The 43,944-nt window shown below is 61.9% G+C and carries 38 protein-coding genes (1 of these 38 running past the window's edge); 9 read left to right on the forward strand and 29 right to left on the reverse strand.

The genetic code is table 11. The features are described from left to right. Positions 1-256: the 5' end (the start) of a Dyp-type peroxidase gene (locus G3O01_RS35420; protein ID WP_205811657.1), read on the reverse strand. 821 nt of this gene lie to the left of the window's left edge; the window shows 256 of its 1,077 coding nt (coding positions 1-256); it begins with the start codon at positions 254-256; the stop codon falls past the left edge of the window. Between the two features lie 345 nt (positions 257-601). Next, positions 602-1,135: a formaldehyde-activating enzyme gene (gene fae, locus G3O01_RS35425; RefSeq protein WP_205811658.1), complete on the reverse strand. Its 534-nt coding sequence runs from the start codon at positions 1,133-1,135 to the stop codon at positions 602-604. A 147-nt stretch (positions 1,136-1,282) separates the two neighbouring features. On the opposite strand from fae, the gene G3O01_RS35430 reads away from it, so the two are divergent. Then, positions 1,283-1,747 carry a GNAT family N-acetyltransferase gene (locus tag G3O01_RS35430; protein ID WP_205811659.1) on the forward strand — a complete coding sequence of 155 codons (465 nt, stop codon included), beginning with the start codon at positions 1,283-1,285 and terminating at the stop codon, positions 1,745-1,747. A gap of 82 nt (positions 1,748-1,829) precedes the next feature. Here G3O01_RS35430 and G3O01_RS35435 read toward each other — a convergent pair whose 3' ends face one another. The 3 genes from G3O01_RS35435 to G3O01_RS35445 form a co-directional block, all read right to left on the reverse strand. Further along, entirely contained in the window at positions 1,830-2,984 is a 1,155-nt protein-coding gene (locus G3O01_RS35435; RefSeq protein WP_205811692.1) for an MFS transporter, read from the reverse strand. Positions 2,985-3,017: 33 nt separating this feature from the next. Next, entirely contained in the window at positions 3,018-3,800 is a 783-nt protein-coding gene (locus tag G3O01_RS35440; protein ID WP_205811660.1) for a DeoR/GlpR family DNA-binding transcription regulator, read from the reverse strand. Between the two features lie 111 nt (positions 3,801-3,911). Next, the gene (locus G3O01_RS35445) at positions 3,912-6,197 is read right to left on the reverse strand and encodes a PA14 domain-containing protein (RefSeq protein WP_205811661.1); all 2,286 of its coding nucleotides are present in this window, start codon (positions 6,195-6,197) and stop codon (positions 3,912-3,914) included. A gap of 438 nt (positions 6,198-6,635) precedes the next feature. Here G3O01_RS35445 and G3O01_RS35450 point away from each other — a divergent pair, with 438 nt between their 5' ends. Continuing rightward, positions 6,636-6,773 (forward strand): hypothetical protein, encoded by a 138-nt coding sequence (locus G3O01_RS35450; RefSeq protein WP_205811662.1) that lies wholly within the window; start codon positions 6,636-6,638, stop codon positions 6,771-6,773. Positions 6,774-7,010: 237 nt separating this feature from the next. On the opposite strand, the gene G3O01_RS35455 is transcribed toward G3O01_RS35450, so the two are convergent. The 8 genes from G3O01_RS35455 to rbsK all read right to left on the reverse strand — a co-directional run bounded on the left by G3O01_RS35455 (position 7,011) and on the right by rbsK (position 14,230). Then, complete coding sequence (locus tag G3O01_RS35455) at positions 7,011-7,553, reverse strand: GNAT family N-acetyltransferase (RefSeq protein WP_205811663.1); 543 nt, start codon at positions 7,551-7,553, stop codon at positions 7,011-7,013. Further along, positions 7,550-8,029, reverse strand: coding sequence for a GNAT family N-acetyltransferase (locus G3O01_RS35460; protein WP_346779244.1), 480 nt, complete (start codon positions 8,027-8,029; stop codon positions 7,550-7,552). The genes G3O01_RS35455 and G3O01_RS35460 overlap by 4 nt, the downstream gene beginning before the upstream one ends. 105 nt (positions 8,030-8,134) lie before the next feature. Then, the gene (locus G3O01_RS35465) at positions 8,135-9,154 is read right to left on the reverse strand and encodes a substrate-binding domain-containing protein (protein WP_205811665.1); all 1,020 of its coding nucleotides are present in this window, start codon (positions 9,152-9,154) and stop codon (positions 8,135-8,137) included. Positions 9,155-9,330: 176 nt separating this feature from the next. Continuing rightward, positions 9,331-10,299 carry a ribose ABC transporter substrate-binding protein RbsB gene (gene rbsB / locus G3O01_RS35470; protein WP_205811666.1) on the reverse strand — a complete coding sequence of 323 codons (969 nt, stop codon included), beginning with the start codon at positions 10,297-10,299 and terminating at the stop codon, positions 9,331-9,333. A gap of 79 nt (positions 10,300-10,378) precedes the next feature. Next, positions 10,379-11,335: a ribose ABC transporter permease gene (rbsC, locus tag G3O01_RS35475; RefSeq protein WP_205811667.1), complete on the reverse strand. Its 957-nt coding sequence runs from the start codon at positions 11,333-11,335 to the stop codon at positions 10,379-10,381. Positions 11,336-11,428: 93 nt separating this feature from the next. Then, a complete protein-coding gene (locus G3O01_RS35480; protein WP_205811668.1) occupies positions 11,429-12,934 on the reverse strand; it encodes a sugar ABC transporter ATP-binding protein in 1,506 nt (501 codons plus the stop codon). A 10-nt stretch (positions 12,935-12,944) separates the two neighbouring features. Next, entirely contained in the window at positions 12,945-13,343 is a 399-nt protein-coding gene (gene rbsD / locus G3O01_RS35485) for a D-ribose pyranase (protein ID WP_205811669.1), read from the reverse strand. Further along, a complete protein-coding gene (gene rbsK, locus G3O01_RS35490; protein WP_205811670.1) occupies positions 13,340-14,230 on the reverse strand; it encodes a ribokinase in 891 nt (296 codons plus the stop codon). Before rbsK ends, rbsD begins: the two co-directional genes overlap by 4 nt. A gap of 289 nt (positions 14,231-14,519) precedes the next feature. On the opposite strand from rbsK, the gene G3O01_RS35495 reads away from it, so the two are divergent. Together G3O01_RS35495 and G3O01_RS35500 are read left to right on the forward strand one after the other, a co-directional pair. Next, positions 14,520-16,415: an FAD-binding monooxygenase gene (locus G3O01_RS35495; RefSeq protein WP_205811671.1), complete on the forward strand. Its 1,896-nt coding sequence runs from the start codon at positions 14,520-14,522 to the stop codon at positions 16,413-16,415. A 20-nt stretch (positions 16,416-16,435) separates the two neighbouring features. Next, entirely contained in the window at positions 16,436-16,873 is a 438-nt protein-coding gene (locus G3O01_RS35500; RefSeq protein ID WP_205811672.1) for a MarR family transcriptional regulator, read from the forward strand. A 732-nt stretch (positions 16,874-17,605) separates the two neighbouring features. On the opposite strand, the gene G3O01_RS35505 is transcribed toward G3O01_RS35500, so the two are convergent. Next, positions 17,606-18,613 (reverse strand): NAD(P)-dependent alcohol dehydrogenase, encoded by a 1,008-nt coding sequence (locus G3O01_RS35505; protein WP_205811673.1) that lies wholly within the window; start codon positions 18,611-18,613, stop codon positions 17,606-17,608. Positions 18,614-18,812: 199 nt separating this feature from the next. On the opposite strand from G3O01_RS35505, the gene G3O01_RS35510 reads away from it, so the two are divergent. Beyond that, complete coding sequence (locus G3O01_RS35510; protein WP_205811674.1) at positions 18,813-19,226, forward strand: helix-turn-helix domain-containing protein; 414 nt, start codon at positions 18,813-18,815, stop codon at positions 19,224-19,226. Positions 19,227-19,235: 9 nt separating this feature from the next. On the opposite strand, the gene G3O01_RS35515 is transcribed toward G3O01_RS35510, so the two are convergent. From G3O01_RS35515 to G3O01_RS35555, 9 genes are all read right to left on the reverse strand, one after another. Continuing rightward, the gene (locus G3O01_RS35515) at positions 19,236-19,898 is read right to left on the reverse strand and encodes a MarC family protein (protein WP_241024548.1); all 663 of its coding nucleotides are present in this window, start codon (positions 19,896-19,898) and stop codon (positions 19,236-19,238) included. 54 nt (positions 19,899-19,952) lie between these two features. Beyond that, complete coding sequence (locus tag G3O01_RS35520) at positions 19,953-20,945, reverse strand: GTP-binding protein (protein WP_205811675.1); 993 nt, start codon at positions 20,943-20,945, stop codon at positions 19,953-19,955. Then, complete coding sequence (locus tag G3O01_RS35525; RefSeq protein ID WP_205811676.1) at positions 20,942-22,561, reverse strand: amidohydrolase family protein; 1,620 nt, start codon at positions 22,559-22,561, stop codon at positions 20,942-20,944. The genes G3O01_RS35520 and G3O01_RS35525 overlap by 4 nt, the downstream gene beginning before the upstream one ends. Positions 22,562-22,747: 186 nt before the next feature. Further along, positions 22,748-23,431, reverse strand: coding sequence for a TetR family transcriptional regulator (locus tag G3O01_RS35530; RefSeq protein WP_205811677.1), 684 nt, complete (start codon positions 23,429-23,431; stop codon positions 22,748-22,750). 69 nt (positions 23,432-23,500) lie between these two features. Beyond that, positions 23,501-26,851, reverse strand: a complete 3,351-nt coding sequence (locus G3O01_RS35535; protein WP_205811678.1) for an efflux RND transporter permease subunit — start codon at positions 26,849-26,851, stop codon at positions 23,501-23,503. Positions 26,852-26,861: 10 nt separating this feature from the next. Continuing rightward, positions 26,862-28,076 (reverse strand): efflux RND transporter periplasmic adaptor subunit, encoded by a 1,215-nt coding sequence (locus G3O01_RS35540; protein ID WP_205811679.1) that lies wholly within the window; start codon positions 28,074-28,076, stop codon positions 26,862-26,864. A 111-nt stretch (positions 28,077-28,187) separates the two neighbouring features. Continuing rightward, on the reverse strand, positions 28,188-29,756 hold the full coding sequence (locus tag G3O01_RS35545; protein ID WP_205811680.1) for an efflux transporter outer membrane subunit: 1,569 nt from the start codon (positions 29,754-29,756) through the stop codon (positions 28,188-28,190). 99 nt (positions 29,757-29,855) lie between these two features. Next, positions 29,856-30,431, reverse strand: a complete 576-nt coding sequence (locus G3O01_RS35550) for a TetR/AcrR family transcriptional regulator (RefSeq protein WP_346779245.1) — start codon at positions 30,429-30,431, stop codon at positions 29,856-29,858. Positions 30,432-30,868: 437 nt separating this feature from the next. Beyond that, positions 30,869-31,228, reverse strand: coding sequence for a hypothetical protein (locus G3O01_RS35555; RefSeq protein WP_241024550.1), 360 nt, complete (start codon positions 31,226-31,228; stop codon positions 30,869-30,871). A gap of 193 nt (positions 31,229-31,421) precedes the next feature. Between G3O01_RS35555 and G3O01_RS35560 the strand changes: the two genes are divergently transcribed. Next, on the forward strand, positions 31,422-32,024 hold the full coding sequence (locus G3O01_RS35560) for a GNAT family N-acetyltransferase (protein ID WP_205811683.1): 603 nt from the start codon (positions 31,422-31,424) through the stop codon (positions 32,022-32,024). On the opposite strand, the gene G3O01_RS35565 is transcribed toward G3O01_RS35560, so the two are convergent. After that, on the reverse strand, positions 31,975-32,862 hold the full coding sequence (locus G3O01_RS35565; RefSeq protein WP_205811684.1) for a hypothetical protein: 888 nt from the start codon (positions 32,860-32,862) through the stop codon (positions 31,975-31,977). The genes G3O01_RS35560 and G3O01_RS35565 overlap by 50 nt on opposite strands. Positions 32,863-33,054: 192 nt before the next feature. Here G3O01_RS35565 and G3O01_RS35570 point away from each other — a divergent pair, with 192 nt between their 5' ends. Both G3O01_RS35570 and G3O01_RS35575 read left to right on the forward strand, forming a co-directional pair. Beyond that, positions 33,055-34,116: a catalase family peroxidase gene (locus tag G3O01_RS35570; RefSeq protein WP_205811685.1), complete on the forward strand. Its 1,062-nt coding sequence runs from the start codon at positions 33,055-33,057 to the stop codon at positions 34,114-34,116. Beyond that, the gene (locus G3O01_RS35575) at positions 34,113-34,646 is read left to right on the forward strand and encodes a cytochrome b (protein ID WP_205811686.1); all 534 of its coding nucleotides are present in this window, start codon (positions 34,113-34,115) and stop codon (positions 34,644-34,646) included. The genes G3O01_RS35570 and G3O01_RS35575 overlap by 4 nt, the downstream gene beginning before the upstream one ends. Here G3O01_RS35575 and G3O01_RS45635 read toward each other — a convergent pair. The 5 genes from G3O01_RS45635 to G3O01_RS35600 form a co-directional block, all read right to left on the reverse strand. Beyond that, on the reverse strand, positions 34,622-35,179 hold the full coding sequence (locus G3O01_RS45635) for an acyltransferase (protein WP_277403074.1): 558 nt from the start codon (positions 35,177-35,179) through the stop codon (positions 34,622-34,624). The genes G3O01_RS35575 and G3O01_RS45635 overlap by 25 nt on opposite strands. Before the next feature lie 197 nt (positions 35,180-35,376). After that, the gene (locus G3O01_RS35585) at positions 35,377-38,088 is read right to left on the reverse strand and encodes an AAA family ATPase (RefSeq protein WP_205811687.1); all 2,712 of its coding nucleotides are present in this window, start codon (positions 38,086-38,088) and stop codon (positions 35,377-35,379) included. 75 nt (positions 38,089-38,163) lie between these two features. Beyond that, a complete protein-coding gene (locus G3O01_RS35590; protein WP_205811688.1) occupies positions 38,164-40,548 on the reverse strand; it encodes a phosphoketolase family protein in 2,385 nt (794 codons plus the stop codon). A 396-nt stretch (positions 40,549-40,944) separates the two neighbouring features. Continuing rightward, positions 40,945-42,279, reverse strand: a complete 1,335-nt coding sequence (gene argG, locus G3O01_RS35595) for an argininosuccinate synthase (RefSeq protein ID WP_205811689.1) — start codon at positions 42,277-42,279, stop codon at positions 40,945-40,947. Positions 42,280-42,401: 122 nt separating this feature from the next. Further along, positions 42,402-42,857 carry an ATPase gene (locus G3O01_RS35600; protein WP_205811695.1) on the reverse strand — a complete coding sequence of 152 codons (456 nt, stop codon included), beginning with the start codon at positions 42,855-42,857 and terminating at the stop codon, positions 42,402-42,404. A gap of 165 nt (positions 42,858-43,022) precedes the next feature. Here G3O01_RS35600 and G3O01_RS35605 point away from each other — a divergent pair. Further along, positions 43,023-43,944: SulP family inorganic anion transporter (locus G3O01_RS35605; RefSeq protein ID WP_241024552.1), on the forward strand; the 922-nt coding region annotated here is incomplete at its 3' end.

Here is a 43,944-nt window from a genome sequence, read left to right on the forward strand (position 1 = left end):
GATGAAGCTGCGCGGGGCGGGGCGCGCCGAACAGCGTGTCCCATGCCCCCGAGCCGAAGCCGACTACGCACGACAGGTTGCCGGATGGGACGCGCTTGCCAACCGAGCGCACGAGCGCAGCGACGTCGGCGCACCACGCGCGCACGGTGTCGGCGTGCGCGTCGCCTTGAGTCAATGTCGCGACGATAAAGATCGCGCTGCGCGTGATGGGGGTGTGGACCGCTTGTGGTTCTGGAATGTCGTTGGCGTTGGGCATGGGGCCATGTCCTGTTGAAACGATTGCGGATTGCGTCAAGGCGGAAAGAGTGCCGGATAGGAGAGTACCGCGAATATGGGGTTTTTGTCGTATGAGGGCGCGCGCCGGGCGCATGTGCACAGGCGTTCGCTCATGCCAGCTTGACCTGGCTCACGGTGCGGTACGGCGGCTTTTTGTGCTTTTCAACAAGCCGTGTCGTTGTGAATACGCACGTTGCTGACCGGACTTGAAGGCGTCATGAAATCGCCATGCGCGCGAGGCCCGCTGAGGCGCGGAGCCTGTTGCACGACAGCAGGCGGCATTGCTTGCAGCTTGCTGTCTGTGCTGTCGGCGACGGTGCGACGGTCAGCTCCAGTCGTCCATGTCGTGCTTGATCTTATGGCGATTTGCAATGAGCGTGTCGACACTCGGCTCGTTAGTCATCGCACGCTGGATCGCGAGTTTGGTCGCTTCATAGTTCGTGCGGTACATATCTTTCTTGTCGAGATTCGTATCGGTCGCGCAGCGCGGGTCGATCCATACCAGGCTGACGATGCAGATATCGTTTGCCTGATCTTTCGGCAAAATGCCCTCGATCAGGCAATCGACAATCGCATCAGCCGTGGCCGACTGCACGACGCCGCCGAACAGTTCGATGGTCGCCATGTCGCGCAGTGTCACCTTGGGCACGATCATCGTCGCGGGCCGTACCATCTGATTACATGCGCGAATCGCGAACATCGCCGTGTGGCCCTTGCTCTGCGCCATCAGGTTCGCGAATGCGTGCCCGACAGGACCGTCGACGCGACCAATCAGGATTTCAGGCATGGCGTCCGTCGCCTGACCGGGCGCTGCAAAAACGGTCGCCTCGCCGGCACGGAATGTCAGATCGATGCTCATCTACGGCCTCCTTGTCGAATGGTATGTCGCAGCTTCGCCGTGATCGCGCAAAAGAAGCATCGTGCGATCGTGGTTTGATGATAGCGTTACGTCGGTTCAATCATAGTAGATGGCGGGCGCGTTTCCTGATTCGATAAGGACAAACAGTTGAAGGTGATATTCGCAGGCACAACGCACAGCGACGCAGAGGCACTGGTTCGCATCCGTATCGAAGCCATGCGAGAAAGTCTTGAGCGTATCGGGCGCTTCGATGCCCAACGGGCGAGAGACCGCTTTCTATCGTCGTTCGATCCCGCGTTCTGCAGGTTAATCATGGTCGACGACGAACGGGTGGGCTTCGTTCAGGCAAAACCCGATGGAAGTTATCTGGTGCTCGAGCATCTGTACATTGCTCCCGAACACCAGGGAAAAGGAATCGGTTCGGCTGTGCTTGAAGTGATTTTTTTCGACGCTGATTCGCAATCCCTTTCAGTCAAGGTTGGCGCACTTCGCAATAGCGATTCAAATGATTTTTATCAGCGGCACGGCTTTCTGAAGACTGAGGAAGCGGAGTGGGATATTTACTATGTCAGAGTTCCACAGCATGCCGATTCACCTGTCGACGGCAAATAACAATCACCGGTGAAAAGTGCCGTTGAGCCTTAAACCTTCGGGCAGCGCCTGATCAGTTCATTCATTCTGCTGGCTGCGGCGCCTACTTACCGGCCCCACTCGAGTTCACCGCCTTCGCCGTCACCAGACGCGCGCAACATGGAACAAGGCAGAGCAGGGCGGCCAGCAACCAGAACGCACCCGGCAGTCCAACGCCTTTGGCGACGAAGCCCACACCCGCCGGGCCGACGAGATTACCCGCATAACCCGTCGTCGTGATAGCCACCACAGCAAGCGAAGCGGGCATTGCGCGCTGTGAGCCCGCCTGACGGAACAGCACGGGCACCACATTCGACGCGCCCAGGCCGATCAGCAGAAAACCCGCCATCGCGAGCACGGCGCCCGGTGCAGTGAGCAGCAGCACGAAGCCCGCCGTCGCAATCCATCCACCCCAGAAGATCATCGACCGGTCGCCGATGCGCGCAGTGACGGCATCGCCCCCTAGACGGCCCGCCGTCATTGCAATCGAGAAAACCATATAACCCAGCCCGCCCTGCGTGGCGGCGACGAGACCCGCGCCCGTGATCAGCAGTGCGCTCCAGTCGAGCAGCGCGCCTTCGACGAGGAAGGTGATCGCGGTGAGGCCCGCCAGCACCAGCACGATGCCGCGCGGCGCGACGAACAGCGGTCCGTCTTTCGCCTCGGCCGTTTCGATCAGGCGGGAGCGCGCAGCCACGATCGTCACGAGCATCAGCGCCGCGCACAGCAATGTGCTCTCGAACGGGCCGATATGCATCGACAGGAGAAAGGTCATCAACATCGACCCGGCAAACCCGCCGACGCTGAAAAGCGCATGAAACCCGGACATCAACGGCCGAGCTTCGAGCCGCTCGACTTCGACTGCGTGGATGTTCATCGCGACGTCGAGCGAACCGAGCGACGCGCCAAACGCGAGCAATGCGGCGCCAAGCGTCAGCGGCGTGCTGGCGAGAGTCAGCAGCGGCAGGACCACGACGAGTCCGAGTCCGCCTGCGACGATGATCGGCTTGCTGCCGTATCGCGCGCTGAGCGCACCCGTGATCACCATCGCGATCACGGATCCGAGCCCGATACACAGCAACAGCATGCCGAGCACGCCGTCATCGACGCCGAGCCGCTGTTTCGCGAACGGCACGAGCGGTGCCCAGCACGCCACGCCGAATCCGGCTACAAGGAAGGCGAGACGGGTAGCGAGGGCGGCCGCCCCTTGAGAGGTCATGGTCACGGAGTTCATGAAATATCGGCTATACGCTCACAGGCTGGCAGGAGGGTCGGCCTTTACAACCGTCGGGCCGGATCTGGACAAGGCCGTACGCTCCGCGCGCGGCAGGTCGTGTTCGACGATCACGCATTCAATCGTTTTGAACGTGGCGACGCGATGCGGTGCGCGGGCGTCGAGCTTGTCGGTGAGCGCGAGCACCACGCTGTGTTCGCTCGCCGCGAGCACGGCGCGTTTGAACGTTGCGTCCGCCAGCCCGAAAGCGCTGATGCCGTTCTTCGTCGAGATCGCGCACGACCCAATGAAGCAACGGTCGATATTCAGTTGGGTGGCTTGCTCCAGAGCGCTCGCGTCGACACATCCACCAACAGCCGGATCGACCGATCCGCCGATCATGATGAGTTGCAGATCGGACCGGCGCAGCACGGCCGCCGCGATATCGATCGAATTCGTCGCGACGGTGAGTTCGCTTTCCTCGGGCAATACGTCGACTAGCGCGAGATTGGTGCTGCCGCTATCGAGAAACAACAGTTCTCCGGGCTGAATCAGCGGCACCGCTGCACGGGCCAGTGCCGACTTTCGCTCGCGCGCGAAGTCCATGCGGGCTGACATGGGTGTAGAGGCGGGCGTCAGCGGCAAAGCGCCGCCGTAGACCCTGCGGCAACGGCCTTCCGCAGCCAGCGCACGGAGGTCGCGGCGGACGGCGTCTTCGGAAACATTGAATTCGATAGCGAGCGCGGCCGCGACAACTGACTGGCCTTGCGCGAGCCGGTTCGCGATTTCGTCGCGACGGGCGAGCGGGATGTCTTCATTCATTCGCGCATGGTATCGTGCACGAACAAGAATGTAAACGTGCACAAACGTGCACGATGAAATCCGGCGACGACACGAAGCCGGCGGTGCCGGCTTCGTGCAGATCGAGCAGGATCAGTTCGACGTCACAAGCGGACTGGACGGCACGATGCGCACTGCGGCGGGACTCTGAACCAGCGGATTCCACCACGACAGGTGCATGTTTGCGGGCCCTGTGCCATGCACGTATTCAACCTTGATCGACGTCGGCTGCTTCGCGTTCAACCATGCGAGGCCGCTCGCCGTCGAGCGCGTCGACGTCTTCTTGTTGATGATCTCAACGCCGTTGATCCACAGGCGCGCCACGTTATCGCTGTTGACCGAGAACGTGTACATACCCGGCGTGGATGCTTCGATCGCGCCCGTCCAGCGGATGCCATAGTTCGTTGCATTGATACCGGCCGACGCATCCGGCGAATCGGTGCCGCGCTCCGTGTTCAGGTCGAAATCGACCAGTGGCGTAATCGACGTCTTAATGGGTGCGCTGCTAAAGGTCGGATCGTTGTAGTACGCGACGTTCAGCACGGGCAGTTTCACATCGAAGCCGCCTGTGAGGGCCTGCACTTCGGTTGTCTGCCACGGATGGCCATCCGGGTAGACCGTGCCCTGGAACGGCGTTGCGGGTTCTACGGTGGCGGGCGCGCTGGGCGTCTGGCCCCAGTGGAAGCGCGTGTTGGTACGTCCGATCATCAACTCCCAGATGATGAAGCCGGTGCTGCCGCCATAGTTCGACACGATGCCCGGCATCGTCTGACCCGCTGTGCCCGTGAAGCCGCGCTGCAGCGTCTCCGAGTTCAGTGCGCTGACATAGCTGCCGTTGACAGGGCCCGTGTACGGATTGCCATACGGATGGAACGCGTAGAAGTCAGAGAAGTACGTGCCTTCGTCTTCCTGCACCTGCGGCGAATTGATCGGCTGCGACGCGCCGGCATTGAGGATCGCGATACGTGCGTCGTTCATCAGCACCGCGCGCGTTTCCTGCAGTGCGCCGTTGCCGCTGCAACCCGGCTCGTTCATCGGTTCCCAGAAGATGATGCGTGTGTCATTGCGGTGTGGCGCGACGAAATCGGTGATGTAGTTCGCGAGGCTCGCCTTGTACGTCACAGCAGCGTTCGATGCCGTGGGCTGGAAGTACGCCTGCTCGATCGGCGTGCCGGGCGACTGCACCCACTGGCTGTTGTGCACGCCCCAGACAGGCGCCGGCTGCGGTCCGAATTGCGGCGTCGGGTTCCAGCAGTCGTCATAGAAGATCGGGGATACCTTGATGCCATGCCGTGACGCGATTTCCAGCAGGTTTTCGAACTTGCTGAGAAATGCGACCCGGTCATTGGCCCACACGAGGTAATGCAGATACACGGCGATCGTGTTGATGCCGTAGGTCTGCGCGTATGTCAGCTCGCGGTTGACGATCTGCGGATCGTAGTTCTCCCAGAAGTCGATCGCGTTGACCGCCGTCGACGGCGTATAGACCATGCCGACCACTTTCGAGAAGTCGAATGTCGGCGACTTCACGGCCGGATAGGTCTTGATCGTGATGTTGCTGAATGTCGCGCCGACGCCAAAGCGCCGCACGCCGAAGCTGCCGTTCGCAAACACGGCGGGCAGGGCGTTGGTCGCATCGTTCGCGCTGATGACGCGCTGCTGGTCGAGATCGACGGTGATGGCTGTGCCGCTTGTCGTCACCTTCAGATGGTGCGTGCTGCCGCCCGTGATGGTGCTGTTCGGGTACTGGATGAACTGCGTCCAGTTGTTGTTCTGACGACCGACGACCAGCGTGTGCGTACCCGTGTCGAGACCGATGTAATAACCAGTCAGGCTGTCGGGGCCGCCCGCTGTCGGATTCGTGGTGCGCACGACGAACCCTGCGTTGGCCGCGCCTGCACCCACCGGGTCGCTGACCGTGACGTCGGCTTCGTAAGACGCGGTTGCGTAGGTGCTGCCGAGCGCGACGGCCTTGTCGCCGGCACCGGTGCCGTTGGTCGCGGGTGCGGGAATCGTGATGCTCGAAGCGGTCGCCCCCGGCGTCCAGCCTTGCGTCGAGCCGGGCGCGAGATAGCTGGTGAAGTCGCCGAAGCTGAGCGTGGTCGTGGATAGTGCGGCGGGTGGCGCGGGTGGTGTGTACGGCGTGAGATGTTGATTGGGATCGCTGATGACGACGGCGGGTGTCGTGGTCCGCATGCCTAGTGGCGTCGATCCGGCCAGCTTGAATTCGTTCTGGATCGCCGCCGCCGAAGCCGCCGACGCCGCATTGGCGACGGGCGTTTGCGCGTCAGCTACCGCCGCGGGGTTCGATGAATCGCTGTTTCCTCCACACGCGGTCAGAACGACCGCGGTTGCCGCAAACACGATGAAGTTGCGCACCTGTCTCTCCTGAATCCCCGAGGTTATAGAAGGTCAAGATTATTATTAATTTATTCAGCATGACTTCGTCCTCGCCGGATCCAGGCGATCCCGTTCGCTACGTAAGCTGCGGCAGGAATGAGTGGGATTAATAATATTATTAGTCATCGATTTCTGTATCAGGAGTTACCCTGAACGTTGCTGTCGATGATGCGGACGGTTGGAGGCACCGGTAGAACGACGATCTGGGACGGCGAGATGCGTCGCAAGGTCGCAGATGGGGAAGGTAGAGGAGGTTGCGCGCGCGGCCGGACGCACATCAGACGGCCTGCGCTTGTTCAATAGGGACGACTTGCGTTACCGAAAACGGTGTCAGTTCGTGCGTTTTATTTTGCGACGCAGCATAAAAAGTGTACTATAGGGTTAATACCTAGGAAGTAACCCTTAATGGAGTTTTCAATGAACTACGCTACTGCTACCTCGACGGCTACCAAAGGCAACTTCTTCGCACGCGTGCGTGAATTTTTCGTTGACGCCTGGCGCACTCACCTCGAAGTGTGCGAAATCATCGCTGAGTCGCATCGTCGTCCGCGCTAAGACTGTCCGCGGGAATCGCGGGCGGTTCTGTTTTGATGAGCGCCTTGTGATGTACGCGCGTCGGCCGGCGCGTCATTCACTAGCAGGTGCGGATTTGTGAGGTGAGGAAAGTCCGTGTGGATCCTTGGCAATCTTATGTTTGTTATTTGACATAAGATAAATTATCACCGTTTTGCTTGTAGGTCCCAAATAGAAATGTCGTGATTTAGATGGTTTGAACGCCTGGACCGCCCCCCCTCACAAACCGATCCGCAAACTCATCATCACATCGTCAATAGACTGACCGCCGATACGAAACCGGTCGCGGCGCCGGCCAGTTTCCTCGAATCCCAATGAGCGGTACAACGCAATTGCCGTTTCATTTCCACCCAGTACGGACAGATCGATCCACTCGATCCGATTGGCCGCGGCGAAATCGATTGCAACGCGCAACAAGGCGGCACCGAGGCCTTGTCGATGAAACGCCATCTCCACGCCAATACCCAACATCACCCGATGCCGTTCGGAGCGCATCGGCGAACTGTTGAGGTCGACGTGGGCGATCAGGCGACCACCGGTATCGCTGAAAGCCCACACTCTCATCCAGCCCGAACCCGATGTCGGCAGCGCGATTCTTTTCTCGAAGCGCTGTTTGCGCTCGTCATTGAGAAAATCGACTTCGGGATCCGGCGCGAAAACGGGCGACCCGGCTTGTCCGGATTCGGCAATCTGCCGGCTTAGGTGTTCGGCCCATTGCATGAAATCGCGAGATGTCAGTTCGACGAGCGTGATGTCGGTCATGGCCTGAGCTTGTCTTCAGATGTCGGGATGACTGCACTGATGGTCTTCGTCATTGGAATGCACGCGAGTTCCAGCCCTCCCGGCGAACGATAAGTCGAGATTGCTTCGCCTGACCATCCAAACCGGCGATAGAACGAAGCCGCATTGAGCGTCGCGTCGAGCCGCAGTGAATCGAGCGCGTGGTCTGTTGCGCGTGCTTCGATGAAGGACAGCATATGGCGCCCGAGCCCCTTGCCCATGTGCGAGGGACTGACGAAGATCGCATCGACTTGCCGCGTCGAAGGTGTGAGCATGCCTGTGGCAGCCACGCTTCCTTCGTGAAGCGCGACATAGAAATCGCGCTCTGCCACCAGGTTCGCCCATTTGTCCCCGGGCGCCCCATCGGTCCACGCAAGCAACGACGTGAGCGGGTAATGTCCGACGCACTGCGCGAGGATCGCCGTCTTGCGGATCTCCCACGCGGCGGGTGCATCCATACGCGTGGCTCTTCTGATTTCGATCATCGTGTGATGATCGCTCGAAAAAAATCCGGTTGCCAGACACTGCAGTCAGCGCATGCACAGCAACGTCAGCCACACCGCCTACGCAGCATCCGCCCTTCGATAGCGAATCCGCGCCGGCACGAGCCGCGAATCGGGCTCGCCCTCGCCTTCGAGCAGCGCAAATACGCAACGCAGGCTGTGTTCCGCCAGTTGCGCGCTGTCCTGGATAATGGCGTCGATCTTGAACGGCAAACAGTCGAGCAGCTTGTGATCGTCGAAGGTCATCAGTTGGCCAGGCGCCTGGGCCAGTTGATGCGCGTCGTTCATGAACTGCAGCACGCCTTCTAGCAACGTAATCGAGCCGGCAAACAGCGCTTCGGGATAGCGCTGATGTTCGGCAAACCACGCCTTCATCAACTCATAGCCGGATTCGCGCTGATAGTCCCGTTCGAAGACCCAGTCCGCCTGTTCGGTCAGACCGTGCCGCGCGAGCGCCTGCCGGTATCCCGCGAGACGATCGCGGCTTGCTGACAGATCAGGCTGGCCGCCAAGATAGACCACCTCGCGCGCGCCCCGATCGATACTTTCACCGACCAGCGTGGCCACCGTTTCAACCGCATCCGTGACGACGTACGGAATACTGCTCGACTCCACGCGACGATCCGCGAATACGAGCGGCAGGCGCTTCATCCACTTCTCATAGCGCTTCGCTTCCCCCGTACACGGCACGACGATCAGCCCGTCGACCTGATGCGATACGAGATGCGCAATGCCCTCCGTCTCGCGCACGGGGTTTTCGTCGCTGGTGACGAGCACGAGCTGATACTGATACTTCTCGCGGCATTGCCACTCCATCGCTTGCGCGAGCGCCGCGTGCGCGGAGTTGGTCAGGTCGGGAATCACGAGGCCAATCGTCTTGCTGCGGCGCGAGCGTAATGCACGCGCCGACTGCGACGGCGTGAAGTGATGATCTTTTGCGACCTGCAATACCCGCTCGACCGTCGCCGCGGAGATCCGGTAGCGCTCGGCATAGCCGTTCAGCACCATGCTGGCCGTGGTACGGGAAACCTTCGCGAGGCGGGCAATGTCGTCGATAGTCAGACGCTCGAACTGGGTCACGCGGGATTCCTGCAGGTCAATGAATCAAGCGCAAGCGCACCGCTGCGAAAAGCGGTGCGTGCGTACAAACAGCTTCGTCGGAGATGTGCCGTCCAATGCGACCGGAGGCAGAGGCAGGCGCGCAGCGACGAGGGTCCTGGCGCCTGATGGTACTACGGGAAGGGACAGAAGAGAACTTACTGCTTGTACAGGTTCAGCGGCACCGGAATGAACTTGTCGACCGCCTGGCCATCGATCAGTTTCTTCGCCGTCTGCACGCCGTACTGACCGATCAGTTCCGGCTGCTGCTGAACCGTTGCTGCCATCTGGCCGTCCTTGACTGCCGTCATCGCGTCGGCCGTCGCGTCGAAGCCGACCACGGACACGTTCTTCAGCCCCGCTGCCTGCAACGCCTTGACCGCGCCCAGCGCCATTTCGTCGTTCTGCGCGAACACGCCCTGGATGTCCTTGTTGCTCTGGATGATGTTCTCCATCACCGAGAGACCCTTCGCGCGGTCGAAATCGGCCGGCTGCTTCGTGGCGATCTTCACGCCGCCCTTCGCCGCGATGCCATCGTCGAAGCCCGCGCCGCGCTCGTTGGCAGCCGACGAACCCGGAATGCCCTGCAGTTCGACGATATTGCCCTTGCCGCCCAGCTTGTCGGCGAGGAAATCGGCGGCCATCTTGCCGCCTGCCTTGTTGTCCGACGCGATGTGCGAGCTGACGTCCGCGCCATTCACGCTACGGTCGAGCGACACGACCTTGATGCCCTTGCTGGTCGCTTCCTTGACGACGTTCGCTACCGCCGACGAATCGGTCGGATTGATCAGGATCACGCTGACCTTCTTTTCGATCAGGTCTTCAACGCTCGCCTGCTGCTTGGCGGGATCGTTCTGTGCATCGACGGTGATCAGCGTCACGCCGTCTTTCGCTGCTTCGTCTTCCGCGCCCTTGCGCAGCGACACGAAGAACGGGTTGTTCAGCGTCGAGATCGACAGGCCGACGGTGATCGCGCCGTTCGCGGCGGGTGCCGATGCGGCGCTCGCGCCAGCGTCTGCCGACTGGGCCGGGCCTTCCTTCGAGCACGCAGCCAGACCGGCGATCAGCGCGCTTGCGCACAGTGCGGCAAAAACCTTCGAGAATCGCGGCGAAACGGAGTTCTGCATTGTCTTCCTCTTCTTCCTTGTGTGGTGAAACAGGGTGTTGTTGTCCAGCAATGAGTAACGAACGAATGTGTTGTGTGCGTCAGGCCTTCTTGTTGCCGCGATCGATCAGCACCGCGAGCAGGATCACGCCGCCCTTGATGACCTGCTGATAGAACGACGACACGTCGAGCAGGTTCAGGCCGTTGTTCAGCACACCGATCAGCAGCGCGCCCACCAACGTGCCGAAGATCCAGCCGCGTCCGCCCGTCAGACTCGTGCCGCCGAGCACGACGGCGGCGATCGCATCGAGTTCATAGCCGGTGCCTGCCGTCGGCTGCGCGGAGTTCAGACGCGAGGTCAGCACGACACCCGCGAGCGCCGCCATGACACCCGAGATCGTGTAGACGTAGAGCTGGATGCGGTCGACCTTCACGCCTGAGAGGCGCGCCGATTCAGCGTTGCCGCCCGTCGCATAGATATGGCGTCCAAACACGGTCTTGCGCAGCACGACCCAGAACACGGCGAACATCACCAGCATCAGTACGACGGGAATCGGCACGAGGCGCGCGATATAACCGCCGCCCAGCAGCGAAAAGAAGTCGCTATTGAAGCTGCTCAGCGGGCTGCCGTTCGACAGAACCAGCGCGAGGCCGCGCAGCACCGTCATCGAGCCGAGCGTCGCGATGAACGGCGCGACCTTGCCCTTGCTGATGACGAGACCGTTGACCAGTCCCATCAGACCGCCTGCGGCGAGTCCGGCGAGCGTCGCGACCACGGCGTTCGTGCCCGATGTCAGCAGGCTCGCGATGATCACGGACGACAGCGCCAGCACCGAACCGGCAGACAGATCGATCCCGCCAAGCAGAATCACCAGCGTCATGCCGAATGCGATCAGCGCGTTGATCGACGCCTGACGCATCACGTTCAGCAGGTTGTCGACGGTCAGGAAGTTGTGACTGACGATGGACAAGCCCACGGCAATCACCAGCAAGGCGATGAACGGCCCGAGCTTTTGCAGCGTCGCCCGGTTGGTCGGTGTGATACTCAGTTGAGCCATGATGTGTCTCGCGTGTTGTTCCGGTCGCTCGCGACGGAATCATTCAAATGGGATGCACGGCGCGCGGCCGTCATCGATCAGGTTGTGTGATGGCTACGCGGCTACCGTAACGGGCGCCGCACTACCGCCGGCCGCCGCCGTCATGATGAGTTCCTGGGTGGCGCCTTGCGCATCGAACAGGCCGCTCTGGCGTCCCTGATGCATGACCAGAATGCGGTCGCTCATGGCGAGGACTTCGGGAAGCTCGGACGACACCATCACGATGGCCACGCCGCGTTCCGCGAGCTGATTGATGATCGTGTAGATTTCCGCCTTGCCGCCCACGTCGACGCCGCGCGTCGGTTCGTCGAGCAGTAAAACCTTGGGCGGCCGCGCGAGCCACTTGGCGAACACCACCTTCTGCTGGTTGCCGCCCGACAGCGACTTGACGTCGAGTTCGGCGTCGCGGGTGCGCACGCGCAACTGTTCGATCAGACCATCCACAGCCTGGCGCTCGGCCTTGCTGTCGACGAAACCCAACTTTGCGTAGCTGTCGAGATGCACGAGCGTGGCGTTCTCGCGCACCGACATGCCCAGCACGAGGCCCTGCCCTTTGCGGTCTTCCGTGACGAAACCGATGCCCGCCGCAATCGCGCTCGATGCGTCGCGCACATCCAGCGGCTTGCCGTCGAGCGTTACCATGCCGTGCGTTTTCCGGTTCGCGCCGAACAGGGTTCGTAGAATTTCGCTGCGGCCCGCGCCCATCAAGCCGGCAATGCCGAGCACTTCGCCTGCGCGCACGTCGAAGGTGATGCCCGTGATGTTGCCCTGATCGGCGAGGTCTTTGACCTTCAGCCGGACTTGGCCAGGCTTGTGTTGACGCTTCGGAAAGCGCTCGCCGAGTTCACGTCCGACCATCAGCCGGACGATTTCATCGAAACTCGTGCGCTTGATCTCACGTTCGCCGACGAAATGACCATCGCGCAACACGCTGATCTTGTCGCAGATGCGGAAGATTTCTTCCATCCGGTGCGACACATACACGATTGCAACACCGCGCGCCTTCAGCGACGACATGATCTCGAACAGTGTGTCGATCTCCCGGTTCGTGAGCGCAGCGGTCGGCTCGTCCATCACGACGACGCGCGCATCCAGCGACAGCGCCTTGGCGATTTCAACCAGCTGTTGCCGGCCGATCGACAACGCACCCGCTTCCGTTTGCGGATCGATATCCTGCGCGCCGACCATGTCGAGCCACTTGCGCGCGTCGCGACGCATCTTCACCGTATCGACGATGCCGAAGCGGCTCGGTTCGCGGCCGAGGAACAGGTTCTCCATCACCGTCAGTTGCGGGATGAGGTTCAGTTCCTGGTGGATGATGGCGATGCCGGCGCGTTCTGCTTCAACCGTATTGCGGATCTGCGCAGCGCGGCCATCGATCAGGATCTGGCCTGCGTCGGCCTGATAGACGCCGCACAGGATTTTCATCAGCGTCGATTTACCGGCGCCGTTCTCGCCCATCAGCGCATGGATCTCGCCCGCGCTGATGTGAAAGTCGACGCCCTCGAGCACACGCACCGGTCCGAAGGCCTTGCCGATGCCCTGCATCAACACTTCCATGGTGTGCCTCTCAGAAGATCACGCCGGAATGCAGAATCACATTCGCGTAGGGACTGCACTCGCCCGTGCGGATCACGGCTTTCGCCTGCCGCGAGCGCTGCTTGAATTCTTCGTGCGGCACCTGCTCGACCTCGATCTTGCTGGCCGCCATCTGCGCGATGCGCTCGACCACCGCGCCGTTGTGTTCTGCGCTCTCGCTCGCAAACACCGCGCGCTCGACCTTGAAGTCGGCGAGCACGCTGTCGAGCACGTCGAAAAAGCCCGGTACGTTCAGCGCAATCGACACGTCGATGCATTCGACGCCGTCAGGAATAGGCAGGCCGCAGTCGGCAATCACGACGCTGTCGGTATGGCCCATCGAGGCCAGCACGCGCGCTATGTCGCGATTCAGATGTCCCAGCTTTTTCATTGTTGTGCCTCGAGAAATTTGTCCAGTTCGGCAAGAGTCGGCATGCCGCCCTGCGCGCCCGCGCGCGTGACGGAGAGCGCGGCCGCGCCATTGGCGCGCCGCACGGCTTCGTCGATCCCGAGGCTCCAGAAGGCGGCGAGCGCGCCGTTGAAGGTGTCGCCGGCACCTGTCGTGTCGACGGCGTCGACCGTGAAGCCAGGCTTGTGCACGAGCTTGCCGTCGCTGCCTGCATAGCAGACGCCGTCCTTGCCGCGCGTCATCGCGATGCGGCCGGGACGGCGCGCGAGTTCGTCGGCCCACGCGTCTTCGCTCGTCTGCAATGCGGTGGCGAGTTCGTGCTGGTTCGGTGTCAGCAGCGTGACGAGGTCCAGCAGTTCGGCGTCGAGCGCAACGGCGGGCGCGGGGTTCAGGAAGAACGGCTTGTTGAGTTCGCGCGCGCGGCGCGCGGCGTGCAGCACGGTCGCGTAGGGCACTTCGAGCTGGGCGAGGATGATATCGGCCTGTGCGAATGCATCGGCCGCACGGTCGATGTCTTCGGGCGACAGTTCGGCGTTCGCGCCCGGCACCACGACGATCGCGTTGTCGCCGCCCGTCAGCGTGATCGACGCGATGCCCGTCGCCTGGCTTGCGGTCGTAACGTGCCGCACATCGATGCCTTCACGCTCCAGCGTCGCCTTCATTTCGCCGCCGAATGCATCGGCGCCTACCCGGCCGATCATCGTCACCTGCGCGCCCAGACGTGCCGCCGCGACAGCCTGATTGGCGCCCTTGCCGCCCGGATGCGTCGAAAAACCCGTGCCGAACAGGGTCTCGCCAAGACGGGGAAACGTATTGGTGACGACCACCATGTCCATGTTGATGCTGCCGACCACAACTACGCGCGCCATGCCATTCCTTTCAAAGACTTCTGCTCAACCTTGCGAGACTTGCAAGAAATCGCCGTGCTAAAACGTCATCAGCTACGGAGCGCACTTTATAGCAGAGTCGTACGCGGCACGGAATAGAAGTTAGGGTTTTACCCAATGCAACGGCGCTTTCATGTTGCAGCGCGGAAAACACAATCGTCGCCCGCCCGGACCAGGGTAAACATCCATCGTCGATGAATTTCTTGGAAATGGTTGGTGTACGGAGTATATTGATTTCCACGATGACACATGCAACATGGAGGAAGACATCATGCAATTTCATCTCAACGGTTTCCGCGTCGGCGATCCGACCATCGAACCCGCCGCCGACACCGCTCCGTGCGTCGACCTGCCCGATACGGTCGATGTGCTGATCGCCGGAAGCGGCCCTGCGGGTCTCGTGCTCGCAGCGCAACTGTCGCAATTCCCGGGGATCCGCACGCGCATCGTCGAGCGTCGCAGTGGACCGTTGCTGATGGGACAGGCGGACGGCGTCGCGTGCCGTACGGTCGAGATGTTCAATGCATTCGGGCTTGCGGACCGCTTGCTGCGCGAAGCTTATTGGGTCAATGAAACCGTGTTCTGGCGACCCGATGCACAGGACCGTGGCGCGATCAAACGTACGGGTCGTGTTCAGGATACCGAAACAGGTATGTCGGAGTTTCCGCATGTGATCGTCAATCAGGCGCGCGTGCAGGATTATCTGCTCGACGTGATGCGGCGCTCGTCGCAACGCCTCGAACCCGACTACGACCTCGAAGTCGTCGATGTGCAACGTGATGATGTGGGCGACTATCCGGTGCGCGTGACCTTGCGCCGCACCGATGAAGCACGGCTCGATGAACAGGTGACGATACGCGCGCGCTACGTGGTCGGCTGCGACGGCGCGCGCAGCCGCGTGCGCACGGCCATTGGCCAGACGCTGCGCGGCGATGCCGCCAATCACGCGTGGGGCGTGATGGACGCGCTGGCCGTCACGGACTTCCCGGACATCCGCCTGAAGGCTGCGATTCAATCCGCGAGCAAGGGCAATCTGCTGATCATCCCGCGTGAAGGCGGCTATCTGGTGCGCTTCTACGTCGATCTTGGCGAAGTCACGCCGGAGAATCGCGACAGCATCAAGCAGGCTAACGTCGATCGGATCATCGAAACGGCGCGGCACATCCTGCATCCCTATACGCTCGATGTAAAAGAAGTCGCGTGGTTCTCCGTGTATGAAGTTGGACAGCGCCTCACCGACCGCTTCGACGATGCGCTGGCGGAAGATGGAACGAAGCGCGAACCGCGCGTGTTCATCGCCGGCGATGCGTGCCATACGCATAGCGCCAAGGCTGGCCAGGGCATGAATGTGTCGATGCAGGACGGCTTCAATCTCGGCTGGAAACTCGGCGCGGTTCTGCAGGGACGCAGCGATGCCGAACTGTTGCGCACATATTCCGACGAGCGTCAGCCTATCGCGCAAGAGTTGATCGATTTCGACAAGGAATGGTCCGCGATGATGGCCGCTCCGCCGAAAGACCCTGCCCGTCCGGAAGCGGGCGGCGTCGATCCGGCAGAGTTGCAGGCGTATTTCGTGCGCGCGGGCCGATACACGGCGGGTGTCGCAACGCACTACCGTCCGGGCACGCTGACGGGCGAATCGACGCATCAGAAGCTTGCCAGCGGCTTTCAGATCGGCACGCGCTTTCACTCATCGCCTGTAATTCGCCTTGCGGACGCGAAGCCGGTTCATCTCGGCCACGCGGCGCGCGCCGATGGTTGCTGGCGTCTGTATGCATTCGCGGATGCGAACCGTACTGCGCTCGAAGCGCTGTGCGATCATCTCGCGACATCGCACGATTCCGTGTTGCGGCTCGTGACGCCCACCGATGCCGACATCGACAGCGTGCTCGATCTGCGTGCAGTGCTGCAGCAGCCGCATCGGGAAGTCCGCCTGGAAGACATGCCTGCCCTGCTCTTGCCGCGCAAGGGACGCCACGGCCTGATTGACTACGAGAAGACATTTACGAGCGACGCAGCGACTGATATCTTCGACGAGCGCGGCATCGACCGCGAGCGCGGCGCGCTCGTGGTGGTCCGACCGGATCAGTATGTTGCGCATGTTCTTCCACTTGATGCCTATGCGGAACTGGTTGCATTTTTCCGGCCGATATTCCGCATGCGCTAACTCACTACGACACAGCGAAATTGCCGAGCAAACACGACAAACCCGAAGCGCTTTCGAGATTCACCGGCAGCCTGGTGCGCCGCGCGCAGCAGCGTCACGTCGCGGTGTGGCTTGCCGAGGTTTCGGCTGAGATCACGAGTGTGCAATATGCGGCGCTTGAGATATTGCAGAGGACGCCTGGTGTGAACCAGCGGCAACTCGGGGATGAGCTTGACGTCGACCGTTCGACGATCGCGGATCTTGTTGCGCGGATGGTGCGTAATGGGTTGATCGAACGGTCCGATGATCCTGTCGATAAGCGCAGTTATGTGCTGTTTTTGACTGCCGATGGGAGGGAGCAACTTGCCGTGTTGCGGCCTCGGGTTGAGGAAGTCGAGCGGGTCTTGACTGCTCGGCTCTCGCAGAAAGAGTGTATGGAGTTGAGGAGGTTGTTGGTGGCGTTGTTGCCGGAGGTGTGAATTTGGTTTGGTTTGGTTTGCTTGGCTTTGCGCTGGCATCCGCGATTTGCCTTCGTGGTTCAAGCGTTGCCCCTGTGCGGGGCGGCACTTACTTTCTTTGCCGCCGCAAAGAAAGTAAGCAAAGAAAGCGGGCTAACACCGCCCGTGCTTGACCACTGCCTGAGGGCCCCCAACGGTTCCTCCACTTCGCACGGCAACCTACCATTCAATGCCCGATGCCAGCGCTTTAAATCGGCGCCTCACCCGCTTCAGAATCCCGCGTCGGCACACGCGCGATCAAATCGCTCACGTTCTATAGCGGCAAACTGTGTGTAGGCCATCGCGGCTTATGCGCTCCACTCCGGACTGAAAAACACGATCGGTGTCGTAAGAGCGCTGAGGTGTGAAGCACTACGACCGACACACAGTTTGCCACCTGGGCGGCCGCAACCATTCGCTGCCGCTGGCTGTGATACGGGTGATTGGAGTGGGTGAGGCGCCGGTTCGAAGCGCGGGCAACGGGCATCGATCAAATGTGATGCCGTTTGAAGTGGAGGAACTGTTGGGGGCCCTCAGGCGGAGGTCAAGCACGGGCGGTGTTAGCCCGCTTTCTTTGCTTACTTTCTTTGCGGCGGCAAAGAAAGTAAGTGCCGCCCCGCACAGGGGCAACCCAGGCAAACCAATAACAAACCGCGGATGCCAGCACAAAGCCGAGCAAACCAAACCAAACCAAACCCAACAGCGCCGCAGGCCTCAGACCTTCAAACAAACCTTCCCAAAATGCTTCCCAGCCGCCTGAAACCGAAACGCATCAGCAATATCATCAAGTGCGAACGTACGATCAACAACAGGCTTCATACCAGTAGCATCGATCGCCCGAACCATATCCACCTGATGCCGGCGGCTCCCAACAATGAGCCCTTGCAGCTTCTGCTGACGCCGCATCAAATCCACCGTTGGCACTTCACCTGAAATCCCGGTCAGCACACCAATCAACGCAATATGCCCACCAATCCGGCACGCGCGAATCGACTGCGCAAGCGTATCCGGCCCGCCCACTTCGACGACATTATCGACACCACGTCCATCAGTGAACTCCAGCACCTTCGCAGCCCAGTCCGTATCGCGCCGATAGTTAATCAAATGATCCGCCCCAAGCGAGCGCGCCTTCTCCAGCTTCTCATCCGACGACGACGTCGCAATCACCGTCGCCCCCATCCGCTTCGCAAACTGCAACGCGAAAATCGACACGCCACCCGTGCCCTGCACGAGCACCGTATCACCCGCCTTCAGTGAATAGTCGACGACCAGCGCACGCCACGCCGTCAGCCCCGCCGTCGTCAAGGTTGCCGCTTCCTCGTGGCTGTAGCCGCGCGGCGCATGCGTGAACCATTGCGCAGGGCGCACGACGACCTCGCGTGCATAGCCATCGACACCATCGCCCGGTGTGGTCGAGAAATCGGCGATCGTCGGGCCGCCGTCGAGCCAGTACGGGAAGAACGTCGAGACGACAGCATCGCCGGCCGCGAATTCCGTCACGCCTTCGCCCACCGCTTCGACAACGCCCGCGCCGTCCGACATCGGAATGCGGCCGTCGTCGGCAGGCAGGCGTCCTAGCACGACGCCCAGGTCGTGAAAGTTGAGCGAACTGGCGTGGATGCGCACGCGGATTTCGCCCGCTGCAGGCGCGCCGGGATCGGCGAGTTCCGTACGCACGAGGTTGTCCAGTCCGGCGGGATGGCGCAATGTGATGGCTTTCATCGAAGCAACTCCTGATAGTCGATTGACGCACGCACGATCCGCAAAGCGGAACCGGCGTCGAAATGGCAATCGCGCCCGTTGAACGGCGCGCGAGGCCGCGCAAACTTCGCGACCACAGCGTGATTCTCCGTTCGCACTTCGATTACCGCAAGAAGGTACAATTATCGCCGGTACTATCACTTATGTAGGTATGAACACCATGCGACCGAAACGCCTGGACAGCAGGAGCGGCTGCGCCGTGGAAGTGACGCTATCCGTTATCGGCGGCTTGTGGAAGCCGGTGATCCTGTTTCATCTGATGCACGAAAAGAAGCGCTTCATGGAGCTCACCCGGTTGCTGCCCAACACCACACAACGCATGCTGACGCTGCAACTGCGTGAGCTGGAAGCGGACGGCATCGTCGCGCGCCATGTTTATCCGCAAGTCCCGCCCAAGGTCGAGTACGAGCTGACGCCGTTCGGCCAGACGCTCGCGCCCGTGCTCATCAGCTTGCGTGAATGGGGCGAGACTTATCAGGCACGCCGCGAGAAAGACCTTGCTCCCGTCGACGAACAGTCAAAAGCAGCAGGAACGCGCAAGCGTCGCGCGAGTGCCCCCGGGCAAGCAGCCTGATAAAGCGCGTCAGTGCAGATGCAGCGTGCCGATCAGCCCCGATACGCCGATCCACAACAACTGCACGCCGATGCAGAACAGCACGAACGCGAAGAGCCGCATGGCGATCTGCGTGCCCACCTGCCCTAACAGCTTTTCCAGACGCCCCGCGTAGCGCACGCAGAAGTAGATGCTCAGGCACAGCGTGACCAGCGCGACGCCAACCCCCGCCAGATGCACGGGTTGGAGCCCCTCATGCGGCGAGCCCGTACCCAACGCGATCGCCACAGCAATCGAACCCGGCCCGACCGTGATCGGCAACGTCAGCGGGTAGAACGCCTTGGCGCGCAGCGATGCGGCGCGCTCCGGACCGGTGACGGGCGCAGCGTTGTCGTCGCCTGGCGACTGCAACAGCCCCCAGCCCGCCATCGCAATCACAAAACCACCGGCCACACGCAGCACATCCTCCGAAATACCGAAGAACGACAGCACATACGCGCCAACCGACAGCGACGCCAGCAGAATCACAAAACCGTTGATCGCAATGCGTCGCCCGAGCTCCGCAAGTTCCTGATCGCTGGCGCCGCGCACCATGCTCAATATGATCAGCGCAACCGCAGGCGGGTTGATGATCGGAAAGAGCGTCGTGACGATCAGCAGGGCTGATTTGAAGAATACGTTCAGCATCAACATGGCATTGGACCGGTTGTATCTGGCGGGTTGGCGTTCAGCATCGAAGGCTCGGCTTCAGCTTTGCAGCGAGGTCCAGCGGACCGAACCGTTCATGCCGAAATCTTCGAAGTCCTGCATCGCGCAATCGCGGACGATAAAGATCGCGGCCATGTCGGTATCGTTAGCGGCAGCGAGACGCCGCGGCTGCGCGAACGTCGTGCCGACGCTTTGCAGCAGCACGCGCCCGCTTCCGCCCGGACCGGGAACGATGGCCTTCATCCTCAGCAGCCGCTCGCCGATCGCGCCGGAGATGTTCTCGATCCAGTCGAGCGTCTGCTCCCACTCCAGCGGCCCGCGAAAACGCGCGCAGAACACGCGCACTCGCGGATGAAGCAGCGCGCGATGCGAGCTGTATTGCATCGCAGGAACGGTCCAGTCGAACGACTGCCCGACGTGCGTGTCGCTGAATGCTTCGCGGGCGCGTGCCTCAGCTGTATCGGCGTCGACGATGCGCGCGAGCGGATTGAGCTTTTCCATCAGCGCGTGTTCCCGTCGCCGTTGTTGCGCGCTGATGAGATCGGTTTTCGTCAACGTGATCGTGTGCGCGGCGCCGAGTTGCGCGGCGACCGTGTCGAAATCATCCGTATCCAGCGGCGGACGGCTGCAATCGTAGGTCACCACGATACGGATGCGCAGCCCCATCCCACACAGCGGATTCAGCGATTGCATCACCTGCCCCGGACGCGACAAACCGCTGCACTCCAGCACGATGCGTTCGAACGCCGGCAGTCCGCTACGCGTGCGCGTGTCGACAAGATCCTCGATGGTCGTCACGAGATCGTTGGTCAGCGAACAGCACACGCAGCCGTTGCTGAGTGTTGCCATCGGCGTGCCGCGAGCCGATTCGGACAGCACGGCGCCGTCGATGTTGATCGCACCGACTTCGTTGACGATCACCGCCGTCGACGTCGCCGCCGCGTCATCGCGCAGCAGCGCTTCGAGCAGCGTGGTCTTGCCGCTGCCGAGCATGCCCGCCAGCACGACGAATTGCGTAGCCGGGGCGCTCATTGCACGCGCTCCGCAGGTTTGCGGAAAGGCGTTTCGCCGTTTTTCCAGGTCGATGCCACCATCGCGCGGACATCGCTGAGCAATTCGCTGACGTCGAACACCACTCCGGACTTGATGGTCAGTTCGAGCGCGCGCTTCTGTTCGACGGCGCCGATCTGATCGTTCAACCGCAGCGCGCCCGTGCCGTACAGAAGCTTGAAATCGGCAAGCGGATTCTGGGCATGTACCAGCACGTCCGCCCGCCGCCCCACTTCGAGCACGCCCGCTTCCTGCCCGATGCCGAGCAGGTCGGCTGCGTGCGATGTCCCGGCACGCAGCACCTCTGACGGCAGGAATCCCGCTTCCTGCAAGAGTTCGAGTTCACGCACATAACCGAACCCGTAGATCTGGTACATGAAGCCCGAATCGCTTCCCGGACACACACGTCCGCCGCGATTCTTGTAGTCGTTGAGGAAATGCATCCAGATGCGATAGCTCTCACGCCATTCCACTTCGTTCTTGACGGACCAGCGGTAGAAGTACGCGCCATGTCCGCCGCGCTGCGGCTGAAAGTACTTCCACGTCGTGCTGTCCGTGTATTCTTCATGCCATTCCGCGCGGCGCGCGCGCATCACGTCGCGATTGCCGTCGTAGACGTTCATGGTCGGGACGAACGTGTGGCCTGCTTCGAGAAACGCGTCGAGCACGTCGTTCCATTTCTGCGAGCCGGGCTGCGCAGCCTGCAGAAACGTTTGACCGGCTGTCGAAAAGCGCAGGTATTCGTCGTCGTAATCGTAATCGTCGGCGATCGTTTGCAATGAACGGCCTTCGAATAGCGCTTCGGGCAAGCCGTATTGATGCTCGGTGCTGGTCAGTCCCCAACGTGCCGTTTTCAACGCATTCATGCTGCCGACCGTCAGTTGCGCGTGATGGCAACAGGTGCGCAGGCCGAGCTTGCTGCATTCGTCGAGCGCGGCCTGCATGATCGCGGGCGGCGCGCCGAAGAACTTGACGCCCTCCGCACCCTTGTCGCGCACGGCACGCAGCCACTCGCGGCCTTCGTCGGGGCTGTAGATCGTCTTCAGATAATCGTTGACGGCCGGAAAATAGACGTACGGATACAGGTGCGGCGCGGCGATCCGGTTCGCGTCCGCTGCGGCCCGCTGCTCGCAGGTCCACGCGAGGCCGTTCATGCAGCCCGCCTCGCGCACCGACGTGACACCATGCGCAAGCCAGAGCTTGTAGATGTAATCGGCGGGCAGCATCTCGCCGTTCTCGGCATGAAATGGCGTGCCGATATGCGCGTGGCTGTCGATAAAACCGGGCGTCACATACTTTCCCTGACAGTCGATCTCATGATCGCCAGCCGCCGGCCGCCCTTCCTGCTTCAGCGGCATGCCTGGCACGCCGACCACGGCGAGTTCGGTGATCTTGCCGCCTTCGATCGCAATATCGACGGGACCGAACGGCGGCGCGCCCGTCCCGTCGATCACCGTTGCGCCGCGCAGCACGAGCCGGCGAAACGGCCCGACGCCGCGGTCCCGTTGCGTCGACGGCCGCACCTGCTTCAAGCCCTTTTTTGCAAAGCCTGCGACCATTTCCTCACCGACTTCGATACCGTCCTTCGTTGTGTTCATCACGTACCCTCACAGGTCCAAGCGGGTTAAACGAATGGAGGCGCAGCCATGACATGACGTCTCGACGTCCATGGCTGTGCTTTGTACCGATGTTAGGAAGGTTGAATTAGCGTAGGTTTACGCGTCACGCCCGCATGGCGGCGCATGCGTTCGAGGAAAGGCGGTTTCTTCACTGCGAACGCAGCGCTAACAGCCGGTCTCAGGCCGACCGATCGCACCGGCGTCGACCGTTCCCGCCGACGCATGCCGCAACGAAGGCGAGTACCGCAACATGCCGATAAACACGTCCGTCAGGAACTCGGCATCGCGCGGCAGCATGATCGAATCCTGCTCCAGCAGCCAGTCGCGCAGTACGCCGCCGAGAAACGCATGCAGCACACTCGCGGCGCGCTCCGTATCGAGATCGCACGGCAACTGTCCCTTCTGGATCGCATTCTGCAAGCCGCGTTCAAGGTGCTTCCGGCCGTTACGCGCAGCGTCATGCTGCCGTTCGAGCACCAGAAACATGTCCTTGGTGTTTTCGCACTTGGTGAACAGCACTTCGAACACGCGGCGGCTGTGCGGTTCGACCACGACCTTGCCGAGAAAGTACGCCAGCAATTGCCGGATCCTGCCGAGCGGCTCCGGCTCGGCAGGATCGGCGGTCGCTGCCACGAGCATTTCCATCGGCAGCATCACGCGGTTTGTCATTGCGACGAACAGGTCGCTCTTGTTGCGAAAGTGCCCGTAGATCGCGCCACGCGTAAATCCCGCACGAATCGCGATGTCTTCCAGCGAAGTGCGAGACACGCCATGCTCCGCGAACAGCCGCTCAGCTGCATCGAGAATGTGGTCTCGCGTTTCTCGTGCCTGTTGTCGTGTTCTTCGCATCGGACTTCGCACCCGTTCGAGTTTGGCTTTGAAGCACTCGGCACTGCACGCACGGCACGCGTCGATCCGTCAGACAGGCGCGCCCTCCCCGGGCGGATCGTTCTTCGGCGTGTCGTCGCCATGCTTGCCCGCTTCGCCCGACGCGCTGCCATCACCGTCACCGTGATGCGGCATCTTGTGCGACACCTCGTCGAGCTTGTCGCCGAGCAGCCGCCGCACGACCACATAGAACACGGGGATCAGCAGCAAGCCAAGGAACGTTGCGAACAACATGCCGCCGATCACACCCGTGCCGATTTCATGCCGCGACGACGCGCCCGCGCCCGACGAAATCACCAGCGGGAAGACGCCGAGAATGAACGCCATCGACGTCATCAGGATCGGCCGCAGCCGCAGGCGCGCTGCGGTCAGCACGGCTTCGCGCAAGGTCATGCCATGCTGTTGCCCTTCGACCGCGAACTCGACGATCAGAATCGCGTTCTTCGCCGCAAGACCGATCACCGTGACGAGACCGATCTTGAAGTAGATGTCGTTGGGTACGCTGAAGGTCAGGCAGAACGCGAGCATGCCGAGCATGCCGAGCGGCACCACGAGCAGCACCGACACGGGAATCGACCAGCTTTCATACAGCGCCGCGAGGCACAGGAACACGACCACGATCGACAGCGCCATCAGCGTCGTCGCCGACGAACCCGACAGCAGTTCCTGATAGGACTGCCCGGTCCAGTCGGCCGCGAAGCCGCGCGGCAACTGATGGTTGACGATATCGTTGAGGGTATCGATCGCCTGCCCCGTCGAGTAACCGGGCGCGGAGTTGCCGACGATTTCGACGGCCGAATAGCCGTTGTAGCGCGGCAGCACCGTCGGACCGAACGCCCACTTCGCATTGACGACGCTGGAGAGCGGCACCATGTTGTACGGTGCAATCGACGTATTCGCCGGAGACGGATCGACGGGCGTCACGAAACCGTTCGAGCCGACAGCGCTAGTGGCACTGCTCGTCGTGCCCGAATTGCTCTTGCTGGACGACGCCTGCGTCGAGGAGCCGTTGGCCGCGAATACGCTCGGCGTGTAGAGATGCTGAAGCGCATCGAGCGACATCCGGAACGGCGCGTCCGCCTGAATATAGACGCGCTTCACGCGGCCACCGTAGGTGAACTGGTCGATGTAGAACGGCGCCAGTTCCATCTCGAGCGTCTGATAGACGTCAGTCAGCGAAAGCCCCATCGCCTGCGCCTGGGTGCGATCTACGGCGATATCCAGTTGCGGCGAGTTAGGCAGCGAGTTGGGCCGGATGCCGAACAGCACAGGGCTCTTCGACGCGCTCCCGAGCAGCGTGCCCGTCGCCTGACCGAGTTCGGCGCGCGATTGTCCCGCACGCGCCTGCAGATACATATCGACGCCGCCGAACTGACTCAAGCCGCGAATGGTCGGCAGGTTCACCACGAAGATCTGTGCGTCGGTGATCGACGACAGGATGCGGTTCATCTGCGGAATCATTTTCATCGCCGTTTCGGAGCGCCTGTCCCACTCCGACAGCTTGATGAACGACATGCCGACGTTTTCGCTCGTGCCCACGAAGCTGAAACCCTCAGGCTGGAATATCCCGACGATATCCTTGCCAAGCGCGCTATGGGTGAGTTTGTCACGCAGCTCGCCCATCACGTGGTTGGTGCGCTCCAGCGTCGAACCGGGCGGCAGGTTGACGAGCGCGAGCGCGAAGCCCTGATCCTCGTCCGGCACGAAGCTGGTGGGCAGCTTCGTGTACAGGAACCCCGTCAGCACCACAACGAGCACGAACACGATCATCCAGCGCGGCGCGTGACGGATCGCTTTTCCGGCATGACTGAGATAGTGATTCGTCGTCCATTCGAAGGTCCGGTCGAACCAGCGATAGAACGCATTCTTCTTCACTTCATGCTCGGGCCTGAGAATCGCGGCACACAGCGACGGCGTGAACGACATCGCGAGAAATGCGGAAAAGCCCATCGATACCGCGATCGTCAGTGCGAACTGCGCGTAGATGATGCCGGTAGCACCTGGCTGCAACGCGGACGGCACGAACACGGCCGACAACACCACCGTGATCGCGATGATGGCGCCCGTGATCTGTTTCATCGCCTTGCGCGTCGCCTCTCGCGGCTCCATTTTTTCTTCCGTCATGATGCGCTCGACGTTCTCGATCACGACGATCGCATCGTCCACCACGATACCGATGGCGAGCACCATGCCGAACAGCGTCAACTGGTTGAGCGTGTAATGCAGCGCGGCGAGGCCGATAAAAGTGCCGAGCAGCGCGACGGGAATCACGAGCGTCGGAATGATCGTCGCGCGCAGGTTCTGCAGAAAGATCAACATCACGAAGAACACCAGCACGATGGCTTCGACCAGCGTGCGGATCACGTCCGTGATCGACGCCGTGATGAATGGCGTGGTGTCGTACGGAATGCTCCACGTGACGCCTTCGGGCAGGTCGCGAGCGAGCGTGTCCATCGTGGCCTTCACCGCTTTTTCCACAGTGAGCGCATTCGCGCCGGGCAACAGGAACACGGCGAGACCGCCCGCCGGCTTGCCGTTATATACAGGCGCTTGCCCGTACGTCTGCGAGCCGAATGAAATGCGCGCGACGTCGCTCAGCTTGACTGTCGTGCCGTTGCTGTTCGACACGACGATGATGTCGCGGAACTGTTGAAGCGAAGAAAAGAGCGTGTCGCCCGTCACCGTGGCCGTGAACACCTGCCCTTTCACGGCGGGATCGGCGCCGAGTGAGCCGGCCGCGAACTGCGCGTTCTGTCCCGTCACGGCATTGAGCACCTGCGTGGTCGACAGCCCGTAGCTCTGCAGCTTGTCGGGGTCGAGCCAGATGCGCACCGCGTATTCCGAGCCGAGCAGCGTCGTATTGCCGACGCCCGTTACGCGGCCGATCACAGGCTGGATCTGCGACGCGAGAATGTCGGAGAGACGGCCCGCGTCGATCGCCGCGTTGTCCGACTGCAGCGCGATGAACAACAGAATGTCCGGGCTCGACTTCGCCACGATCACGCCCTGCTGCGTGACCTGCGAGGGCAACAGCGGCTCGGCGAGCGTCACCTTGTTCTGCACCTGAACCTGCGCGATGTCCGGGTTGGTGCCCGTCGCGAACGTGAGAATGATCTGCGTGGCCCCGTTCGAACTCGACGTCGAACTGAAGTACAGCAGATTGTCGATGCCCGTGAGCTGCTGCTCGATCACCTGCGTCACCGTCGATTCCATCGTCTGCGCGCTGGCGCCCGGATATTGCGCCGTGACGGTGACTTGCGGCGGCGCGATGTCGGGATAGGAGTCGATCCCCATCGTGCGCACGGAGAGAATGCCGAACAGCGAAATCAGGATCGCGATAACCCACGCGAAAACGGGGCGGTCGATAAAGAAACTCGGCATGGGCGCTCTCCTACTTCGCCGCGCTGGCGGGAGCCGCTGCCGCCGCTGCACCTGCCGACGCCGCTGCCGCGCCCGATGCGGCCGCCGGCGGCTGCCACGCGACAGGCTTCACGGGCGCGCCTTCATGCGCCATCTGCACGCCCGTCACGATGATCTCATCGCCATCGTTCAGGCCGTGCGTCACGATCCAGTTGTTGCCCTGGCTGTTCATCGTCTCGACGTCCTTGCGCGCGACCTTGTTGTCGGCGCCGACAGTGAGCACGTAGCCACCCGTCGTATCGCGCAGCAAGGCCTGCTGCGGGACGAGGAACACGTTGTTCTCCTTGCCGAAATCGACTGTCAGCGACACGAACATGCCCGGCAGCAGTTGCCGCCGCGGGTTCGCGATCAGCGCGCGCAGATTGACGGCGCCGGTCGAGGCGTTCACCGTCACGTCGGAGAAATCGAGCGCGCCTGCGCTGCCATACGGCGTGCCGTTGGGCAACGCGATCTTCACTGACACCTGGTTCTGCTGCGACAGATCGATCGAGCCGCCCGTTTGCGCCTGCTGCAGCGTGGCGAGATCGGCGGAGCTGATCGTGAAGTTCACGTACATCGGGTCGATCTGCTGGATAGTGGTCAGCAGCGTGCCGTTGCCGCCGGAGTCGGTCGTGCTGGTGCCGACCACCGCGCCCGCCGTCACCTGCTGCTGCCCGGCAATGCCGCTGATGGGCGCCGTCACGCGCGTGTAGTCGAGCGAGATCCGCGCGCTCTGGACGGTCGCTTCGTCGGCTTTCACCTTGGCGGCGGCGCTGCGTTCGGCGGCGTCGGAGTTGTCGACCGTCTGTTGCGAAACCGAGCCGACCGGCAGCAGCTTGCGGTTGCGTGCGGCCGTGATGTGATCGTTGATGTAAGTGGCGCGGTCTTCGGCGAGGATCGCGAGATCGTTGTCGAGTTGCGCGCGATAGAAGGTCGGATCGATTTCGAACAGCAGTTGCCCTGCGCGCACCTGCGAGCCTTCCGTGTAATTGCGCTTGAGCAGCACGCCCGACACGCGCGCCGTCACATTCGCGCTGTAATACGGCGACAACCGGCCGACAAAGCGCCGCTCGAGCGGCACCGTCTGCGCCTGCACCTTCATCGTTGCCACCTGCGGCGGCGGCGGAGGCGGCGCCTTCTTCGAGCACGCGGCCAGCACGATCAGACACAGACATAACAGCGACACGCGTTCCAAACGTGACTTCATGAGAACTCCGTTCTTGCTGGACACAGGCACACGCGGGCTGCACTCGGCATATCGCGGTTCAGTGTCGGGTGATCGTGTTGAACTGCGTGTCTTTCAAATGTGTCGATCGTTTCAGTCGGACGGACTGGACGATTGCTGCGCGACGGGCCGTATCGCGCTTGCCGAAGCCGGCGACGCGGCATCGGCGTCGGTACGCTGCCAGCCGCCGCCGAGATTCTTCACGAGCAGCACATGACTCTGCGCAAGCTGCGCCTGCGTGTCGCGCAGACCCTGTTGCGCCTGAATCAGCGTCAGCCGCTGGTTCAGCACGTTTTGCTGGCTCACGGCGCCCGCCGCGAACTGCGCCTCTTCGCTCGCGAAGAGGCGCGTGCTGCTGTCGAGCACCTGCGCGAAGGCGCGCTCCTGTACGCGCAGATGGTTCACTGACGACAGACTGTCCTCCACGCTCTGGAATGCACCGAGCACGGTGTTGCGATAGGTGGCGACGTTTTCGTCGTAGGTCGCGCGTGCTTCGTGCACCGCGGCCGTGCGCGCACCGCCGTCGAAAATGGTTTGCGCGAGATCCGGGCCGAGCGTCCAGAAACGGTTCGGCACGGTGAACAGATGCGCGAGCGTGCTGTGCGCGAAGCCGCCTTCGGCAGATAGCGTCAGGGTCGGGAAGAACGCTGCTTCTGCCACGCCGATGCCCGCGTTGGCCGCCGCTGCCGAACGCTCGGCGCTGACCACGTCGTAACGCCGTTCAAGCAGCTGCGACGGCAGCGAAGTCGGCACAGCGGGCGACACGAAGTGATAGTCGGGATCGGGGTCGATGCTGAACGACTCGGGCGGCAAGCCCGCCAGCACGGCCAGCGCGTGCTCGTCATGTTCGCGGTTGATTTCCGTCGTCTGCAGATCGGCGATGATGGTTTGCAGGTCTTCCTGTGCAACGAGTACGTCGTCGCTGGAAGCGGCGCCTTCGACGTAGGCTGTCTGCACGATCGCAAGGATGCGCGCGTACGCGTCCTGCTGTTCCTTCAACGCGCGGATGTCATAGTCGGCCTGCCGCAACGCGAAGTAATCGGTGGCCACGCTGGCCGCGATGGAAATGCGCTCGCCTGCAAGTTGCGCATCGGACGCCTGCGCGTTGGCCTTCGCTTCCTCGATCTGCCTCCGTATCGCGCCCCACAGGTCCAGCTCCCAACTGACGGAGCCGAGCGCCACGACGTTATTGCCCACGCCGCCTGCTGCCGACGCCGTCGTTCCTGTCGAGCGGCCCGCGCTCAACGCCGAGACGTTACCGCCGGAACGCGAACCGGACAGGCCCGCTGTAATGGTAGGAAAAAGGCCCGCACGGTTCGCATCGACCGTTGCGAGCGCGAGGCGATAGGCGGCCTCTGCTGCGGCGATCGACTGGTTGGCCCGCAACGACTGGTCGACGAGACTGTTGAGCTTGTCGTCGCCATACATGCGCCACCATGTGCTGTCGATCGCGCCTTGCGGGTTTGCATCGGCACGCTGCCAGTCGACACCTTCCTTGAAACCTTCGGGAATCTGCACTTCCGGCCGACGATAGTCCGGACCCATCATGCAAGCCGCAAGCGACATGACGACGAGCGCAAGTCCACCCAGCGATGCAAGCCGCCATTGCGTTTGCCCGTGCCCCGTATGTGCAATACGCGAGGCACGCGAAGCCGTTTTCATGCATTTGCCTCCATATACTGGAACAGCATTCCCGCACAACGTTACTTCGTATGACTAATTAATTTGAATTAAAGTAGAAATGCAATTGAAAGCTCTATTTCACCGGATTGCGGACCCTGCAATGAAAATCCGGACTGCCTGCCTCGCGATCACCCGTCTTCTCGCGACACTTGGACGTCGCGCGCCCATCAACAGCATTCTTGCGCGCACGCCGCCCAGCACGAGATGAACGAACTGTTCGGCGGCGAGTTCGATATCGTCGAATTCGAGTTCGCCGCTTTCCACCGCCGCGCGCAAATAGCATTCGAGCGGCTCGATACCAATCAGTCTGCCGCCTTCCTGATACAGCCCGGCCGAGAGCGCGGGAAAACGGCGTGTCTCGACCAGCAGAACCCAGTAAAGCTGCGTCATGTCCTCGCGCGTACCGATATCGAGCAGATGCAGCGCTGCCCGTTCGAGCACGTCGCCGGGCGCGCCTGGGCTCGTGACGATGTGCGCGAGTTCTTCACGCCAGGTCCGCCCGAGCATCTCCAGAATCGCGCTGAACAACTGCTCCTTGCTGCCGAAATGGCCATACAAGGTCTTCTTCGCCACGCCCGCGTCGCGGGCAATGTCGTCGAGACTGGTCTCCCGGAAGCCAACCGCCAGAAAGCGCTTCTTGGCGCTGTCGACCACTGCGCGAAGCCGAGCCTTCGACTCGCATCGCGTCAAGCGTCCACCCGGCCCGTGCTTGCGATCAGGATTCATGGCGTCCGAGAACGCGCCATGCGGAAACTCTACCGATGCGTTTCCACGTGGCCGGGATGAGAACCGTGTTTTAGAAAGAGAAAATGTGCCGTCGTGGAGATACGCGAGACAGCAACGCTAAGCAGTATAGTCAATGAATTCGGGCTGTGGCATCCACAATTTATTATTGTTGTTTGCGCAATCGAATTGTCAATTGTCCCGAATTGTCCCGTCCAGCACGACGGAGACATTCAAAATCATTCATTTTATCGACTGCTATTGCCCAGGCATTCAGGCACGACGGTTTAACACGTTCAGCATTACATTTTCAGAAAGAAAGCTTCTGAATGCCGTGCGCGTTGATCTGCAATGTCAAAGCGAGTCGATCAGTATGCCCACCATCCCGGACCCCACATACTCCAGTTCCAGGCCGCGTTTTCATTCATCTCCGCGTTCATGCGTTCCTGGTTGATGAAGTTCTGCTGCAGCTGTTCGCGCTTGTAGTTGTCCCATGCGTTTTCGTCGCCGACATACAGGCAGCCGCATGCATACGGGTCCGCGTAGAGGAAGATCACCTTGCCGTCCTTGACCTTCTGGACGACGCGATTGGGCGGCAACGTGTTCAGTTGCAGGCGTTGCGCATCCGTAGTCACGGGGACGATATGAAAGCCCGCCGCCGACAGCAGATCATTCTTTTCATTGGCGCGCTCGACGGGCGAAGCACACCCGGCAACCAGAACGCTCATGCTTGCAGCTATCAGAATAGTGGTCCAACGGAGCTTCATCTTCTTCCTCATCGAGTAGGCGGGCAATATCGGGGTGCAAACGTGGAGCGTAGATTGCCCACCGTGAATTAGGGGAAAATTACACTGACGCAGCGCATGGCGACCGCCCGCCCTGTCCTGCTCGTTCGACGGCACACTTGAAAACAACGACATCATGCCATTACTGAAACCCATCACGCTGGATACGTCACGGCTGATCCTGCGGCCGCTTCAACAGGACGATGCAGCATCGCTATTTGCCATCTGGTCCGATCCGCTCGCGATGCGGTACTTCTCGTTCGTGCCGATGACGTCCGTCGCGCAAGCTGAGGAGCGTGTGGAACGTAGAATCAGCGGAACTGCCGACGGTGCCTCGATAGCTTGCACGCTCGTGTCGCGGCAGACGGGTGAAGCGCTGGGCGATCTCAGCCTGTTCAACGTGAACGAGCCGTGCCTGAGGGCGGAAATCGGCTTCAGTCTGCAGCGCAGGCACTGGGGCAACGGCTATATGTTCGAAGCCGCTGCACGACTCGTCGATCACGCGTTCGACGCGTTCGGTCTACGCCGCATCGAAGCGGATATCGATCCGCGCAATCAGGCTTCGGCGAATCTGCTTGAACGGCTGGGCTTCAAACGCGAAGGCCTGTTGCGCGAGCGCTGGCGAGTGGGTGACGAAGTGTCGGATAGCGCGCTGTATGGTTTGCTGGAAAGCGAGCGGCGTGTGCCGCTCACATCACCTGTTGCGGCGCCCTTCCCGCCAGCCACAACGCGACATTGAGCGCATAGCGATGCGCGTCCGGCAACGCCTGCTGCTCGGTTTGCATGCTGTTGCCGGGCGGTTCGTCGACAAAGCTCGGTGCGCCGTCGCGCGCGTCCCAGTTGTAGTCCGCGAAATGATGGAAGGTGCTTTGCGCGACGGCCGGGCCGCCACTGCTTGACGGCTCGAAGGCCACAGCCAGATTGAAACTCTTCCCGGTGACCTTGCTCTTGCCGCGCGCAATCACGCGGGCCGATTCGTCGTCGGGCGCATCGACGGCGCCTTCGTGCGGATGCGCCGGGAAGTAACGGATCGCACCCGTTGGAGAATCGGCGTTGCTCAAGAGCGGATGGGTCGACCCGACGACGGCCACTTCCTGAAAGTCCCCATTTGCGCCCGAATGAAAATTGGGCCATGAAATATGGGTCGAATATGGATCGTCGCAAACGCAACGCGACTCGTCGGGATCGATGTTGCGGGTATGGAAGTGATGCGCCTTGCCCACTGCGCCGAGACTGCACAGCGAACAGCCCACGTCCATATGATCGCGCGTGACCAGCAGGCCGCGGCCTGCCTCGCGGAACCGCAGGATGCCTTCGCAATCTTCAGGCGTGAGCCCATCGCCTTCATCGACGGCGAAGAGCCACAACTCGTCGAAGTCCGACTGGTCCAGACGCGAAAGCACCGGGTCCGGCTGACCGCGTTGCTCGCGATCCCGCGCCACCACGTCGAACACGGCGCGCCCTTCGCGGTCGCGATGGTTGCGCAGCAGTTCCGCGAGGCGGCTGAAGCGCGCGATCGACCAGTCATCGGCGACAGGCGGAATGGTCGTTTGCAGAAGGATCTTGATGGTATCCATAGTGGCCACATGGTAGCTGCACTCATCTGAGCGTGCAGTGATGGTAGCCCCATGCATGTGACAGCAACAGGCATGCGTACGGATACACGGTGTTGCCCTTCAGGCACGCATCGCATGTCGCCCGGCTGCCAACTGCACAAACTTTCTGATGCTGCTAGATTTGTCCCCAGCGAAACTCCCTGAGAGGCTTCCATGGCCGACAAACCCGGTTCCCAGGCGTCCACTGCCCGCTCGCTGGTCGTGATCGCAGTCGTTGTTGGCGGCGCGGCCATCGCGTTTGCCTACACGGCTGGCTGGCTGACCCCAAGCCGTCTGACACCCCCGAAAATCGTCAACGCGCTGGCGCCGCCAGGCGGCCCCGCGCTGGGCTTCAGGCGCAATCATGCGAAGGGCATCTGCTTCACCGGCACGTTCGAATCGAATGGAGCGGCTGCTGCATTGTCGAAGGCGCCGATCTTCGCGCAGGGCACGTCGCAGGTAACAGGACGCTTCAATCTCGCGACGCCCGACCCCAAAGCCACCGATCCGAGCGTGCGGGTTCGCGGCCTGGGCCTGCGCATGGTCGCGCCGGATGGCACCGAATGGCGCTCGGCGATGATCGATGCACCCTTCTTCCCCGTCGCGACGCCGCAAGCGTTTTATGCGTTGCTGGAAGCATCGGCGCAAAAAGACAATCCCGATGCAATGAAGCAGTTCATTGCCGCGCATCCCGAGTTCGCCGCGTTCGGCGCATGGGCGACGACGGCACCATGGACGGCTTCATACGCGCAGGATCAGTACAACAGTCTCAACAGCTTCATCTTCACGAATGCGCAAGGGCAGGATTCAGTGGTGCGCTGGTCGTTCGTGCCGGCCGCAAAGCCCGAGCCGGTGTCCCCCGATGTCCTGAAGCAGCGCCCCGCCAACTTCCTCGAAACCGACATCACGCAACGCGTGCAAAGCGCGCCGCAACGCTGGACGCTGGTCGTCACCGTCGCCAACCCTGGCGATCCGACCGCGGACCCGAGCAAGGCATGGCCCGACGATCGCCGCAAGATCGAAGCGGGCACGCTGGTGGTCAGCGCGATCGAGCCCGAGCCGGATGGTCCGTGCCGCGACCTCAACTTCGATCCGACGGTTCTTCCCGCGGGCATGCACGTGTCCGACGATCCGTTCCCCGCTGCGCGCTCGGCCGCGTATTCCGTTTCGTTCAATCGCCGCACCGCTGAAGACAAATACTATCCGCACACGCCTGCCGAAGGAGCGAAGCCATGAAACCGACACTCGAGCGCTTTACGCCTTTGCAGCGCGCACTGCACTGGATCATGGCGATCTGCATTCTGGCGATGCTGTTCATCGGCGTCGGCATGGTCTCCACGATACGTCCCGACTATCTGACGCTGGTGTCGATACACAAGCCGCTAGGCATCGCCATTCTCGTGCTGGCGTTGATACGGCTGGTCGTCAGGCTTACTCGCGGCGCGCCGAGTCTGCCATCCGACATGCCCGAACCGATGAAGCTCGCAGCGTATCTGTCGCATCTCGCGTTCTATGCACTGATGATCGGGCTGCCGCTGATCGGCTGGGGGATGCTGTCCGCGGCGGAGTATCCCGTGATCGTGGCGGGTGTGCAGTTGCCGTGGATCCTGCCGCACAGCAATGAGCTGCATACGCTGCTATGGAATGCGCACCGGTTCCTCGCACTGTGTTTCTTCGCGCTGATTCTCGTGCATCTTGCGGCCGCGCTGTTTCATGCGCTGGTGCGCCGCGACGGCGTATTTCATGCAATGGCGCCCTGGCGCTGAGCGGCTGGTTCGATATCCCTGATCTTGCGTGCCGGCACACCGCCCACCAGCGTATAAGCCGGCACGTCCTTCGTCACGACTGCGCCAGCGGCGATCACGGCCGCCTCGTGAATCGTCACGCCGGGCAGGATCGTTGCGCCTGCACCGATCCACACCTTGTCGCCAACGCGGATCTCCTGATGATCGAGGCCGCGCCCCAGTTCTGGCTCGTAGACGATGCCGTGCGTCGCCGTTTCGAACGATACGCGCGGACCGACCTGCACGTCGTCGCCGATCGAAATGCGGCTATTGCGGCACGCAAGCCGCGTCTGCGCATTCAGATACACGTTGTCGCCGATCGAGATACCGCGAATCGTTTCTTCGTTCAGGCTCAGTTCGAGATTCAACGGGCCGATGATCGTCACGTCCCTGCCGATCGCCATGCCCGCCTTGCGGAATAGCGATGCGCGCACGCGGTTGAACGGACCGTAGATCGGCAGCGTGTTGCCGAGTGCTATGAAGAGGTGTCGTCTGAATGCCGTCAGTAGTTTCATCGTCTGCGTATCGCGCGATCGATAAGACCAACCCGAGGCCACCCCGTCCGATCGCCGATCCGTTTATAAAGCTGCGATTCTACTGACGTGATGCGCGGCGATGTGCGCCGGGTCGCCGAGGTGGCGTGTTGTGCGGAGGTTTTGGCGCGATCGACGGCTCGCGCCACGCATTCGGACGCGAGCCGGACGATGCAAGGTTACTTCACGATGTGCGGCTCGGCCACCGGCTCCGGCTGTTTGTCGCCTGCAGCAGGCCCGAACGTCACCAGTTTCTTGTCGACGTCATAGCGGCACACAATACGCATGCCTTCCTTCACGTCGCCATTGAGCATTTCCCTGGCCAACTGGTTCTCGATCTGCTGCTGGATCTGCCGGCGCAATTCGCGCGCACCGAACTCCGGGCGATACCCTTGCGTCGCGAGATGATCGACGATCGAATCGTCGAATGCGAGTTCGATGTCCTGGCTGCTCGCAAGCCGGCTCACGTGCTCCAGTTGCAGCCGCACGATATGGCGCGTCTCGTCGCGTCCGAGCGACTTGAACAGGATGATGTCGTCGATCCGGTTGAGAAACTCGGGCCTGAAATGCTGGCGCAACACGTTCATCACGCCGCCTTGCACACCCGCCGATCCCGAGTCGCTCAAAAAGCCCGGCCCAGAACGGCTTTGTCCGGCGATCACATCGGCCGCAAGGTTGCTGGTCGCGATGATCAGCGTATTGCTGAAGTCGACCACGCGTCCTTTGCCATCCGTCAGACGGCCGTCGTCGAAGACCTGCAGCAGCACGTTGTACACGTCGGGATGGGCCTTCTCGATCTCGTCGAGCAGGATCACGCTATACGGCTTGCGGCGCACGCGCTCGGTCAGTTGGCCGCCCTCGTCATAGCCGACATAGCCGGGCGGCGCACCGATCAGCCGCGCCACCGTATGGCGCTCCATGTATTCGCTCATGTCGAAGCGCAGCATCGCGTCTTCATCGCCGAATACGACTTCGGCGAGCGCCTTCGCGAGTTCCGTTTTGCCGACGCCCGTCGGCCCGAGAAACAGGAACACAGCAGTCGGCCGATGACGCGCCTGCAAACCCGCGCGCGAGCGGCGCACGGCGTCGCTGACGGCCACCACTGCTTCATCCTGCCCGATCACGCGCCGATGCAGCCGCTCTTCCATCTTCAACAGCCGCTGCTTTTCTTCAGCCGTCAACTGCGCGACAGGAATGCCCGTCATGCGTGCGACGATCTCCGCGACATTCGTGACCGACACGTGCGACGTATTCGTGCCGACACTCTTCTGCCACGCTTCCGTCGCGTCGCGCAGCGCCTGTTCTTTCGCCGCGATTTCGCCATCCAGCGCATGCGCGCGGTCGAACTGCTTGCGCGACGCCGCATAATCCTGCTCGCGTCGCAATTGCGAAATCTCAGCTTCGAGTTCCAGCACGTCAGCGGGACGCGACGTCGACGACAGATTGACGCGCGCCGCGGCCTGGTCGATCAGATCGATGGCCTTGTCGGGCAAGAATCGCCCGGAAATATAGCGGTCCGACAACTCCGCCGCGCCGACGATCGCATCGTCCTGGATCGTCACCTTGTGATGCGCTTCGAGCCGGTCGCGCAAGCCGCGCAGAATATTGATGGTCTGCACGACGCTCGGCTCGGCAATCAGCACAGGCTGGAAGCGCCGTTCGAGCGCAGCGTCTTTCTCGATGTACTTCTGGTATTCGTTGAGCGTCGTCGCGCCGATCAGGTTCAGTTCGCCGCGCGCCATCGCCGGCTTGAACACGTTGGCAATATCGAGCCCGCCTTCATTGCCGCCCTGCCCGGCGCCGACGATCGTATGCACTTCATCGACGAACAGCACCAGTGAGTCCTGATTCGCAAGCACTTCGTCGACCACCTGCTTGACGCGCTCTTCGAACTCGCCGCGATACTTCGCGCCCGCGACGATCGAGTTCACGTTCAGCTCGACGAGCCGCTTGTTACGCAGCGATTCGGGCACATCGCCGTTCACCATCCGCTGCGCAAGACCTTCTACAACAGCCGTCTTGCCGACACCCGGCTCGCCGATCAGCACCGGGTTGTTCTTGCGGCGCCGCGCGAGCACCTCGACCATCGTTTCGATTTCGCTCGATCTCCCGATCACGGGGTCCAGCCGTCCTTCACGCGCGAGTGCGGTCAGATCGCGGCTGTGCTTGTCGAGATTCGGCGTACGCGATGGCGGAGGCGGCGCAGCCGTCTTCTCTTCCGTGCCCGCTGCAAGCAGCGTCTGACGCCGCAACGCCTGCGACTGCACGCCAAGCCGCGCGAGCAACTGACCCGCAAAGCTCTCGGGCACTTCAGCGAGGCCGATCAGCAGATGCTCGGCGCCGACGTAGCTATGCCCCAGTTGCCGCGACGCGATGAACGCGCGTTCGAGCGCGCTTTTCAGGCGCGGCGACACGCCGATGCGCTCCTGCGCAGGCGGCGGTGCGTTATCGCGCTTGACGGCGTTCGCATCGATATAGGCGCGCACGTCGGCCGCTTTCACGCCGAGCGATTCGAGGATCGCGGCGACGTTGGCGTTATCGGCGAGCACGTAGAGAAGATGTTCGGTATCGACTTCCCTGCGTCCCCACTGAACGGCCGCCTCCGCTGCGCGCTGCAGCATCTCGCGTGCAAGCTCGCTGAAATGCTGCTCGATGCTGACGGCCTCGGTGCCTTCGACCGGTTGCTGCTGCGGACCATCGGGCACCGGCTGTTCGCCCGACGCCTGCGCGCGGAACAGCGCTTCAAGCGGCGAAATCGAGCGCTGATGCCGCGTGATCTGCGCGTAGTGAAAGTCGCATACGTCCAGCACCTGGCGCTGCCCGTTCTGCAGCACCGCGAGCCGAACGGTCGCGGGACGAACGCCGCAGATATCGCAAAGTAAGCGTGCCATTGTCGAGCCTCTCCTGACATCGGTGTGTCAGGCTAGCACGCCGCACGCGGGCGTGCAGACATGCGACTGAAAGCATCAACCCGACCACTTCCACTCGCGGATCGCTTCACTGTCGATGCCTTCCGTATGCGCGTAATCGAGGTGCTGGATCTTCTGATCGCGCAAGCGTTCCTTCGCGTGATCGCCGACGCCTCGCAGACGCGGCACACGGTCGATCACATCGATCGCGAGCGAAAAGCGGTCGATACCGTTGATGATTGCCAGTTCCAGCGGCGTATTGATGTTGCCCTTCTCCGCATAGCCGTGCACGTGGATGTTTTCGTGATTCGTGCGTCGATAGGTCAGCTTGTGAACGAGCGTTGCATACGAATGGAAATTGAAGATCACCGGCTTGTTCGTCGTGAACAGCGAGTCGAAGTCGCGTGCCGACAATCCGTGCGGATGATCGGAATCCGGCATCAGCCTGAACAGATCCACCACGTTCACAAAGCGCATCCGCAGATCGGGGAACAGCCCTTTGAGAATTTCCACTGCGGCGAGCGCTTCCATGGTCGGAATGTCGCCGGCGCTTGCCATCACGACATCGGGCTCGTGGTCCTGATCCGTCGAAGCCCAGTCCCAGATGCCGATGCCCTTTGTGCAATGCGTGATCGCCGATTGCATGTCGAGATACTGCAAATGCGGCTGCTTGTCGGCGACGATCACGTTCACATAATCACGCGAGCGCAGGCAATGATCGGCGACGCTCAACAGGCAGTTCGCGTCGGGCGGCAGATAGATCCGCACGACATCGGGGCTCTTGTTCGTGACGACATCGAGAAAGCCCGGATCCTGATGCGTAAAACCGTTGTGATCCTGCCGCCAGACCAGCGACGTGATCAACAGATTCAACGAAGGCACAGGCTGCCGCCAGCGCAATTCGCGCTTGGCTTTCTCGAGCCATTTCGCGTGCTGGTTGAACATCGAATCGATCACATGCACGAACGCTTCGTAGGTGGCGAACAGGCCGTGCCGCCCCGTCAGCGTATAGCCTTCGAGCCAGCCTTCCAGCGTGTGCTCGCTGAGCATTTCCATCACGCGGCCATCGACGGAGAGTTCACCGCCGTCGCTATCGGATTCGACGATCTGCGCAAGCCACGTCTTCTGCGAGGCTTCGTAAATTGCCGTGAGCTTGTTGCTGGCGGTTTCGTCGGGACCGAATACGCGAAAGCTCGTCATATTGCGACGCATGACGTCGCGCAGAAACTGCCCGAGCACATCGGTGGGCGATACATAAGTTGTGCCCGGCGTGCCGACGTCAACGGCATAGGCGGAGAAATCGGGCAAATCCAGCGCTTTGCACAATGCGCCGCCGTTCGCATGCGGGTTCGCGCTGATCCGCCGCGCGCCTTCCGGCGCAAGCGCACGCAACTCCGCGACGAGCCGCCCGGATTCGTCGAACAGCTTTTCCGGCTCGTAGCTGCGCAGCCATGATTCGACCAGCTTCAGGCTTTTATCGTTGCTGGCGGGATCCGCGACGGGAACCTGATGCGCGCGCCATGTGCCTTCAATCTTGTGTCCGCCGAATTCGCGCGGTCCCGTCCAGCCCTTTGGAGAACGTAGCACGATCATCGGCCAGCGCGGCCGCTGTATATCGCCTTCGTGACGCGCGCGTTGCTGGATCGCACGAATGTCGTCGATGCACTGATCGAGCGTCGCGGCCATCTTCTGATGCATGGTCTCCGGCTCGTCGCCTTCGACGAAATACGGCCTGTAACCATAGCCGGTTAACAGCGCTTCGAGTTCTTCATGCGGAATGCGCGCGAGTATCGTCGGGTTCGCGATCTTGTAGCCATTCAGATGCAGAACGGGCAGCACCGCGCCGTCGCGTGCCGGATTCAGGAATTTGTTCGAATGCCACGATGTCGCAAGCGGGCCCGTTTCCGCCTCGCCATCGCCGATCATCACGGTGACGATCAGATCGGGATTATCGAACGCAGCGCCATAGCCGTGCGACAGGCTATAGCCCAATTCCCCGCCTTCGTGAATTGAGCCCGGCGTCTCGGGCGTGCAGTGCGAGCCGATGCCGCCGGGAAACGAAAACAGCTTGAAAAGACGCGCCATACCTTCTTCCGTTTCAGCGCGATCCGGATAGATCTCTGAATAGCGCCCTTCCAGGTAGCTGTGCGCGAGCGTTGCGGGTGCGCCGTGGCCCGGCCCTGAAATAAAGATCACATTGAGATCGCGCTGTCTGATCACGCGGTTCAGATGCACGAGCACGAAGCTCTGTCCGGGATCCGAGCCCCAGTGGCCAAGCAGGCGCCGCTTGATGTGCTCGGGCGCGAGCGGCTCGCGCAATAGCGGATTCGCGCGCAGATAAATCATGCCGCCAGACAGGTAATTGCATGCCCGCCAGTAGCGGTCCATGTTGCGCAGTTCGTCGGCTTGCAACGGTGCGGATTGCAGGCGGGTGTCGTCCATTGAGCGTCTCCATTTCAGGTGGTTTCGCGGGGCGCAGTGCCTTCCTAAGGATAGGAGGTGCTTCGCGTATGTCTATTGCGAATGCACGAGTCTTTGACTTAAGCAGCACATGGATTGCGACACTGTTTTTTTCGCTTGCAATTGATGGCCCGTGCGCGCAGCAACCGTTACGCAGATAGACGAGCGCAATGGACGGACGAGTCCGATTCGCAAGGACGCGAATCGTAAGGATGGATAGCGGGAGGAACATCGGCACGCGAACGGTGCCGATGGATGCGCAGGCAACAAAACGTGATGCGTCACGTGGCGTCACGCATCAAGGAAACGGGGCGGGTTTTCGCGCGCTTCGTTACGAAAGCATCTGCGCGAAAAACCCGCCCCGTCAGGCAAACAGATTTACTCGGTATCGTTCTTCAGTTGCGGCAATGCCGACGACTCGCCCGGTGCAAGCAGACCAACCTGCGAGTACACGCGCAGCTTGTCGCGCGTATCGGTGATGTCGAGGTTGCGCATCGTCAGCTGGCCGATACGGTCGCGCGGCGAGAACGTCGACGCAACCTTCTCCATCGACAGACGTTCCGGCTGATACGTCAGGTTCGGCGACTTCGTGCTCAGCAGCGAATAGTCGTTGCCGCGGCGCAGTTCGAGCGTCACTTCGCCCGTGATCGCGCGCGCGACCCAGCGTTGTGCCGTTTCGCGCAGCATGATGGCTTGCGGATCGAACCAGCGGCCCTGATACAGCAGGCGGCCGAGGCGGCGGCCGTTTTCACGGTACTGCTCGATCGTGTCTTCGTTGTGAATGCCCGTCACGAGGCGTTCATAAGCGATGAACAGCAGCGCCAGACCCGGGGCTTCGTAGATGCCGCGGCTCTTCGCTTCGATGATGCGGTTTTCGATCTGGTCGCTCATGCCCAGACCATGACGGCCGCCGATGCGGTTCGCTTCGAGCAGCAGTTCGACGGCATTCGGGAAGGTCTTGCCGTTCAGCGCGACGGGCTGGCCTTCCTCGAAGCGGATCGTGACTTCTTCCTTCGCGATCTGCACGTCGTCGCGCCAGAACGCGACGCCCATGATCGGGTTGACGATCTTGATGCCCGATTCCAGGCTTTCGAGGTCTTTCGCTTCGTGCGTCGCGCCGAGCAGGTTCGAATCGGTCGAATAGGCCTTTTCAGCCGACATCTTGTACTCGAAGCCCGACTGGCGCATGAACTCGGACATTTCCGCGCGGCCGCCGAGTTCGTCGATGAACTGCTGGTCGAGCCACGGCTTGTAGATCTTCAGATCCGGATTGACGAGCAGGCCGTAACGGTAGAAACGCTCGATGTCGTTGCCCTTGTACGTGCTGCCATCGCCCCAGATATTGACGCCATCTTCCTTCATCGCGGCGACAAGCATGGTGCCCGTCACGGCGCGGCCGATCGGCGTGGTGTTGAAGTACGTGACGCCTGCCGTCGAAATATGGAACGCGCCGCATTGCAGCGCGGCAATGCCTTCCGCGACCAGCTGCGCGCGGCAGTCGATCAGGCGGGCGCCTTCTGCGCCGTATTCCTTGGCGCGGCGCGGGATCGAATCGTAGTCGTCTTCGTCCGGCTGACCGAGATTTGCCGTGTACGCGTACGGAACGGCGCCCTTCAAGCGCATCCAGTGCAGCGCGGCGCTCGTGTCGAGGCCGCCGGAGAACGCAATACCGACCTTCTGGCCGGTCGGAAGATTTTCGAGGATTGTGCTCATGATCAAAACCGTTGAATCGACTTTTGAAGGGAATAGGCGAAACTTTATCAGACAAGCCCGTCCGCGAGCCGGATTCGGCGGAAATCGGGCTTCGCGCGGCCTTATTTAGGCCCTTGCGCGCGTCAAATATCGGGGTGCAGCGGGTCGTCCAGAATCGAAGGCGGCACGGAGTCGGGATCGATCGCTTTGGCGTCGGCAAAGCACTGCTCGGCCACCTGGATCATGCCCACGGCCGCGTCGATCAGTTCGTCCAGACGGTCCAGCAGCGCGTCGGGGGCTTCGGCTTCGTCCGGCGTCCCGGCATGCCCCGTAAGCTGCGCAATCATCGTTTCCGCCGTCTGCAGATACGGAATCGCCTCGTGGTAGTTCTCGATCGACACCAGCGCATTGCTGCGCGCGCCGACCAGCAGGCTGCGGTAGTGGTCCGCCAGCTCGGTCTCGCCGCCGATCCGGTGCAGCTTGTCGGAAATGCGCTGCAGGCAGGGAGGCACCTGCTCTTCGAGCGCGGCCGCGCGGTGCCGCAGATCGGCGTATTCGGCGAGCAGCTGGTCCTGGTCGAACGGGGAAACGCTGTCCATCTCGGGCGGGTCGTTGTCTGGTGAACCCAGCATCTTACTGCACGGCGTAAAGTCCAGGCGCGCCGGGGCCGATGACCTACACTTCCCACAACCGTACAAAAACCAGACAGCGGCCGGATGGACGGCCGCTCGCATCGCCTGCTGAAATACGGAGGCTTCGCGATCATGGGACACGATACATCGGCACACGCTGCCCGGCATTGGCGGATTCCGCTTCCCGAGTGGATGCCCGGCTATCGCAAGGAATGGCTGAAGCTGGACCTCGTCGCGGGCGTCACGGCGGCAGCCGTGGTGCTGCCCAAGGCGCTCGCGTATGCATCGGTGGCGGGGCTGCCCGTCGAAGTCGGCCTGTACACGGCGTTCGTGCCGATGGTGATCTACGCGTTCTTCGGCACGTCCCGCCCGCTCAGCGTCAGCACCAGCGCGACGCTCGCCATCCTCACGGCCGCCGCGCTCGCGCAGGCCGTTCCTGGCGGCGATACAGCCTCACTGATACGCGCGACGGCGACGCTCACGCTGCTGGTCGGTGCAATCCTGGCGCTGGCCGCGCTGCTGCGCCTCGGCTTCGTCGCGAACTTCATCTCGGACCCTGTGCTGACGGGTTTCAAGGCGGGCATTGCCGTCGTTATCGTGCTGGATCAGTTGCCAAAGCTGCTCGGGATTCATCCCGACAAGGGTTCGTTCTTCCACAACGTCGCGGCCGTCGTGATGGGCATTCCGCACGCGTCATGGTGGACGCTCGCCGTCGGCGTGGCGACGATCGTCCTGCTCGTGGCCTTCGAGCACCTGCTGCCGCGCGCGCCCGCCCCGCTGATCGCCGTCGCGTGCGGGATCGGCGCGGTCGTGCTGCTGGACCTGCCCGAACACGGCGTGGGCGTGGTCGGCCATATTCCGACGGGACTGCCGTCTGTCGTGATGCCCGACTTCTCGCTGATTGCTTCACTGTGGAAGGACGCCGCCGGCATCGCGCTGATGAGCTTCACTGAAACCATCGCGGCGGGTCGCGCGTTCGCCGCGAGCGGCGAGCCTGCGCCGCGGGCAAATCGCGAACTGTTCGCAACCGGCCTCGGCAACGCCGCGGGCGCGC

Source organism: Burkholderia sp. Ac-20365 (assembly GCF_017104715.1).
GTDB lineage: Bacteria > Pseudomonadota > Gammaproteobacteria > Burkholderiales > Burkholderiaceae > Paraburkholderia.

Coding starts and splice junctions, on each gene's coding strand:
- fae (WP_205811658.1), bottom strand. CDS start 1,135: ATGAGCATCGATCTGACATTCCGTGCCGGCGAGGCGACCGTTTTTGCA.
- G3O01_RS35435 (WP_205811692.1), bottom strand. CDS start 2,984: ATGACCTCTCAAGGGGCGGCCGCCCTCGCTACCCGTCTCGCCTTCCTT.
- G3O01_RS35440 (WP_205811660.1), bottom strand. CDS start 3,800: ATGAATGAAGACATCCCGCTCGCCCGTCGCGACGAAATCGCGAACCGG.
- G3O01_RS35450 (WP_205811662.1), top strand. CDS start 6,636: ATGAACTACGCTACTGCTACCTCGACGGCTACCAAAGGCAACTTCTTC.
- G3O01_RS35455 (WP_205811663.1), bottom strand. CDS start 7,553: ATGACCGACATCACGCTCGTCGAACTGACATCTCGCGATTTCATGCAA.
- G3O01_RS35460 (WP_346779244.1), bottom strand. CDS start 8,029: ATGGATGCACCCGCCGCGTGGGAGATCCGCAAGACGGCGATCCTCGCG.
- rbsB (WP_205811666.1), bottom strand. CDS start 10,299: ATGCAGAACTCCGTTTCGCCGCGATTCTCGAAGGTTTTTGCCGCACTG.
- rbsC (WP_205811667.1), bottom strand. CDS start 11,335: ATGGCTCAACTGAGTATCACACCGACCAACCGGGCGACGCTGCAAAAG.
- G3O01_RS35480 (WP_205811668.1), bottom strand. CDS start 12,934: ATGGAAGTGTTGATGCAGGGCATCGGCAAGGCCTTCGGACCGGTGCGT.
- rbsD (WP_205811669.1), bottom strand. CDS start 13,343: ATGAAAAAGCTGGGACATCTGAATCGCGACATAGCGCGCGTGCTGGCC.
- rbsK (WP_205811670.1), bottom strand. CDS start 14,230: ATGGCGCGCGTAGTTGTGGTCGGCAGCATCAACATGGACATGGTGGTC.
- G3O01_RS35495 (WP_205811671.1), top strand. CDS start 14,520: ATGCAATTTCATCTCAACGGTTTCCGCGTCGGCGATCCGACCATCGAA.
- G3O01_RS35505 (WP_205811673.1), bottom strand. CDS start 18,613: ATGAAAGCCATCACATTGCGCCATCCCGCCGGACTGGACAACCTCGTG.
- G3O01_RS35510 (WP_205811674.1), top strand. CDS start 18,813: ATGCGACCGAAACGCCTGGACAGCAGGAGCGGCTGCGCCGTGGAAGTG.
- G3O01_RS35515 (WP_241024548.1), bottom strand. CDS start 19,898: ATGTTGATGCTGAACGTATTCTTCAAATCAGCCCTGCTGATCGTCACG.
- G3O01_RS35520 (WP_205811675.1), bottom strand. CDS start 20,945: ATGAGCGCCCCGGCTACGCAATTCGTCGTGCTGGCGGGCATGCTCGGC.
- G3O01_RS35525 (WP_205811676.1), bottom strand. CDS start 22,561: ATGAACACAACGAAGGACGGTATCGAAGTCGGTGAGGAAATGGTCGCA.
- G3O01_RS35530 (WP_205811677.1), bottom strand. CDS start 23,431: ATGCGAAGAACACGACAACAGGCACGAGAAACGCGAGACCACATTCTC.
- G3O01_RS35535 (WP_205811678.1), bottom strand. CDS start 26,851: ATGCCGAGTTTCTTTATCGACCGCCCCGTTTTCGCGTGGGTTATCGCG.
- G3O01_RS35540 (WP_205811679.1), bottom strand. CDS start 28,076: ATGAAGTCACGTTTGGAACGCGTGTCGCTGTTATGTCTGTGTCTGATC.
- G3O01_RS35545 (WP_205811680.1), bottom strand. CDS start 29,756: ATGAAAACGGCTTCGCGTGCCTCGCGTATTGCACATACGGGGCACGGG.
- G3O01_RS35555 (WP_241024550.1), bottom strand. CDS start 31,228: ATGAGCGTTCTGGTTGCCGGGTGTGCTTCGCCCGTCGAGCGCGCCAAT.
- G3O01_RS35560 (WP_205811683.1), top strand. CDS start 31,422: ATGCCATTACTGAAACCCATCACGCTGGATACGTCACGGCTGATCCTG.
- G3O01_RS35565 (WP_205811684.1), bottom strand. CDS start 32,862: ATGGATACCATCAAGATCCTTCTGCAAACGACCATTCCGCCTGTCGCC.
- G3O01_RS35570 (WP_205811685.1), top strand. CDS start 33,055: ATGGCCGACAAACCCGGTTCCCAGGCGTCCACTGCCCGCTCGCTGGTC.
- G3O01_RS35575 (WP_205811686.1), top strand. CDS start 34,113: ATGAAACCGACACTCGAGCGCTTTACGCCTTTGCAGCGCGCACTGCAC.
- G3O01_RS45635 (WP_277403074.1), bottom strand. CDS start 35,179: ATGAAACTACTGACGGCATTCAGACGACACCTCTTCATAGCACTCGGC.
- G3O01_RS35585 (WP_205811687.1), bottom strand. CDS start 38,088: ATGGCACGCTTACTTTGCGATATCTGCGGCGTTCGTCCCGCGACCGTT.
- G3O01_RS35590 (WP_205811688.1), bottom strand. CDS start 40,548: ATGGACGACACCCGCCTGCAATCCGCACCGTTGCAAGCCGACGAACTG.
- argG (WP_205811689.1), bottom strand. CDS start 42,279: ATGAGCACAATCCTCGAAAATCTTCCGACCGGCCAGAAGGTCGGTATT.
- G3O01_RS35600 (WP_205811695.1), bottom strand. CDS start 42,857: ATGGACAGCGTTTCCCCGTTCGACCAGGACCAGCTGCTCGCCGAATAC.